The 54322-nt window shown below is 68.1% G+C and carries 58 protein-coding genes and 3 pseudogenes (1 of these 61 cut by a window edge); 32 read left to right on the forward strand and 29 right to left on the reverse strand.

The features are described 5' to 3' along the window. Both AB7P10_RS14835 and AB7P10_RS14840 read right to left on the reverse strand, forming a co-directional pair. Positions 1-228 (reverse strand): ABC transporter substrate-binding protein (locus tag AB7P10_RS14835; protein WP_428294621.1); only part of this gene is annotated, 228 nt, incomplete at its 3' end. A 256-nt stretch (positions 229-484) separates the two neighbouring features. Continuing rightward, positions 485-1363 carry a helix-turn-helix domain-containing protein gene (locus AB7P10_RS14840; protein ID WP_428294622.1) on the reverse strand — a complete coding sequence of 293 codons (879 nt, stop codon included), beginning with the start codon at positions 1361-1363 and terminating at the stop codon, positions 485-487. A 161-nt stretch (positions 1364-1524) separates the two neighbouring features. Here AB7P10_RS14840 and AB7P10_RS14845 point away from each other — a divergent pair. Continuing rightward, positions 1525-1834 (forward strand): annotated as a pseudogene (locus AB7P10_RS14845) (integrase); the annotation flags it as partial. A 269-nt stretch (positions 1835-2103) separates the two neighbouring features. Here the strand turns inward: AB7P10_RS14845 and AB7P10_RS14850 are convergent. The 3 genes from AB7P10_RS14850 to AB7P10_RS14860 form a co-directional block, all read right to left on the reverse strand. Then, positions 2104-2346: a hypothetical protein gene (locus AB7P10_RS14850; protein ID WP_428294623.1), complete on the reverse strand. Its 243-nt coding sequence runs from the start codon at positions 2344-2346 to the stop codon at positions 2104-2106. 79 nt (positions 2347-2425) lie between these two features. Then, complete coding sequence (locus AB7P10_RS14855; RefSeq protein ID WP_428294624.1) at positions 2426-2857, reverse strand: hypothetical protein; 432 nt, start codon at positions 2855-2857, stop codon at positions 2426-2428. Between the two features lie 135 nt (positions 2858-2992). Beyond that, a complete protein-coding gene (locus AB7P10_RS14860) occupies positions 2993-3499 on the reverse strand; it encodes a MarR family winged helix-turn-helix transcriptional regulator (protein ID WP_428294625.1) in 507 nt (168 codons plus the stop codon). Positions 3500-3604: 105 nt separating this feature from the next. On the opposite strand from AB7P10_RS14860, the gene AB7P10_RS14865 reads away from it, so the two are divergent. The 9 genes from AB7P10_RS14865 (at position 3605) to AB7P10_RS14905 (ending at position 10981) form a co-directional block, all read left to right on the forward strand. Beyond that, a complete protein-coding gene (locus AB7P10_RS14865; protein WP_428294626.1) occupies positions 3605-4609 on the forward strand; it encodes a Bug family tripartite tricarboxylate transporter substrate binding protein in 1005 nt (334 codons plus the stop codon). After that, positions 4602-5099 carry a DUF3237 domain-containing protein gene (locus AB7P10_RS14870; RefSeq protein WP_428294627.1) on the forward strand — a complete coding sequence of 166 codons (498 nt, stop codon included), beginning with the start codon at positions 4602-4604 and terminating at the stop codon, positions 5097-5099. The genes AB7P10_RS14865 and AB7P10_RS14870 overlap by 8 nt, the downstream gene beginning before the upstream one ends. A gap of 111 nt (positions 5100-5210) precedes the next feature. After that, the gene (locus AB7P10_RS14875) at positions 5211-6077 is read left to right on the forward strand and encodes a fumarate hydratase (RefSeq protein ID WP_428294628.1); all 867 of its coding nucleotides are present in this window, start codon (positions 5211-5213) and stop codon (positions 6075-6077) included. Beyond that, positions 6074-6715, forward strand: a complete 642-nt coding sequence (locus AB7P10_RS14880; RefSeq protein ID WP_428294629.1) for a fumarate hydratase C-terminal domain-containing protein — start codon at positions 6074-6076, stop codon at positions 6713-6715. The genes AB7P10_RS14875 and AB7P10_RS14880 overlap by 4 nt, the downstream gene beginning before the upstream one ends. 32 nt (positions 6716-6747) lie before the next feature. Continuing rightward, the gene (locus tag AB7P10_RS14885) at positions 6748-7740 is read left to right on the forward strand and encodes a Bug family tripartite tricarboxylate transporter substrate binding protein (protein ID WP_428294630.1); all 993 of its coding nucleotides are present in this window, start codon (positions 6748-6750) and stop codon (positions 7738-7740) included. A 38-nt stretch (positions 7741-7778) separates the two neighbouring features. Next, positions 7779-8723, forward strand: coding sequence for an amidohydrolase family protein (locus tag AB7P10_RS14890; RefSeq protein ID WP_428294631.1), 945 nt, complete (start codon positions 7779-7781; stop codon positions 8721-8723). After that, complete coding sequence (locus AB7P10_RS14895) at positions 8720-9355, forward strand: flavin reductase family protein (protein ID WP_428294632.1); 636 nt, start codon at positions 8720-8722, stop codon at positions 9353-9355. The genes AB7P10_RS14890 and AB7P10_RS14895 overlap by 4 nt, the downstream gene beginning before the upstream one ends. Further along, entirely contained in the window at positions 9352-10101 is a 750-nt protein-coding gene (locus AB7P10_RS14900; RefSeq protein ID WP_428294633.1) for an HpcH/HpaI aldolase family protein, read from the forward strand. Before AB7P10_RS14895 ends, AB7P10_RS14900 begins: the two co-directional genes overlap by 4 nt. A 31-nt stretch (positions 10102-10132) precedes the next feature. Further along, complete coding sequence (locus tag AB7P10_RS14905; protein ID WP_428294634.1) at positions 10133-10981, forward strand: hypothetical protein; 849 nt, start codon at positions 10133-10135, stop codon at positions 10979-10981. Between the two features lie 3 nt (positions 10982-10984). On the opposite strand, the gene AB7P10_RS14910 is transcribed toward AB7P10_RS14905, so the two are convergent. From AB7P10_RS14910 to AB7P10_RS14945, 8 genes are all read right to left on the reverse strand, one after another. After that, positions 10985-11812, reverse strand: a complete 828-nt coding sequence (locus tag AB7P10_RS14910; protein WP_428294635.1) for a DNA-binding transcriptional regulator — start codon at positions 11810-11812, stop codon at positions 10985-10987. Between the two features lie 84 nt (positions 11813-11896). Beyond that, positions 11897-12286, reverse strand: a complete 390-nt coding sequence (locus AB7P10_RS14915) for a nuclear transport factor 2 family protein (protein ID WP_428294636.1) — start codon at positions 12284-12286, stop codon at positions 11897-11899. After that, positions 12264-13562 carry a flavin-containing monooxygenase gene (locus tag AB7P10_RS14920; protein ID WP_428294637.1) on the reverse strand — a complete coding sequence of 433 codons (1299 nt, stop codon included), beginning with the start codon at positions 13560-13562 and terminating at the stop codon, positions 12264-12266. Before AB7P10_RS14920 ends, AB7P10_RS14915 begins: the two co-directional genes overlap by 23 nt. A gap of 32 nt (positions 13563-13594) precedes the next feature. After that, the gene (locus AB7P10_RS14925) at positions 13595-14863 is read right to left on the reverse strand and encodes an RNA polymerase sigma factor (protein WP_428294638.1); all 1269 of its coding nucleotides are present in this window, start codon (positions 14861-14863) and stop codon (positions 13595-13597) included. Positions 14864-14873: 10 nt separating this feature from the next. Further along, a complete protein-coding gene (locus tag AB7P10_RS14930; RefSeq protein WP_428294639.1) occupies positions 14874-15284 on the reverse strand; it encodes a VOC family protein in 411 nt (136 codons plus the stop codon). Between the two features lie 22 nt (positions 15285-15306). Then, entirely contained in the window at positions 15307-15750 is a 444-nt protein-coding gene (locus AB7P10_RS14935) for an SRPBCC family protein (RefSeq protein WP_428294640.1), read from the reverse strand. A gap of 11 nt (positions 15751-15761) precedes the next feature. After that, complete coding sequence (locus AB7P10_RS14940) at positions 15762-16193, reverse strand: YciI family protein (RefSeq protein ID WP_428294641.1); 432 nt, start codon at positions 16191-16193, stop codon at positions 15762-15764. 137 nt (positions 16194-16330) lie between these two features. Beyond that, positions 16331-16699 (reverse strand): YciI family protein, encoded by a 369-nt coding sequence (locus AB7P10_RS14945; protein WP_428294642.1) that lies wholly within the window; start codon positions 16697-16699, stop codon positions 16331-16333. Between the two features lie 91 nt (positions 16700-16790). Between AB7P10_RS14945 and AB7P10_RS14950 the strand changes: the two genes are divergently transcribed. Together AB7P10_RS14950 and AB7P10_RS14955 are read left to right on the forward strand one after the other, a co-directional pair. Beyond that, positions 16791-17072, forward strand: coding sequence for a cupin domain-containing protein (locus AB7P10_RS14950; protein WP_428294643.1), 282 nt, complete (start codon positions 16791-16793; stop codon positions 17070-17072). Between the two features lie 80 nt (positions 17073-17152). Further along, on the forward strand, positions 17153-18193 hold the full coding sequence (locus AB7P10_RS14955; RefSeq protein WP_428294644.1) for an endonuclease/exonuclease/phosphatase family protein: 1041 nt from the start codon (positions 17153-17155) through the stop codon (positions 18191-18193). On the opposite strand, the gene AB7P10_RS14960 is transcribed toward AB7P10_RS14955, so the two are convergent. From AB7P10_RS14960 to AB7P10_RS14985, 6 genes are read right to left on the reverse strand one after another with little or no spacing between them, the layout of a single operon-like run. After that, complete coding sequence (locus AB7P10_RS14960; RefSeq protein ID WP_428294645.1) at positions 18190-19410, reverse strand: tetratricopeptide repeat protein; 1221 nt, start codon at positions 19408-19410, stop codon at positions 18190-18192. The genes AB7P10_RS14955 and AB7P10_RS14960 overlap by 4 nt on opposite strands. 11 nt (positions 19411-19421) lie before the next feature. Continuing rightward, positions 19422-20645: a Tm-1-like ATP-binding domain-containing protein gene (locus tag AB7P10_RS14965; RefSeq protein WP_428294646.1), complete on the reverse strand. Its 1224-nt coding sequence runs from the start codon at positions 20643-20645 to the stop codon at positions 19422-19424. Then, positions 20642-21085, reverse strand: coding sequence for an SRPBCC family protein (locus tag AB7P10_RS14970; RefSeq protein WP_428294647.1), 444 nt, complete (start codon positions 21083-21085; stop codon positions 20642-20644). Before AB7P10_RS14970 ends, AB7P10_RS14965 begins: the two co-directional genes overlap by 4 nt. 22 nt (positions 21086-21107) lie before the next feature. Beyond that, complete coding sequence (locus tag AB7P10_RS14975; RefSeq protein ID WP_428294648.1) at positions 21108-21938, reverse strand: phosphoenolpyruvate hydrolase family protein; 831 nt, start codon at positions 21936-21938, stop codon at positions 21108-21110. Positions 21939-21983: 45 nt separating this feature from the next. After that, a complete protein-coding gene (locus tag AB7P10_RS14980; RefSeq protein WP_428294714.1) occupies positions 21984-22931 on the reverse strand; it encodes a branched-chain amino acid ABC transporter permease in 948 nt (315 codons plus the stop codon). A gap of 2 nt (positions 22932-22933) precedes the next feature. After that, positions 22934-23827 carry a branched-chain amino acid ABC transporter permease gene (locus tag AB7P10_RS14985; protein ID WP_428294649.1) on the reverse strand — a complete coding sequence of 298 codons (894 nt, stop codon included), beginning with the start codon at positions 23825-23827 and terminating at the stop codon, positions 22934-22936. A 25-nt stretch (positions 23828-23852) separates the two neighbouring features. Between AB7P10_RS14985 and AB7P10_RS14990 the strand changes: the two genes are divergently transcribed. Beyond that, positions 23853-24695, forward strand: a complete 843-nt coding sequence (locus tag AB7P10_RS14990) for an AraC family transcriptional regulator (RefSeq protein ID WP_428294650.1) — start codon at positions 23853-23855, stop codon at positions 24693-24695. On the opposite strand, the gene AB7P10_RS14995 is transcribed toward AB7P10_RS14990, so the two are convergent. From AB7P10_RS14995 to AB7P10_RS15005, 3 genes are all read right to left on the reverse strand, one after another. After that, complete coding sequence (locus tag AB7P10_RS14995) at positions 24692-25396, reverse strand: ABC transporter ATP-binding protein (protein WP_428294651.1); 705 nt, start codon at positions 25394-25396, stop codon at positions 24692-24694. The genes AB7P10_RS14990 and AB7P10_RS14995 overlap by 4 nt on opposite strands. Further along, the gene (locus AB7P10_RS15000; RefSeq protein WP_428294652.1) at positions 25389-26183 is read right to left on the reverse strand and encodes an ABC transporter ATP-binding protein; all 795 of its coding nucleotides are present in this window, start codon (positions 26181-26183) and stop codon (positions 25389-25391) included. The genes AB7P10_RS14995 and AB7P10_RS15000 overlap by 8 nt, the downstream gene beginning before the upstream one ends. Before the next feature lie 126 nt (positions 26184-26309). Then, on the reverse strand, positions 26310-27533 hold the full coding sequence (locus AB7P10_RS15005; protein WP_428294653.1) for an ABC transporter substrate-binding protein: 1224 nt from the start codon (positions 27531-27533) through the stop codon (positions 26310-26312). Positions 27534-27770: 237 nt separating this feature from the next. Here AB7P10_RS15005 and AB7P10_RS15010 point away from each other — a divergent pair, with 237 nt between their 5' ends. Next, positions 27771-28280: a DUF1993 domain-containing protein gene (locus AB7P10_RS15010; protein ID WP_428294654.1), complete on the forward strand. Its 510-nt coding sequence runs from the start codon at positions 27771-27773 to the stop codon at positions 28278-28280. A gap of 226 nt (positions 28281-28506) precedes the next feature. Here AB7P10_RS15010 and AB7P10_RS15015 read toward each other — a convergent pair whose 3' ends face one another. Further along, positions 28507-30045, reverse strand: coding sequence for an acetolactate synthase large subunit (locus AB7P10_RS15015; protein ID WP_428294655.1), 1539 nt, complete (start codon positions 30043-30045; stop codon positions 28507-28509). Beyond that, positions 30042-31031 (reverse strand): Bug family tripartite tricarboxylate transporter substrate binding protein, encoded by a 990-nt coding sequence (locus AB7P10_RS15020; RefSeq protein ID WP_428294656.1) that lies wholly within the window; start codon positions 31029-31031, stop codon positions 30042-30044. Before AB7P10_RS15020 ends, AB7P10_RS15015 begins: the two co-directional genes overlap by 4 nt. A gap of 129 nt (positions 31032-31160) precedes the next feature. On the opposite strand from AB7P10_RS15020, the gene AB7P10_RS15025 reads away from it, so the two are divergent. The 4 genes from AB7P10_RS15025 (at position 31161) to AB7P10_RS15040 (ending at position 36187) form a co-directional block, all read left to right on the forward strand. Then, entirely contained in the window at positions 31161-32099 is a 939-nt protein-coding gene (locus AB7P10_RS15025) for a LysR family transcriptional regulator (RefSeq protein WP_428294657.1), read from the forward strand. A 131-nt stretch (positions 32100-32230) separates the two neighbouring features. Next, positions 32231-33214 (forward strand): MDR family oxidoreductase, encoded by a 984-nt coding sequence (locus AB7P10_RS15030; protein ID WP_428294658.1) that lies wholly within the window; start codon positions 32231-32233, stop codon positions 33212-33214. Between the two features lie 9 nt (positions 33215-33223). After that, positions 33224-35344: an acetate--CoA ligase family protein gene (locus AB7P10_RS15035; protein WP_428294659.1), complete on the forward strand. Its 2121-nt coding sequence runs from the start codon at positions 33224-33226 to the stop codon at positions 35342-35344. Between the two features lie 15 nt (positions 35345-35359). Continuing rightward, entirely contained in the window at positions 35360-36187 is an 828-nt protein-coding gene (locus tag AB7P10_RS15040; protein WP_428294660.1) for an enoyl-CoA hydratase/isomerase family protein, read from the forward strand. Between the two features lie 459 nt (positions 36188-36646). Here AB7P10_RS15040 and AB7P10_RS15045 read toward each other — a convergent pair. Both AB7P10_RS15045 and AB7P10_RS15050 read right to left on the reverse strand, forming a co-directional pair. Further along, positions 36647-36847, reverse strand: a pseudogene (locus AB7P10_RS15045) (IS3 family transposase); the annotation flags it as partial. 24 nt (positions 36848-36871) lie between these two features. Then, positions 36872-37102 (reverse strand): annotated as a pseudogene (locus AB7P10_RS15050) (2Fe-2S iron-sulfur cluster-binding protein); the annotation flags it as partial. A gap of 40 nt (positions 37103-37142) precedes the next feature. Here AB7P10_RS15050 and AB7P10_RS15055 point away from each other — a divergent pair. Then, positions 37143-37490, forward strand: coding sequence for a hypothetical protein (locus tag AB7P10_RS15055; protein WP_428294661.1), 348 nt, complete (start codon positions 37143-37145; stop codon positions 37488-37490). A gap of 373 nt (positions 37491-37863) precedes the next feature. Here AB7P10_RS15055 and AB7P10_RS15060 read toward each other — a convergent pair whose 3' ends face one another. Further along, complete coding sequence (locus AB7P10_RS15060; protein WP_428294662.1) at positions 37864-38763, reverse strand: AraC family transcriptional regulator; 900 nt, start codon at positions 38761-38763, stop codon at positions 37864-37866. A gap of 123 nt (positions 38764-38886) precedes the next feature. Here AB7P10_RS15060 and AB7P10_RS15065 point away from each other — a divergent pair, with 123 nt between their 5' ends. The 3 genes from AB7P10_RS15065 to AB7P10_RS15075 are packed head-to-tail and all read left to right on the forward strand — an operon-like array spanning position 38887 to position 42147. After that, positions 38887-40647, forward strand: a complete 1761-nt coding sequence (locus tag AB7P10_RS15065) for a thiamine pyrophosphate-binding protein (protein WP_428294663.1) — start codon at positions 38887-38889, stop codon at positions 40645-40647. A gap of 40 nt (positions 40648-40687) precedes the next feature. Beyond that, complete coding sequence (locus tag AB7P10_RS15070; protein WP_428294664.1) at positions 40688-41674, forward strand: Bug family tripartite tricarboxylate transporter substrate binding protein; 987 nt, start codon at positions 40688-40690, stop codon at positions 41672-41674. Positions 41675-41724: 50 nt separating this feature from the next. Then, entirely contained in the window at positions 41725-42147 is a 423-nt protein-coding gene (locus AB7P10_RS15075) for a GlcG/HbpS family heme-binding protein (RefSeq protein WP_428294665.1), read from the forward strand. 20 nt (positions 42148-42167) lie between these two features. Here AB7P10_RS15075 and AB7P10_RS15080 read toward each other — a convergent pair whose 3' ends face one another. After that, on the reverse strand, positions 42168-43061 hold the full coding sequence (locus AB7P10_RS15080) for a LysR family transcriptional regulator (protein ID WP_428294666.1): 894 nt from the start codon (positions 43059-43061) through the stop codon (positions 42168-42170). A 147-nt stretch (positions 43062-43208) separates the two neighbouring features. On the opposite strand from AB7P10_RS15080, the gene AB7P10_RS15085 reads away from it, so the two are divergent. The 8 genes from AB7P10_RS15085 (at position 43209) to AB7P10_RS15120 (ending at position 51441) form a co-directional block, all read left to right on the forward strand. Next, entirely contained in the window at positions 43209-44189 is a 981-nt protein-coding gene (locus tag AB7P10_RS15085; RefSeq protein WP_428294667.1) for a Bug family tripartite tricarboxylate transporter substrate binding protein, read from the forward strand. Between the two features lie 105 nt (positions 44190-44294). Beyond that, positions 44295-45068 carry an SDR family NAD(P)-dependent oxidoreductase gene (locus AB7P10_RS15090; protein WP_428294668.1) on the forward strand — a complete coding sequence of 258 codons (774 nt, stop codon included), beginning with the start codon at positions 44295-44297 and terminating at the stop codon, positions 45066-45068. An 18-nt stretch (positions 45069-45086) separates the two neighbouring features. After that, positions 45087-46751 (forward strand): (2,3-dihydroxybenzoyl)adenylate synthase, encoded by a 1665-nt coding sequence (locus AB7P10_RS15095; protein ID WP_428294669.1) that lies wholly within the window; start codon positions 45087-45089, stop codon positions 46749-46751. Positions 46752-46773: 22 nt separating this feature from the next. Then, positions 46774-47616 (forward strand): amidohydrolase family protein, encoded by an 843-nt coding sequence (locus AB7P10_RS15100; protein ID WP_428294670.1) that lies wholly within the window; start codon positions 46774-46776, stop codon positions 47614-47616. Between the two features lie 2 nt (positions 47617-47618). Next, on the forward strand, positions 47619-48833 hold the full coding sequence (gene pcaF / locus AB7P10_RS15105) for a 3-oxoadipyl-CoA thiolase (RefSeq protein ID WP_428294671.1): 1215 nt from the start codon (positions 47619-47621) through the stop codon (positions 48831-48833). Continuing rightward, entirely contained in the window at positions 48830-49636 is an 807-nt protein-coding gene (locus tag AB7P10_RS15110; protein ID WP_428294672.1) for a crotonase/enoyl-CoA hydratase family protein, read from the forward strand. Before pcaF ends, AB7P10_RS15110 begins: the two co-directional genes overlap by 4 nt. Further along, complete coding sequence (locus tag AB7P10_RS15115; RefSeq protein ID WP_428294673.1) at positions 49633-50406, forward strand: enoyl-CoA hydratase-related protein; 774 nt, start codon at positions 49633-49635, stop codon at positions 50404-50406. The genes AB7P10_RS15110 and AB7P10_RS15115 overlap by 4 nt, the downstream gene beginning before the upstream one ends. 54 nt (positions 50407-50460) lie before the next feature. Further along, positions 50461-51441 (forward strand): Bug family tripartite tricarboxylate transporter substrate binding protein, encoded by a 981-nt coding sequence (locus AB7P10_RS15120; protein WP_428294674.1) that lies wholly within the window; start codon positions 50461-50463, stop codon positions 51439-51441. A 16-nt stretch (positions 51442-51457) separates the two neighbouring features. Here AB7P10_RS15120 and AB7P10_RS15125 read toward each other — a convergent pair whose 3' ends face one another. Continuing rightward, positions 51458-52384, reverse strand: coding sequence for a LysR family transcriptional regulator (locus tag AB7P10_RS15125; RefSeq protein ID WP_428294675.1), 927 nt, complete (start codon positions 52382-52384; stop codon positions 51458-51460). A gap of 127 nt (positions 52385-52511) precedes the next feature. Between AB7P10_RS15125 and AB7P10_RS15130 the strand changes: the two genes are divergently transcribed. Continuing rightward, a complete protein-coding gene (locus AB7P10_RS15130; RefSeq protein ID WP_428294676.1) occupies positions 52512-53483 on the forward strand; it encodes a Bug family tripartite tricarboxylate transporter substrate binding protein in 972 nt (323 codons plus the stop codon). Between the two features lie 6 nt (positions 53484-53489). Further along, positions 53490-54322, forward strand: the 5' portion of a protein-coding gene (locus tag AB7P10_RS15135; protein WP_428294677.1) for an amidohydrolase family protein. The gene runs 202 nt beyond the window's last position; the window shows 833 of its 1035 coding nt (coding positions 1-833); the start codon lies at positions 53490-53492; the stop codon falls past the right edge of the window.

Below are 54322 nucleotides of genomic sequence, written 5' to 3' on the forward strand. Positions count from 1 at the left end.
CTCGTCTTCGTAGATCAGCTCGATCTGCCGGCCGGCGATGCCGCCGCCGCCATTGATCTGGCGTGCCGCGAGGTCCAGGCCCCATTTGACCTGCTGGCCGATGCCGGCGTAGGTTCCCGTCAGTGGCGTGACCACGCCGATGCGGATGGGCCCGGTCTGGGCCATGGCGGGGCCGCCCAGCGCGGAAAGCGCAAAGGTGGCCGATGCGAGCGTGATGATGCGTTTCATGACGTGTCTCCTGTGGTTGAGCGGTGAGGATTCAGGTGCCGGCGAAGTTCGGCTTGCGCTTGTCATGGAAGGCTTGCGCGCCTTCCCGAAAACCGTCCGAGCTGCGCAGTCGCGAGCAGCAGTGCGTGCATTGCTGTCTCCTTGAGGGGAGTGTCAGCAGTGGGTGGAGAGGAGCGCTAACGCATGGGTCCGGGCCATGACCGGCGGGTCTGGCGCCTGACCAAAAAGTCCGACGATTTGTGCGCGGGACGCGCCTTCAGATCAGCTCCGGCGCTTCACGCGCGGGAGGCTCGAACAGATTGACCTTGCGACGGTAGTCGCTGGGCGTGATGCCCAGGTGTGCGCGGAAGAAGCGCGAGAGATGGCCCGGGGCGGAAAAGCCCAGGAGCTCCGAGATATCGGCCACCGGCTCCCGGCTGAGCGTGAGCCGCTCCACCGCTGCCTCGAATCGCAGCACGTTGGCGTAGACCAAAGGCGTGACCTGCGTGTCCCGCTGGAACAGATGGAAGAAGTGGGCCCGCGATAGTCCCGTGGCGGCGGCAACACTGTCCACATCGAGCTCGCGGGCCACATCACGCCGCATGAGGGCGATGGCCTTGCGGACTCTCGAATCCATGGCGACGGGCGGCCTGGTCCGCAGCAGCCCGGCCAGGTCGCGCCAGCCCGTGTAGCTCTCGATCACCGCGACGATGAGGTTGAACAACAGGTCTTCCAGCCGTCCGGGGGATACCTCGTCATCCCACCACAGTTCGAGGACGAATTCCTCCGCCAGCTTCCGGGTAGCCGCCGACAGGTGCACGCACTTGTTGGGAAAGAAGCGGGGGTGTGCCGACAGCGCCAGCGAGCGCTGGATCCCGGCCAGCCAGTTGGGCTCGATGTAGAGAGCCAGGATCAGCGTGTGCTGGCCAGGGGGTGCGTCGTGCTCGTAGGCATGATGCTCCCAGGCGTTCACCACCACTGCGGATTCGTCCGTCAGGGGAGCGCGCTCCCCGCGTACGCGAAAGGCGCTGTCCGCCCCTCCCGCCTTGATCAGGATGTGACAGTGGTGATGCGCGTGGCCAACCAAGGGGGCATCCATGTCCAATAGGGCAACGCGGCCGAAGCGCCCCTGAAAAATCTTGACGGCTGATGACATGATTGTCTCCTGCCGACACCATAGCGTTTCTCGGATGACCTGAACAGTTGGGGCGTTCACTCTCGACTTGGTTCAGGCCGACCCGATCCGTGGGGTGACGGCTGGTTGATCTGCATCGCCTTCATGGGGCCGAACTGACGATCGTGGCCGGGGCAATCAGGCTGAGCATTGATAGCAAATTGCATGGTTGCGACCTTGTGAACCTCATGATGCGATACGTTTGCCATGGCGACCAAGTGGCGACCCGAGCCACCGTTGTGCAGATCAAGAACCAGCGCCCGGTTCAGTTTGAAATCACACCCGCAACCAGAGAGACCGCGCAGGCAGGGATCAAGCCAGCTGGGCCAAGGCATGACGGTTTCCTGTTCCCCAGCCAGACTTCTGGGGCACTCCAAGCTGGCATCAACAGTGAGACACCTCGGCATTGAGGTCGACGACGCACCTGAGATCTCTGGACATGCGGAGATCTGATCAGGTAAGGCGCAAGCCTCAGTGGTCCGTCGTTGCAATTGGTGCGCAAACACCTGTCCGCCGAACGCGGGTGAACGACCGGTTCGGAAATGCCTGCCGTCGGTCAAGCGTTGCTTGCCGCAATGACCGGAAGGCAACCTCGCGACGAGTCGGTACCTCTACGACGCATGTCCGAAACCAGTCTTCAGCAGCCCCCGACCATCCTCGCCACCCGCCAACGCTACTGACGCCTGGCAAGGCGGCCCTGCCGATGGCAAGGGTGCGACACCTCAGGGTTCCTCAAGCCGACTCAAGCAGGAAAGGATGTCCGCCGACAGCGCCAACAATGGCTTGGAAAGGCTGCGCACCACCTTCGAGGGCGCTTCTTCCGTCGACACGCTGGCGTTCAGCACGAAGACACCCTCGGGGGTGATCAGGGGCGTGGACACCGCCACCACCTCCGGTTGCCAGGACGCCGCACAGTAGCCCAGCGCGTGCACCTGGCCGATGGCCGAATTGATCTCCGCCTCCACGCCGGGCCACTGCTCGCTTCGTTGGATGAGACACGGGCCCGGCGGTCGCCCGCCGGGGATCACCCCGGGTGCGATGCAACTACTTGACGTAGGGAAACGCGATCGCCTGTGGGTTGTCCTGTTGCCTGAGCAAAAGCGCCTTCTTGTCCGGCGACAAATACAACCGGTACAAGGTCGTTGGCGTCGTACCGGAGAGAAGGACCGCCAGCACGAACTCGGCGCCATCCCATTGACCAGACCAGCTTCGTCGCTGGTCATTGCCGGCGGTGCAACTACCGCCAATCGCGCAGGCATACAGCACCGCGTTGCCACCGCCATCGACAGCTCTGATCTCCATCCGGCCATTGCCCTGCTGGATGACCATTGTTTGCGGAAGGGTCCGCGCTCCCCGCGGCGGGTGACCATTCTCCGCGCGCTGGATGTTCCATGTGCCTGACAGGTCAGGTTGCGCACTCGCGATGGCACAGAAGGCCAGCAGGGCGGTCGACATCAAACAGCGCTTGAGCAACATGGTGGGCTCCCGGGAATGGCCTGTTGAACTGAGGGCACGCCGCGAACGCGAGAGGCCGGGCGTGGCGTCGCAGTATCGCCGACCGCGTGCAATCCGCAACAAGGGATTTGAACGGCGCGGCGACAGACGGCTGCCCTAGCGGCGACCCGGGCGGGAACGCCCCATCTTCGGCAAGTCCAGCGCCGCGAGCTTGGCTTTGGCCCGTTCGGCCAGGCGCACCATCAGGCCATCCAGCAGCGCGATTTCCTCGGGGCTGAGGATGGCCAGCAGATCGCGGTTGAGTTCGATCACCACCGGCAGGTATTCGGTGTACAGCGCGTGGCCTGCTTCGGTGAGCGACACGCGGGCCTGGCGGCGGTCGCTGGGGATCACGTCGCGCGCGATCAGCTTCTTGTCGACGAGCGCCGTGACGATGCGCGAGGTGCGCGCCCGGTCGAGCTGGGCCAGGTCGGCCAGTTCGGAGGACAGCACCGGGCCGTTGCGCGCGAGCACGACGATGATCCGCCATTCGCGGCGCGAGACGCCGTAGCGCGCCTGGCACAGCCGCCCCACGGGCGCCACGGCCACGGCCTGCAGGCGCGTGAGGCGGTAGAGGAAGAGTTCGCTCGCCGCGTCGGGTGGCGCGGGCCGGGGTTCGGACACGTCGGTGGCTCCACTGGGTGAATACCCTGAGGATAGTTGGTTTGGTCAATCAAGCGCCCCGGGCATAGATTCGATGTTCTCGACCGCAAAGCCCAGGAGACATCCATGACCCACACCCCGACCCTTTCCTTGCCCTCGATCCGCCTCGCCGGCACGGCCGCGCTGGCCCTGGCGGCTGCCTTCGCCGCACCGGGCGCATTCGCCCAGGCCTGGCCTGCGGGCAAACCGGTCACGCTGGTGGTGGGCACGCCGCCAGGCGGTTCGGTCGACGTCTACGGCCGCACCCTGGCCGAGCAGCTCGCCAAGCAGACCGGCGGCACCTTCATCGTGGAGAACAAGGCCGGTGCCAACGGCAACCTCAGCGCCGAATATGTGAACGGTGCGGCGGCCGATGGCCACACGCTGTGGATCAGCACGCAGGCCATGTTCACCATCAACCCTTCCGTCTATACCAAGCTGCGCTGGAAGCAGTCGGACTTCAAACCCATCGCCAAGGGCATCGAGAGCCCGCTGGTGCTGGTGACGCACCCCTCGGTGCCGGCGAAGACGCTGCCCGAGCTGGCGAAGTGGGCCGCGGCCAACCCGGACAAGGCGGCCTACGCCTCGTTCAGCCCGGGCACGCCGTCGCATTTTCTGGGTTTCCAGTTCAACGAACGCATGAAGCTGAACATGGTGCACGTGCCGTACAAGGGCAGCGCGCCGCAGATCGCGGACCTGCTGGGTGGCCAGGTGCTGCTGGGCTTCACGCAGCTGCAGGCGGCGCTGCCGCAGGTGAAGGCCGGCAAGCTCAACGCGATCGCCGTCACCTCGAAGGAGCGCACGAAGTTCCTGCCCGATGTGCCGACCCTGGCCGAGCTGGGCCATCCGGACCTGAGCTCCACCATCTGGTTCGGCCTGGTGGCCCCCTCGGCCACGCCCAAGGCGGTGCTGGACCAGATTCAGGCCGCTGTTGTGAGGGCCCAGGCCAGCGCCGAACTCAAGGCGAAGCTGGAGCCGCAGGGCTTCGACGTACCGCAGGAAAACGGCGACGCGTTCGCCGCTACCATCGCCGCGGAGACCGCGCGCTGGGCGCAGGTCGTCAAGGCCACAGGATTCCGCGCCAATGAGTGACACCGAAGACAAGCTCCACAACACGCACCGTCCCGCGCCGCCGTCGCTGGCGTTTTTTGCGACGCTGAACGTCCAGGTCGCGCCGGCCCACGAGGTCGGGCAGACGCCGGCGGGCAACCGCCGCGTCATCGCCATCCTGGGCGGCGACGCGCGCGGCGACGGCTGGCGCGCGCGCGTGCTGGCCGGCGGCGCGGACTTCCAGGCCATCGTCACGCCCACCCTGGCCCAGCTGGACGCGCGCTACGTACTCGAGACCGACGCCGGCGAGCTGATCTACGTGCACAACCGCGCCATCCGCTCGGCCTCGGCCGAGACCACGGCCCGCCTGGTCCGGGGCGAGCCGGTGGATCCTGCCGAGGTCTACTTCCGCTGCGCGCCCACCTTCGAGACGGCCGCGCCGTCGCTGGCCTGGATCAACGAGCGCCTGTTCGTGGGCGTGGGCGTGCGCCGCCCGGACCGGGTCGAGATCGACTGCTTCACGGTGCTCTGAACCACGCGGCGCGGCCGCCCAAGCCGGGCGGGTCCGGCCACTTTTCGCTGCACGAAAAGTCGGGAAATGTCGCTTGTGTGGCGCGGGGCCACGATGCATCCTTCGGGCCCGATGATCACCTCCGCACTGATCCAGTCCGTCACGGCGAGCCTGTACGAGCGCTCACTCAAGAAGATCCCTGAAGACACCAAGGCCGTGCTGCGCCGCGCGCAGGGCGGCGAGCGCTCGGACACCGCGCGCCAGACGCTGACCATCATGCTCAAGAGCGCCGATGCGTCGGAGGAGAAGGACCACCTGATCTGCTCGGACGTGGGCATCCCGGTGTACGCCATCAAGGTCGGCACCGGCGTGCGCTTCGAGGGCGCGGTGCGCCAGGCCATCGTGGATGGCTTCGCGCAACTGGCGGCGCAGATCCAGCCCCCCATCCTGCGCATGGTGACCAACCCGCTCACCCACGAGCGCAGCCACGCCGGCAAGGACATGCCCATCGTCAGCTTCGACCTGGTCGACGGCAGCGACGTGCTGGAAATCGTCTGCGCGCCCAAGGCCATGGGCAGCGGGCGCTGGGAAGCGCTGGAGACCTTCGTCTACCCCTCGCTGGAAACCATCGAGGCCTACGTGCTCGACGTGGTGATGAAGGCGGGCTCGCAGCCCTGCCCGCCCATCGTGGTGGGCGTGGGCATTGGCGGCACCTTCGACCACGCCGCGCGCATGGCCAAGCAGCAGGTGCTGCGTCCCTTCGGCCAGACCAACCCCGAGCCCATCCTCGCGGCCATGGAGTCGCGCCTGCTCGATGCCATCAACGCCATGGGCTTCGGCCCCATGGGCACCGGCGGCGACACCACGGCGATGGCGGTGCACATCGATTACGCCGCCAGCCACGGTTTCATGCCGGTGGCGGTGGCGCTGAACTGCTGGATCAACCGGCGCACCGGCGCGCGCATCCGCAACGATGGCTCGGTGGAGTGGTTCGAATGAGCAGCGGCGCGCGCACCCACCACCTGCAACTGCCGCTGGACGCGCAGGCCGTGAGCGAACTCGCCGTGGGCGACATGGTCATGCTCAGCGGCGACGTCACGATCAGCATCGGCCTGCCCACGCACCAGCGCATGGTGCGCGACATCGAAGCCGGCACCCCGCTGCCGCTGGACCTCACGGGTGGCGCCTTCTTCCACCTGAGCACCTACGTGCGCGACGCGCAAGGCGACATCCCCGCGCGGGCGCTTTACATGAACCCGAGCACCAGCACGCGCTACAACGCATACATGCCGGCGCTGATCCGCGGCCTGGGCCTGCGCCTGGTGGGTGGCAAAGGCGGGCTGGACGTGGCCAGCGTGGCCGCACTGCGCGACACCGGCTGCGCCTACCTGTCCTTCCTCGGTGGCGGCTGCACGCTGCTGTCGCAGTCGATCGAGCGCGTGGTCTCGACGCACTGGAACGAATACATCTCGCAGTTCCGCCTGACCACGCTGCGCGTGCGCGACCTCGGCCCGGCCACGGTCGCGATCGACGCGCACGGCCGCAGCATCTACGACGAACTGCGCACCCAGGCCAGCGATCGCCTGCCCGCGATCATGGAACAGCTCAAGCGCCGGCGCGAGGCTGCGCAAGGCTGACCCCTCACACACCCCAGACCCAGGAGACATCCGTGAACCGTTCCCCCCTGACCCGCCGCGCCCTGCATGCCGCCCTCGCGGCGAGCGCCCTGCTGGTCCTCGCGCCCGCCAGCGTCCTGGCGCAGTCGGACTGGCCCACCAAGCCCGTGAAGATCTTCGTGCCCTTCCCGCCCGGCGGCAGCACCGACGTGGTGGCGCGCCAGCTCGCCCTGCACCTGGGCAGCGCCTTCGGCCAGCCCTTCGTGGTGGAAAACCGCACCGGCGCGGGCGGCAACATCGGCACCGACGCCGTGGCCAAGGCCGCGCCCGACGGCTACACCATCGGCCTGTCCACCTCGGGCCCGCTGGCCAACAACAAGTCGCTCTACAAGAGCATGCCCTTCGACTCGCAGAAGGACCTCACCCCCATCGCGCTCGTGGGCGAGATCCCGCTGGTGATCGTTGCCCACCCGGCGGTCAAGGCGGCCAACCTCAAGGACTTCATTGCCGCGTCCAGGGGCGCCACGCCGCCGTACAGCGTGGGCCACCCGGGCAACGGCACCATCGGCCACCTGGCGCTGGAGTCGCTCAAGAGCAGCTCGGGCGCGCCCCTGCAGTCCATCGCGTACCGCGGCGACACACCGGCCATGAGCGACCTGCTCGGTGGCCAGATCCAGGCCATCTCGGCGCCCGTCACCGCCTTCATTCCCAACATCCAGGCCGGCAAGCTCAATGGCCTGGCCGTCACGTCGAAGAAGCGCTTTCCCGGCCTGCCCAACGTGCCCACCGCGCAGGAACAGGGCCTGGACGTCGAGGCCACGGTGTGGTTCGCCATCGTCGGCCCCGCGGGCCTGCCCCAGCCGGTGGCGCTCAAGCTCAACCGGGAGATCAACAAGTACACCAACTCGGCCGAGGGCCGCGCCAAGCTGGCGCAGTTCGGCATGGTGGAAGCCAATGGCGGGCCCGAACTGCTGGGCACACTGATGAACGCCGAGGCCGCGAAATGGAAGAAGGTGGTGGAAGCCGCCCGCATTTCGCTCGACTGAATACAACCCCGCTCCCCGCCCGACCCCGAGACTGTTCCATGACGACCTCCCGCCCCCTGCTGTTCGACTCGCACGCCCACCTGGTGGCCGACGACCAGACCCGCTACCCGCGCAACCCCATGCAGCGCGCCGCCGACGCGCCCTACCGCCCACCGGGCGTGATCGGCAAGCCCGGCGGCCACCACGGCCCGAACCCGATCAACGAGGTGCCGGACGCGCTGCGCATGCTGCAGTGGATGCAGGAAGAGAACGTGGACGGCATCGTGGCGGTGCAGAAACGCATGATCTACCGCTACGACAACAGCTACATCCTCGACTCGTCCGACCGGTACCCGGACCTGTTCAGCGCGGTGGTGATCCTGGACGCGGAAGACGCGGGCACGCCCGACCTGGTGCGCCAGTACATCCGCGCGCACGGCCTGGCCGGGGTGCGCCTGTTCGGCGGGCGCAAGCCCGACGGCAGCATGCCCTGGCTGAATTCGCCGCAGGCGCTCAAGACCTGGGACGTGGCGCAGGAAGCCGGCCTGGTGATGGACCTGGAAGTGCTCTCGCAAGGCGGGGGCGGCCCTTCCATTCCGACCATCATCGAACTCGCTCGCCGCTACCCGGACATCCGCATCGTGCTCGACCACCTGCTCGAACCCGAGATGGAAGAAGGCGAGCACTTCGGGCTGGACGAGCGCTACCAGACGCTGGCCGGCATTCCGAACATCTTCTTCAAGTTCACCTCGATCAACCTGGACATCTGCCGCGAGGCCGGCATCCCGGCCGACCGCGTGCTGCGCCGCGCGGTGGACATGTTCGGCGCCGACCACATCATGTGGGGCTCGGACATCGGCACCTCCTCGGGGACCTACAAGGACATGGTGCAGCGCTTCCTCGATTCGGCCGTGCTGCTCAACGCCGACGAGCAGCGCGCGGTGTTCCACGACACCGGCAAGCGCGTCTTCCTCAAGGGCGGCAGCAAGTCCCGCACGGCATGAGCGAGGCCTACACCACCCTGGCCGCCTCGGCCCTGGACACGCAGACCGCCTACCGGCTGCTCTGCGGCATCGTGGCACCGCGCCCGATTGCCTGGATCACCAGCGTGGACGAAAACGGCCTGGTGAACGCCGCGCCGTTCAGCTCCTACAACTACGTCGCGCACAGCCCGCCGATGCTGGCCGTCAACATCGGCTCGCGCGCCGGCGTGCTCAAGGACACGGCGCGCAACATCGAGCGCGGGCGCGAGTTCGTGGTCAACGTGGCCACGGTGCACAACATGGAGCTGATGCACCAGAGCTCGGCCGAGTTCGCGCCCGACGAAAGCGAGGCCCAGGCGCTGGGCCTCGAACTGCTGCCCAGCACGCAGGTCAAGCCGCCGCGCATCGCGATCGCGCCGGTGCAGATGGAATGCCGGCTCGAACACGTGCTGAAGCTGGGTCGCCTGAACACGCTCTACATCGGCGAGGTGCTGGCCTTCCACCTCTCCAGCGAGGTCTATGACGGCCGCCATGTGGACAGCGTGAAGATGCAGCCCGTCGCGCGCCTGGGTGGCCCCTTCTACGCGGCGTTGGGCAAGGTGTTCGAGCGCCCCATCCTGCAAACACCGCCCCGCGGGAAGGCCCCGACATGAACAGCACCCGGACCCTGCAGAAGCAACCCACCCGCTACCAGGTGGGCACCTTCGTCAAGACCGCCTCGCCCCACGTGGTGGAGGTGCTGGGCACGACCGGGCTGGACTTCGCCGTGCTCGACGCCGAGCACGCGCCGCTGGACCGCGCCGCGCTCGACCTGATGATGCTCGCCGGCCGCGCCGCCGGCCTGCCGCTGCTGGTGCGCATCCCCGACCGCGAGGCCGCCACCGTGCTGTCGGTGCTCGACATGGGCGCGGCCGGCCTGCTGGTGCCGCACGTGGACACGGCGGAACAGGCGCGCGCGGTCGTGGCCCATGCCCGATACCGGGGCGGTGACCGGGGGTACTCCGGTTCACCGCGCGCAGCCGGCTACGGCACGCTGGGCATGAAGCAGGCGCTGGCGCAAGGCAACCAGACCCTGGTGATGTGCCAGATCGAAAGCCCCGAGGCGGTGCGCAACGCCGCCGCCATCGCCGCCGTCGACGGCGTGGACGGTCTCTTCATCGGCCGCGCCGACCTCGCCCTCGCCATGGGCCTGGACGACTCGAAGCACGCCGATGTCTCGGCCGCCACGGACCAGAGCATCGCCGCGGCGCTGGCCGCCGACAAGCTCGCCGGCGTGTTCACCGCCAGCGTGGACGAGCGCGACCGCTACGCCGCCGCCGGCGTGCGCTGGTTCGTGTTCGGCTCCGACCAGTCCTTCATGCGCCAGGGCGCGCAGGCCGTGGCCCACCCGGGCGCATGACATCCCTCCAGCCGTTTCAAGGAACCTGCCCATGAGCACCCAGGCCACCGCCCCCACCGCCGCGCGCCACCACGCCACGCCCCCGCAGATCGAGACCGGTGGCGAGCGCACCTGGATCACGCGCGGTGCCAATTTCGTGGTCGCCGTCTCCGACGTGCGCGCCGGCACGCGCCTGGCCCGTGCCGAGCAGGCCGACGAGTACATGGTTTTTCTGGTGGACGTGGGCGCGCGCTTCGAGGCCGGCGCCGAGCGGCTGGACGCGCGCGCAGAGACCCTGACCATCGTGCCGCCCGGCGCCAGCGCCATCACCGCGCTGGGCGACGGGCGCATCGTGCGCGTGTTCTCCGGCCAGGCCACCGACCTGCTCGAACGGGCGGGCAATGCCAGCGTGTACGCCAACGGCGCGCCCGAGGTGGCGCCGCTGGTGCCCTGGCCCGCGCCACCCGAGGGTTTCAGGCTGCGCCACTACGTGCTGAGCGAGCACACGCGGCCCGACACCAACATGCGCATCTTCCGCTGCACCAACCTCATGCTCAACGTGATGACGCCGCGCATGGTGGCGCGCGACGTGCACAAGCTCAGCCCGCACTCGCACGCCGACTTCGAGCAGGGCTCGCTGGCCGTGCGCGGCGATTGGGTGCACCACCTGCGCCACCCGTGGACGGCCGACCTGGACGACTGGAAGGCGGATGAACACCTCGAGATGGGCAGCCCCTCGCTGCTGGTGGTGCCACCCAAGGTGATCCACACCAGCCGCAACACCAACGACGGCGGCGCCTGGCTGGTGGACATCTTCGCGCCCCCGCGCTTGGACTTCGCCAGCAAGCCGGGCAAGGTGGCCAACGAGGCCGAGTACCCGCTGCCCGGCGCGGCCACCTGAACGTCAGGCGCGCTGGCGCACCGGCCGCCGCGCCGCCTTGGGCGAAGGGGGTTTGCTCTCGCTGTCGAGCTGCACCAGGCGCTCGCCGATGCGCCCGGCAGCCTCCTGCATCGGCGGCAGGAAGCTGGCCACCGCGTCCTGCAGTGGCAGCGCCGACGAGAACCAGGTGAGCCCGAACGAGGCCACCACGTGGCCGTTCTCGTACACCGGCACCGCCAGTGTGTTGGACACCGGCCGCACCGCCGGGTTGCGCAGCGCATAGCCGCGCGCGCGCGTCTCGGCCAGCGTGGCCTGGATGGCGTCCAGGTTGCCCGCCGCGCGGTCCTCGTCGTTGTCCGACTGCGCCACCAGCGCGAGCAGCGCCTGCTGCTCGTCCGGCGGGCAGAAGGCGAGGTAGGCGCGGCCCAGCGAACGGCTCACCAGCGACAGGCGCATGCCGATGCTGGAATGCAGCAGCGACAGCGGCGACTGCGCAATGGTGCTGTAGCGCACGACCACCGCGTCCGCATCGAACACCGCCACCGACACGGGCCACTTGTGCTTCGCGGTCATCGCATCGGCCACGGGCGCGGCGGCCTCGATGATGCGCGGCTCACTGTGGTAGCCGCAGGACAGGGTGTGCACCTGCGAGGTGAGGTAGTAGGCGCCGCTTTGTGGCGCATGGTTCACCAACCCCTTGGACACCAGGGTCTGCAGCAGGCGCACCAGAGAGGGTTTGGGCAGGCCGGTCTGGCGGTGCAGCTGGTCCAGCGTGGAGATCGGTTGCCGGTTGAGGCACTGCAGCAGTTCGATGGCGCGCTCGACGGCGCGCACGGGAGGAAACGAGGCCATGGTCGGGAGAGAGGCAGAAGGTGTGGGGCGGGCGAGCCATTGTGCATGGCGGCACGTGCACGTTGCCGGCAGGCCGGCACGCGCTCACACCGCCGCGCCAGGCGGTGGCTGGGGTGTGAGCTGCGCGGGGTCGTAGAAGAACTGCTCGGCCGCGATGTGCTCGCCCTCCCAGCGCTGCCACGCGAGTTCCTCCATCTCGGTGACCGAATCGTCCCGCCAGACGAAGCGGAACACCCAGCGGATGACCACGTGGTCGCCGTTGACGAGCACCGGGCGCACGCAGCGCGAGTGGATGGACGCGGCACGCGCCATCACCTTGCGTTCGTTCGCCAGCAGCTGGTCTCGGCCGACGCGGGGCGCGGCCTGGTTCTCCTGCATGCTGGCCTGTGGCGCGTAGAAGGTTTCGATGGCTTCGTCGTGCGCGTTGCGCTCCACCATGGCGATGAAACGTTCAAGGGTGTGGGTGCTGGGCATGGCGGCCTCCTTGTGCGGTGGACTGTGAAATGCGTTCGGCCACGTCCTGCGCCTCGGCGGCGATGGAGCGCAGCAGGCCGCCGGGCTGTCGCACGTCGAAGCCGACAAAGTGCAGGCCTTCCAGCGCGCCCTGCCCGCTCACCTCGCGGGGCATGCCGCGCTCGTCCTGCGCCAGCCGCGTGTACGGAAACAGCTCGTCGAGCGCGGCTTCGTAACCGGTGGCCAGCAGCACGGCGTCGAACGGGTGCTCGCTGCCGTCGGTGAAGCGCACGCCGCCGGCGTTGAGGGTCTGGATGCCAGGGTAGACCTGGATCTCGCCGGCCTTGATGCGCGCCACCGTGCCAACGTCGATCATCGGCGTGCGCCCCTCCTCGCGCAGTTGGCGCAGCGGCGACACCGCCGCGGTGTGCAGGCCGAACCGGCTGAGGTCGCCCACGGTGAGGTCGCGAAACAGCGCGGCCAGCGCATCCCCGATGGCGGTGGGCAGCCGGGCCAGCATGAGGCTGGAGAGCTGCGTCGGCCGGCCCAGCACGTCGCGGCGCACGATGTTGACCGGCGAGCGCACCGACAGCGCGGTGCGCACGCCGTGCTCGGTCAGGTCCAGCGCGATCTCCGCGCCGGTGTTGCCGAAGCCGACCACCAGCACGCGCTGGCCTGCGAAAGGCTGCGCGTTGCGGTAGCTGCGGCTGTGCAGGATGCGCCCCTCGAAAGCTTCCTGCCCCGGCAACTGCGGTGCGCGGGGGCGGCGGTTGGCACCCGTGGCCACCACCACGTGGTTGGCCGCGATCTGCCGACCACTGGCGAGCACCACCTGCCAGGGCGCACCGTGCTCGTGCTCACGGGGTTCGATGGACTGCACCTGCACGCCCAGCTCGGGCTCGATGCCGTACCGGCGCGCGTAGGCGTCGAGATAGTCCACCACGCCCTGGCGCGGCACATAGCGCGGCGCACTGTCCGGAAAGGGCATGCCGGGCAGCGCCGAGTGCGTCTTGACGGTGTGCAGGTGCAGGCGCTCGTAGTGGTGGCGCCAGGACGGCGCAAGCTCACGCGCGCGCTCCAGCACCCGCGGGCTGTGCCCTCGCTGCACCAGGCAGGCCGCCGCCGCGAGCCCCGCCGGCCCGGCGCCAACGACGACGATGTCGGCTTCGGTCTCGGGGTCGAGCGGTGCGTGACTGGAGCCGCGAAACGCTTCGGGTGGCTGGAAAGGGCTGTCGGGGTCCATGGCGGCGCGCGGGTGGTGCAGGCCAGTGTCGCGCCCACCCACGGGGCGCGCCATGAGGGCTTGTACCCGGAGACGCCAGGGCCGTTTCAGGTCAGACTGCTGGCTCTTTGCAGCAGGAACGCCTTTTCCCGCTCGTTGCCCGCCAGTTCGGCCGCGCGCTGGAATTCGGCGCGCGCCTCGTCCCGGCGCTCCAGCTTTTCCAGCAGGTCGCCGCGCACGCTGGGCAGCCAGTGGTACTGCTGCAAGGCCTTGTTCTTCAGCAGCGCGTCCACCAGCACCAAGCCAGCGGCAGGGCCCGCGTGCATGGACACGGCCACCGCGCGGTTGAGCTCCACCACCGGCGAGGGCGCGATGCGCGCCAGCTCGCCATACAGCGCGGCGATGCGCGCCCAGTCGGTCGCATCGGCGTGGGTGGCGCGCGCGTGGCAGGCGGCGATGGCGGCCTGCAGGTGGTAGGGGCCGGGCTCGGTGGTGAGCAGGTCGGCGCGGTCCAGCGCGGCCAGGCCGCGGCGGATCAGCAGGTGGTCCCAGCGGGCGCGGTCCTGCGCGGCCAGCAGCACCGGGCGGCCTTGCGCATCGGTGCGGGCCGCGGTGCGCGAGGCCTGGATCTCCATCAGCGCCAGCAGGCCCTGCACCTCGGGCTGCTGCGGCGCGATGCCGGCGAGCATGCGGCCCAGGCGCAGGGCTTCGTTGCACAGGTCCGGGCGCATCCAGTCACCGCCGCTGGTGGCGGTGTAACCCTCGTTGAACACGAGGTACACCACCTCCAGCACCGAGGCCAGGCGTTCGCCCAGCGCCTCGCCGCGCGGCACCTCGAAGGGCACGCCGGCGTCGCTGAGCGTGCGCTTGGCGCGCACGATGCGCTGCGCGATGGTGGCCTCGGGCACGAGAAAGGCGCGCGCGATCTCGTGCGTGGTCAGACCACCCAGCAGCTTGAGGGTGAGCGCCACGCGCGCCTCGGTGCCGAGCACCGGGTGGCAGGCCGTGAAGACCAGGCGCAGCAGGTCGTCGCCGATGTCGTCCTGCCGCGCTTCGTCGAGCGCGTCGACGAAGTCGGGCACGTGCGTGGCGCCCAGCGCCTCCATGTCGGCGGCGATGCCGTCGTGCTTCTCCTCGGCCATCTGGCGGTGGCGCAGGTGGTCGAGCGCGCGGCGCTTGGCGGTGGTCATGAGCCAGGCGGCGGGGTTGTCGGGCACGCCGTCCTTCGGCCAGTGTTCCAGTGCGGCCACCAGCGCGTCCTGCGCCAGTTCCTCGGCCACGCCGATGTCGCGCACCACGCGCGCCACGGACGCCGTGATGCGCGCCGACTCAAGGCGCCAGACGGTGGCAATGGCCTGGTGGACACCGGAATGCATGGGCCGGTGCTTACATCTGCGCCGGCGCGGCGGCCATGTCCATCCAGAACACCTCCCACTGGTGGCCGTCCAGGTCAGCGAAACCGTGCTGGTACATGAAGCCGTGGTCCTGCGGCGCGTTGGGCGTGGTGCCACCGGCGGCCACGGCCTTGGCCACCAGCTCGTCCACCTCGGCGCGGCTGTCGCACGAGAGCGCGATCAGCACCTCGGTCGCCTTCCTCGCGTCGGAAATCGGCAGCTTGGTGAAGCCCTGGAAGAAGGGCTCGACCAGCAGCATGGCGTAGATGTTCTCCGCAATCTCCAGGCAGGCGCCCTGCTCGTTGGTGAACTGCTGGTTGAACGTGAGGCCCAGGGCCTTGAAGAAGGCCTGCGAGCGGGCCATGTCCTTGATGGGCAGGTTGACGAAGATCTGGCGCAGCATGACGGGTTCTCCGGTGGGTGTATCAGCTCGTGCGTTCGCACAGGGCCTTGAGTCGTTCCAGGGCAAGGGGCCAGGTCCGGGCCATCATGTCCTCGTAGTCGCCGAACACGTCGCTGTCCACGCTCAGGCGGGTGCCGCCGCCCTCGTCGCTGAAGCGGTAGTTCTCGTAGCAGGGTGCCCAGGCGCGCACCGCTTCGCTGGTGGTGTCTTCCCGGCCGTTCTCGATGAAGCCCAGGTGGCGGATGGACACGAATTCGGCCGGGCGGTGCTCGGCGATCTCGGACACCATGCCGTTGCCCGCCGGGTCCAGGAAGCGGATCGCCTGGCCCGCATTCCATGAGCCCTCGAAGCGCGAGCCCTCGCAGAAAGCGGCCGTCCACTGCTCGTAGGTGGGCGACTGCAGCATGGTGGTCCACACGCGTTCGCGGGGGGCCTGGATCAGGATTTCAAAGTGCTGGGTTTTCATGATGACCCCTCTCAGCGCTTCTGCGCCTGCATGGCGTCGAGCTTCTTGAAGTCCTCCAGCGGCTGGCTGGGCGGGAAGTCGTCCATCTCGTAGAGCTGGCGCAGCTCGATCACGGCGTCCTTGCCCTTGCCCGCCGGGTTGGGGAAGCGCCGGCTCCATTCCAGCGCCTCCTCGCGCGAACGCACCTGGATCAGCGTGTACCCGGCGATGAGCTCCTTGGCTTCGGCGAACGGGCCGTCGACGACGCGGCGGCTGCCGTCGGCGCTGTAGTGCACGCGCCAGCCCTTGCGGCTCGGGTGCAGGCCCGAGCCGTCGAGCAGCACGCCGGCCTGGGCCAGTTCCTCGTGGTAGCGGACCATCTCCGCCATCAGTTCCTCGTCCGGCGCGGGATTGGTTTCGGCCTCGAATTCGTCGCAGGACTTGACGATGATCATGAATCGCATGGGGTACTCCTTCGTGGGCGTTCGGATGGATCACAAAGCGCCTGGCGACACGGGCAAGCCGCGTGCCGGTGCTGGCTTCAACCGGTACGACGAAGCAGGCGCGGGATTTTCGACAGCCTCCCCGCGCTTGTTACAAATCAGCCGCGGCTCTCGTCGTAACAGGGCGCGATCGCGCGCACCTCCACCGTGGCCCATTCGGCGGCCGGGCACTCGTGCGCGATCGCCACGGCCTCGTCCATGCTGGCGCAGTTCAGCAGGTAGAAACCGCCGATCATTTCCTTCGCCTCGGCGAACGGGCCGTCCAGCACCAGGGACTTGCCGCCGCCGGCCTTGCTCACGCGCACCGCGCCCGTCTGGGACGCCAGCGACTCCACCGCCAGCAGCTTGCCGCGCGCCTTGAGGGACTCGCCAAACTGCTGCATGCGGGCGTAGACCTCTCGGCCCTGGGCCTCGGTGCGGGTGGCGCGCTGCCCGACGGGTTCGACGATCAGGAGCATGTGGGACATGGGGAGCAACCTTTCGCTATACCAATAGAACCAGAGAAGGCCACCATGCTAACGCTTGACCCCTGAGCCCGTTGCACCACAATTCAGGCGTATGAACACCTCCTCATTCGAAGCGTTCCGTCTGCAGGCCCTGATCGAGGGCTACGACGAAGCACTGGAGCGCGAATGGGCGCCACTGACGCTGCTGGACATGCATACCCATCCCTTCGCGGCCAAGGCCATCGTCGTGCGCGGCGAGATGTGGCTCACCGTGGGCGACCTCACCCGCCAGCTGCGCCCGGGCGACACCTTCGAGCTCGAAGCCGATGTGCCGCACGCCGAGCGCTACGGCACCGAGGGCGCCACCTACTGGGTGGCGCGGCGCACGGGCTGAGCGGGCATCCCCAGCCTGGGGGATGCGGTATCGCCGTGCACGGCGCACAGTGACCCCAGCCCTTGACGAGGAGGCCCGCCATGAACCTGCGCCAGCTCAGCATCGGCTCGTTCAACCTGTACAACCTGAACGAACCGGGCCTGCCGATCTACACCGACCGCGACGGATGGACCCAGGCCGAATACGACCTGAAGATCGACTGGGCCGCCCGGCAACTGCGCATGCTCAAGGCCGACGTGTTCGGCTTCCAGGAGCTCTGGCATGCGGCCTCGCTCGCCCGCGTGCTGGAGGCTGCGGGGCTGGCCGCCGAGTACGACCTGCTGGCGCCCCCCGAAGCCAACGGCAGCCGCATCACCTGCAGTGCCATCGTGCGCAAGGGCCTGCTGCAGGGTGCACCGGAATGGATTGCGGACTTCCCGCCGGGCTTCGTGCTGCAGTCCCGGGGTGACGACCCGCAGACGCCACGCATTGCGGTCAACATCGAGGGCTTCTCGCGGCCGGTGCTGCACTTCACGATCCGCCCGCGCGAGGCCGGGCCCGATGTGCATGTCTACGTATGCCACTTCAAGTCCAAGGGGCCGACCAAGGTGTTCAACGAAACCTGGTACAAGGCCAACCGGCCGCTCTACACCAAGCACGCCACTGGCCTGGGCGCGGCACTCTCCACCATCCGCCGCACCGCCGAGGCCGCGGCGGTGCGCTTCCTGCTCTCGGAGCAGATGAAGGACAACGACACGCCGGTGATCGTGCTGGGCGACATCAACGACGGCCAGCACAGCAACACCGCCAACATCCTGACCGAGCAGCCCCGCTACCTGGTGGGCGAGAGCAAGGGCGGCGGCGACACCGCGCTGTACACCGCGCAGACATTGCAGGAGTACCGCGACACGCGCGACGTGTACTACACGCACGTGTACCAGGACATCCGCGAGTCGCTGGACCACATCCTGGTCAGCCAGGAGTTCTACGACAACAGCAAGAAGCGCATCTGGATCTTCGACGGCCTGTCGATCAACAACGACCACCTGAACTTCGACGACCACAAGGCCGACGGCACGACCGACCACGGTGTGATCCGCGCGACATTCAAGTACAAGCCCGCCAGGGACACGGCAGCCTAGCGACTGGCCGCCGCCTCCAGCCACACATACAACCCCGCAACCGGCCTGCGCTGGTCCTCGCGCAGTGGCGCCTGCCGGGTGTCCTGCACGCGAAAGCCGTGGGCCTTCGCCAGGCGCTCCACATAGGCCGGCGAATGCGCGTAGCGCAGGCTGGACAGCAGCTGCAGATCCTGCCCCTGGCCCGCCAGCTCGACCGAGAAAGCGAAACAGCCACCGGACCTGAGGCGCTGGCGCACGGCGGCGAAGACCTCTTCCAGCGCGCCCACGTAGATGAACACGTCGGCCGCGATCACGAGGTCCGCAGGTTCGCTCTGCGATCGCAGGAAGCCGAGCAGGTCGCCCTGCTCCACGCGGCGGTAGGCCCCGCTGGCGCGCGCCTGCTCCACCATGGCGGGCGCCAGGTCCACGCCGTCCACCGCATCGGCCTGCGCACGGATGAGCTGGCCGCACAGGCCGGTGCCACAGCCCAGATCGAGCACCAGCGGGAAACGCTGGCCGCCCGCTCGCAGGGGCGCGAGCAGCGTTTCGTGCGCCTGGTACTTCAGGTTTTCGACGAGATGGGTCTGGAAGTCGCCAGCGTAGTCGTCGAACAGCGCTTCCACGTAGGCGCGGGGCGGCTGCGCGGGCGTGGCCTCGCCCGCCTTCACGGAGGCGAGGTAGAAGCGGTGCAGCGTCTCGTCGCCGCCGTGCGCCAGGGCCTGCTCGAAACAGCGCGCGGCCTCGGCGTGGCGTCCCATCTCGCGCAGCAGGCTGCCGCGCTGGCTCCAGGCCTCGGCCAGTGTGGGGTCCAGCGCCAGGGCCTGGTCCAGGGCCTGCAGCGCCTCGTCGGCGCGGTCCAGCCGCAGCAGGCACATCGCCAGCGACAGGCTGATCTGCGGCGTCGCCGCGCCGAGTTGCTGGCCCCGCTGCAATGCCGGCACCGCATCGCCCCAGCGCGACAGCGCCTCGTGCGAAAGCCCGAGCGCGATCCACGCGTCGCGGTTCGCGGGATCGGCCTGCGTGGCCTGCGTGAGGGTCTGCACGGCCTCGGCCCAGTGGCCCAGGCGGCACTGGGTGACGCCCAGGTTGGCGAGCACGGAGGGGCGCCCCGGCACCAGCGCGAGCGCGGCCTGGTAGCGCGCCAGGGCCTCGTCGAGCCGGCCGGCCTCGAACAGGGCATTGCCTTCGAAGAACGCGGCCTTGGCCTGTTCGATGGGATCGTGGAGGTGCTCGCTCATGGAGCGGCACCTTACACCAGCACCGCCCTCACCTGTTCGGCCACGGCCGCGGCGAACGCCGGGTCGTTGATGTGGTGCGGCAACTTGATCAACCGGTGCGTGTCGCTCGCCACGAACAGGCGCTCCAGCGTTTGAAACAGCACCGCGTCGGCGGCCGGGTCGTGAAACGGCTGGCCGGGTGCGTCGATCATCGACAGTCCGCCCAGCGGCAGCAGCAGGCGCACCGGGCCGGGCGACCGGTTGAGCTGTTCGGCGATGCGCCGCGCTGCCGCTTCCAGTTCCTGCGCGTTGCTGCGCATGAGCGTCACGTCGGCGTTGTGCACGTGGAAGCGGCGGCCCTTGTGCCGTTCGGGAATGGTGGACGGGGCGCCCCAGTTGATCATGTCCAGCGCGCCGACCGAGCCCACCCAGGGCAGGCCATGGCGCGCGGCGGCGTCGAGCCGGTCGGGGCCGGCGTCGCACACGCCGCCGGCCAGGTGCTGGCCCACCTCGGTGGTGGTGACGTCCACGACCGCGCGCAACAGGCCGGCCGCGGCCAGTGCTTCGAGCGTGCGACCGCCCGCGCCGTTGGCGTGGAACACCTGGGCGTCGAAGTCGTCCTGCAGCAGCCCGCGCACGGCCTGCACACAGGGGGTGGTGACACCGAACATCGTCAGGCCGATGGCGGGCTTGTCCTGCCCGCCGTCCGCGGGTGTATCGTGCTGCAGCATGCCCACCAGCGCGTGGGCCGCATTGGCCAGGATGGTGCGCGAGAGCCGGTTGAGGCCGGCAATGTCGGTCACCGGGTACATCAGCGTCATGTCCACCACGCCCACGTAGGCCGCGACGTTGCCCGCCGCCATGGTGGAGACCAGCAGCTTCGGCACGCCAATGGGCAGCAGGCGCATGGCCGGCGCGATCATGGAACTGCCCCCCGATCCGCCCACGCCCAGCATGGCCTGGATCTCGCCGGCGGCCAGGCGCTCGCGCACCAGGGTGGCCAGCGCGTCGCCCATGGCGATCACCGCCTCGCCCCGGTCTTGCGTGTCGAACACGGCGGCCGCGCCACGCGGGTGGTGGCTGGCCACGGTGGCGGCGTCGATATCGGCCGCGCCCGGTGCGCTGCGCGTGCCCACGTCCACCGTGACCACGCGCACGCCGGCCGCGCGCACCAGGCCCGCGAGGTAGTCCAGTTCCGCGGCCTTGGTGTCGAAGGTGCCGACCACCCAGGCCGTGGGTGGCAAGACGTTGTTCATTTGCGTTTCTCGTAGTGCGCGTTCACGCACTCGAAGAAGGTGCGGAAGGTGCCGGCCACACGCTCCAGCGCCTCGGCCTCCTGGTCGGCGGGCACGTCCCACTCGGCCCACCATTCGCCGAAACAGCGGTTGCCCTCGGTCACGGGCAGCAGGTGCATCTCGGCCACGTAGTTGGTCCAGGGTGCGTCGATGTGCAGGATCTTGTAGCGGCAGCGGTGCTCGTCGTCGGACAACGCCAGCAACTGCTCGCGCAGGTAGCCGCCGTCCTCGCGCACGGTGAAGTGGCGCACGCAGCCGATCTGGTCGGAAGGCTTGCCGTCCTCGATGTAGGACTTCTCGAAATAGGGGTGGTAGTTGCCGAGCGCGCCGAAGTCGCGCAGGTAGGACCATGCCTGATCGATGGTGGCGTTCATCACCGCGCTCACGTAGACCCGTGCCATGTGTGTCTCCTCTCGTAGGGTTTCAGAAACTCAGGTTCTTGTAGCGTTCCACATGCGACTTGATAGCGATTTCGGTTGGCAACCGTTCCATGCTGCTCGCGCCGTAGAAGCCGTTGCAGTGCGTGCTGTGCTTGAACACGTAGGCCACGTCCTCGGGTGAGGAGATCGGCCCGCCGTGCGCGATCACGATCACGTCCTTGCGCACGCGGCGCGCGGCCTCGCCCCATTCGTCGATGAGTTTCACCGACTCGGCCAGCGACTTCGCGGACGTGGCGCCAATGGTGCCGCCGGTGGTCACGCCCAGGTGCGGCACCACGAAGTCGGCACCGGCCTCGGTCATGGCCACCGCCTCCTCGGCGGAGAACACATAGGGCGTGGTCAGCAGGTCGATCGCGTGGGCCTCGCCGATCATCTCGACCTCGGTCGCGTAGTTGATGCCGGTCTCCTCGAGGCTCTGGCGGAAGGTGCCGTCGATGATGCCCACGGTGGGAAAGTTCTGCACGCCGGAAAACCCGAGTTCCTTGAGCTTCTTCAGGAACACCGGCATGACGATGAAGGGGTCCGTGCCGTTCACGCCCGCAATCACCGGCGTCTTCTTCGCCACCGGCAGCACCTCGCCGGCCATCTCCAGCACGATGTCGTTGGCGTTGCCGTAGGCCAGCAGGCCGGCGGACGAGGCGCGCCCGGCCATGCGGTAGCGGCCGGAGTTGTAGATCACGATCAGGTCGATGCCGGCGGCCTCCTCGCACTTGGCGGAGATGCCGGTGCCGGCACCGCCGCCAATGATGGGCACGCGGCGGCGGACCATGTCCTGGAATTTCGCCATCAGGGCTTGGCGTTCGAAACGCGGCATGAAAGGTCTCCTTGAAGTGGAATCGGGTCGGTCTGGTGAAACGGTTCAGGGGTCGCTGCGCGGACGCGTGCGCAGCGCGGCCACCGCACCGGCAATGCCGCTGCGAAAGGCCAGCACACACACCATGAAGATCAGGCCGGTGACCAGCGTCACCCAGCCGCCAAAGGCATCGAGGTAGTACTGCAGGCCCACCACCAGCGCCGCGCCGATGGCGGGACCGAAAACGGTGTGCATGCCGCCCAGCAGCGCCATGAGCACCACGTCGCCCGAAAGGTGCCAGTGCACGTCGGACAGCGCGGCGAGCTGGAACACCAGCGCCTTCAGGGAACCGGCCAGGCCCGAGAGCGCGGCCGAGAGCACGAACAGCATGAGCTTGTAGCGCTCCACCGGGTAGCCCAGCGAACGCGCGCGCGGCTCGTGTTCCCGGATGGCCACCACCACGTGGCCGAAGGGCGAGCGCACCACGCGGTGGATGAGCCACAGCCCGGCCAGCGTGAGCAGCAGCACCAGGTGGTAGAGGGCGAAGTCGCTGCGCAGGTCGATGAACCCGAACAGGCTGCCGCGCGGGATCTGCTGCAGGCCGTCCTCCGCGCCGGTGAAGGGCAGTTGCAGGAAGATGAAATACACCATCTGCGCCAGCGCCAGCGTGATCATGGCCAGGTAGATGCCCTGGCGGTGGATGGCCAGCGCGCCGAACACGGCGCCCAGCAGCGCCGCCGACGCGGTGCCGAACAGCAGGGCCAGTTCGGGCGGCAGGCCCCAGTGCTTGGCGGCCAGGCCGGTCATGTAGGCCGCGCCACCGAAGAAGGCCGCGTGGCCGAAGGACATCATGCCGCCGAAACCCAGCAGCAGGCTGTAGGCGCAGGCGAACAGGGCCATGCACATCAGCTTCATCACGAACACCGGGTACACCACCTGCGGCACCCAGGGCACCACCAGCAGGGCCAGCACCACCACGGCCATGAAGGCCTTCTGCCAGGTCGGCATGGTCATGTTCATGCGGCCCCCTCCTTGCCGAACAGGCCGCGTGGGCGGAAGAGAAGGACCAGCGCCATCACCACGAAGATCACCGTGGTGGAGGCCTCGGAATAGAACACCTTGGCCAGCCCTTCGATCACGCCGATGCCCAGCGCCGTGACGATGGAGCCCAGCACCGAGCCCATGCCGCCGATGACGACGATGGCGAAGACGATGATCACCAGGTTGGAGCCCATGCCCGAGTTCACATGCAGGATGGGCGCGGCCAGCACGCCGGTGAAGGCCGCCAGCGCAATGCCGCCCGCGTAGGTGAAGGTGAGCAGACGCGGCACGTTCACCCCGAACGACTGTGTGAGCTGCGGCTTCTCGGTGGCGGCACGCAGGCGCGCCCCCAGCGGGGTGCGCTCGATCAGCCACCAGGTGAGGCCGCAGGCGGCAAGCGCCGCCACGATGACCCAGGCGCGGTAGATCGGCAGGATCATGAAGCCGAGGTTGAACACGCCCTGCAGGTTGTCGGGCACCGGGTAGGGCTGGCCCGAGGTGCCGAACGCCACGCGAAAGCCCCCTTCGAGCACCAGCACCAGGCCGAAGGTGAGCAGAAGGCCGTAGATCGGGTCCAGACCGTAGAGGCGGCGCAGCAGACCACGCTCGAACACACCGCCGAGTGCACCCACGATCAGCGGCACCAGCACGATAGCGGCCCAGTAGCCCCAGCCCAGGTAGCGCTGCAGCATCCAGGCGCCGAACGCGCCGACCATGAAGAACGCGCCGTGCGCGAAGTTGACGATGCGCAGCAGGCCGAAGATGACCGCCAGCCCGAGGCTGAGCACGGCATAGAAGCAGCCGTTGACCAGCCCGAGCATGACCTGGCCGGCGAGCACCGGCAGGGGAAGACCGAATACCTCAACCATGTGCGGTCCCTATGATGCGCAGGCCATGCCGCAGAAACATCCCGATCTCTCCCGTGAAACCCTGGTGATGGGTGATGACACCGCGCAGACGGTGGTGCGCGCCGAGCAGTGCGACGCGCTGGCCGCGCGCCACATTGCCCATGTGTCGGTGGTGGACGCCGCCGCGCCCTACACGGTGGTGCGCACGAACCTGAGCGGCGCCTTCATGCAGGTGTGTCTGGGCGGCGAGGGTCAAACCTTGCTGGACGGGCGCTGGTACACCCACAAGCCCGGCAGCGTGACCTTTGCGCCCGCGCACGTGCTGCACGCCTTCCACTGCGTGCCGGGCAAGCGCTGGCAGCTCGCCTGGGTGCGCTTCAAGCCCGAGTCCGTGCGTTCCGTGGACGGCGCCATGGCCCCCGCCATGAGCCCGTTCGACGGCCGCGTGCTGCAGAACGCCATACAGGGTCTGGCCGCCGAGATGGAAGGTGCGGCCGACCCCGGCACCTGCGTGGTGTGGGTGGACGTGATCGAACGCTATGTGGCGCGCATCCTGGAGCCGCTGCAGCGCGAGCCGCGCCTGGTGCCGGTGTGGAACGCGGTGAAGAACGACCTGGCGCGCGACTGGACGCTGGCCGACCTCGCGGCCCTGGCCAGCACCAGCGAGGAACACCTGCGCCGCCTGTGCCAGAAGAGCCTGGGCCGCAGCCCCGGCAAGCAGCTGGCCAACCTGCGCATCGCGCACGCCGCGCACCTGCTGGCCACGACCAGCGAGAAGATCGAGGCCATTGCGCACAGCGTGGGGTACGTGAACCCGTTCGCGTTCTCGAACACCTTCAAACGCCTGACCGGGTTTCGTCCGTCGGACTACAGGATGCGGCATCTCTAGACCCCGATCCTTGAAGTGATGGCGTCGAAATCGCGCAGCAGCGTCGCCGCATCGAAGGTGTCGGTGATGCGGCCCGACTCCATCAGGCAGTGCCGGTCCGCGAGTTCCGCCGCGAAGTGCACGTTCTGCTCCACCAGCACGATGGTGTAGCCGCGCTTCTTGAGCTGGCGGATGAGGTCGCCGATGCGGTCCACGATGACAGGGGCCAGGCCTTCGGTGGGTTCGTCCAGCAGCAGCACGCGCGCACCGGTGCGCAGGATGCGCGCGATCGCCAGCATCTGCTGCTCGCCGCCCGAGAGGTGCGTGCCCGCCGAGCCGGCGCGCTGAGCGAGGTTGGGAAACAGCTCGAAGAGTTCGTCCTCGCTCATGCCGCCGTCGGCCACCACCGGTGGCAGGCGCAGGTTCTCGCGCACGGTGAGCGAGGCGTAGATGCCCCGGTCGTCCGGGCAGAAGGCAATGCCCCGCCGGCCGATGTGGTGCGGCGCCAGGCCGATGAGTTCCTGGCCCTTGAAGCGGATCGAGCCCTGGCGTTTGTCCATCATGCCCATGATGGATTTCAGCAGCGTGGACTTGCCCGCGCCATTGCGGCCCAGCAGCGTGACGAGTTCGCCTTCGCGCACGTCCAGGCTGGCGCCGTGCAAGGCCTGGCTGGGGCCGTACCAGGCCTTGAGGTCGCGCAGCGCCAGCAGCGGCTCAGCCATGCGACGCCTCCGCGCGGGTGTTGTGGTGCTTGCGCTGCCCGGCGTGGCCGTGGCCCAGGTAGGCCTCCACCACGAGCGGGTCTTTCGACACGGTGGCGTAGTCGCCTTCGGCCAGCACCTCGCCGCGCGCGAGCACGGTGATGCGGTCGCACAGGTCGGCCACCACCGAGAGGTTGTGTTCCACCATGAGCACCGTGCGACCGCGCGCGGCCTGGCGGATGAGCGCGGCGGCCTGGGCGATGTCTTCGGCGCCCATGCCGGCCATGGGCTCGTCCAGCAGCAGCACGCGCGGCTCCAGCGCCAGCGTGGTGGCCAGTTCCAGGGCACGCTTGCGGCCGTAGGGCAGCTCGCCGGCCAGGTGCCCGGCCCAGTCGGACAGGCCGGCCTCGGCCAGCAGTTCATGGGTGCGCGCGTCGTACACCGCCAGCGCCTTGTCGCTGCGCCACCAGTCCATGGAATGCCCGCGGCGGCGCTGCACCGCCAGGCGCACGTTCTCGAACACGCTCAGCTGCCCGAACACCGCCGAGATCTGGAACGAACGCACCAGCCCCAGGCGCGCCACCGCATCGGCCGGCGTGCGCGTGATGTCCTGGCCCTGGAACTGGATGCGCCCGGCCGTCGCGTCGATGAAGCGCGTGAGCAGGTTGAAGCAGGTCGTCTTGCCGGCGCCGTTGGGGCCGATGAGGGCGTGGATGCTGCCCTCCTGCACCGACAGGTTCACGCTGGAGACCGCGTGAAACCCGTGGAAGCTGCGGGAAAGGCCCTGCGTTTCGAGGATAGGAGACATGGTGGAGAGAGGCAGTCAAGGGGCCGCTGCGCACGGCCGCTCCGAAGCGGCCGGCCCGCCCCCCAGTGGGGGGTATGCGGCTACACGCAGTGAGCAAGCAACGGGGGGCGTCCAGTAACGGGACGTCTACTTCTTGACGAGGTAGCAGGTGCTTTGCGCCAGCGGCATGAAGGCCTGGTCGGCGGGGATGGTCTTCACGGCCTTGAGGTAGTCCCACGCGCCCTTGGACTCGGCGGGCGTCTTCACCTGCCACAGGTACATGTCGTGCACCATGCGGCCGTCTTCGCGGATCTTGCCGGCCTTGGTGAACATGTCGCTGATGGGCATCTCGCGCATCTTGGCCGACACCGCATCCGGGTCGTCCGTGCCCGCCGCCTGCACCGCCTTGAGGTAGTGCATGGTGGACGAGTAGTCACCCGCGTGCGCCATGTTCGGCATCTGGCCGCCCACGCGCTGCTGGTAGCGCTTCGCGAACGCGCGCGATTCGTCGTTCATGTCCCAGTACCAGGCGTTGGTGAGCTGCAGGCCCTGTGCGGTGGGCAGGCCCAGCGCGTGCACGTCCTGGATCCACAGCAGCAGCGCGGCCAGCTTCTGGTTCCTGGTCAGGCCGAACTCGTTGGCCGCCTTGATGGCGTTGATGGTGTCGTTGCCGGTGGAAGCCAGGCCGACGATCTTGGCCTTGGAGGCCTGGGCCTGCAGCACGTAGGACGAAAAGTCCGTCGTGCCCAGCGGGTGGCGCGCGGCGCCCACCACACGGCCCTTGCTGGCGCGCACCACGTCGCTCACCTGCTGCTCCAGGCCGATGCCGAAGGCGAAGTCCACCGTGAGGAAGAACCAGGTATCGCCACCACCTTCGGCAATCGCCTTGCCGGTGCCGTGCGCCAGCGAATAGGCGTCATACGTGTAGTGCACCGTGTAGGGCGAACACTGCGCATTCGTCACGCCCACGTTGGACGCGTTGTTCACGATGGCGTGGCGCTTCTTCTCCTTCGCCACCCCGGCCACGGCCAGGGCCACGCCCGAGTTGGCCAGGTCGTTGATCATGTCCACGCCGCCGTCGTACCACTCGCGCGCCTTGGCCGCGCTCACGTCCGCCTTGTTCTGGTGGTCCGCGGAAACCACCTCGATCGGCTTGCCGAACATGGTGCCGCCGAAGTCCTCCACGGCCATCTTCACGGCCTCCACCGCGCCCTTGCCGGAGATGTCGGCGTACACGCCGGAAATGTCCGTCAGCACACCGATGCGCAACGCGTCGTTGGAAAGCTTGCCTTGCTGGTTGCCCTGCGCCTGGGCCACGCCCACACTGGCCGCGGCGACAACGGATGCGGCTGCCCACAGTTTCAGTTCCATGCTCTTTGTCTCCTGATTTGGTTGTAGCCCCGAACCCGGTGTTCGAGTCGGGTCAATGCTAGGAGAGGGGGTGAGCCGCGCCCATGGGTGGGAGGCACAGGGGAATACTCAAAATGCACATGCTCTGGCGTGGACCACCACCCGATGGTGGGCCCGATGCTGTTAGCCTCGCAGGCTCGGCAGGGCCCCTGCCATGCCAGCCCCGGCGATCGTGCCCCATTTAAAAGTGAATTCATCATGACCAGCCCGCTGTACACCGCCTCCGTTCCCGTCATGCAGCAGATGCTGCAAGCCTTGTCCGATGTGCTCAAGAAGGCCGAAGACCACGCGACGCAAAAGAAGATCGACCCCAATGCGCTGCTGCAGGCGCGGCTGTTTCCCGACATGTTTCCGCTGGTACGTCAGGTACAGATCGCCGCAGACTTCTCCAAGGGCATTGCATCCCGCCTGGCGGGTGCCGAGGTGCCGTCCTGGCCCGACACCGAGGTCAGCTTCGTGGACCTGCAAGCATTGATCACCAAGGCTCTGACCCATATCGGCTCCTTCAAGCCTGATCAGTTTGATTCAAGTGAGAGCCGCGAGATCGTGTTGCGCCCCGGCACCCCCAAGGAAAAGAAGCTGATGGCCAGCGCATACCTGCTGCACTACGGCCTGCCGCAGTTTTTCTTCCACGTGACCACCGCCTATGCCATCCTGCGCCACAACGGCGTTGAGATCGGTAAACGCGATTACATGGGTGCTTATTGACGCTTGGTACACGACCCGCTGCGGGTGTTGAACGTTGGTTTGCAGAGGTCGGTTCTGCAGCGATTGCTGTCTGTCGCGCGGACGGGGCGGAGGACTGCTTTATGGCTAGAAGTTGTCGCTCGCGTTCACCCGCACCAGCCTCCAGGTGCGTAAATGCCGCGTACGGCCGTTGAGCAGCGCGCGGGACCCGCGCAACATCCAGCGCAACACTCGCGCTGCGGGTTACTCAGATGACCAGCTCGATAAGTCGCGGCCCCTGCGCTTCGATGGACCGCTGGAAAGCGGCGTTGAAGGCCTCCATCGTCGTTGCCCGCTCAGCCTCGACGCCGAATCCTGAGGCGATCCTGACCCAGTCCATGTCGGGCCTGTCCAGCGTCAGGAGGTCCTCCGATACGGTCGATGTCTTTGCACCAACGCGCTTCATCTCGTCGAACAGAATGGCATAGCGACGGTTGGACAGGATGATGGTTGTCACGTTCAACCGCTCCCGTGCCTGCGTCCAGAGCGCCTGCAATGTGTAGAGTGCCGAGCCGTCGGCCTCGACATTGACCACACGCCTTCCAGGGCAGGCCACGGCGACACCCGTGGCAAGGGGCATCCCCATGCCGATGGCGCCCCCCGTGAGCTGCAGCCAGTCGTGTGCGGCCGCGCGCTGGGTCATCTGGAACATGCTTCTTCCGAAACTCACGCTTTCGTCGACGACGATGCAGTCCCTCGGCATCAACACCGCCAACGACTGCGCAAACGCGTCGTGATGGATCGTGCCGGACGCGGGCTGTACCTCGTCGGCGCTTTCCTCTTCTGCGACCCACGGGGCGCAATCGAGCGCGCTCGCGAGCCGCTCGAGCGCATCGGCCACATCCTCTTCGGCGTGGACCAGCGTCGACACGTCGATGCCCTCGGCTCCGGGATGCGACCGCCCGTCGGGTCCGGCGAACGAGAATACCGGACGCTTCGCGCCCGCGAGCACCAGCCTCTGGATGCCCGCCATGAACGACACGGCCGCCGATGGGGCATAGGGAATCCGCATGACCACCGGCCTCCCTCGCCCGCGTTCGATTCGAGCGATCGCGCTTTCCGTCAACAGCAGTGCGCCCGTGCGTTTGGCGATGGCGCCGGCCAGAAACAGCGCGTCTCCCGTCAGGGCGTCGCCGCCGAGAAGCAGCGCGGAGGCAGGGCCGTTCAACGCGCGCCGCGCCTTGTCGATGGTGACCGCATCGACCAACGTCCTGGCCGCCACTGTTGCAGGCGTGGCGAACTGCGCACCGTCGGACCAGCACACATCGGAAGGCAGCACGAGGCTCGCAACCCCCCTGCCCGCCGTCAGCGACGCGGCCACTGCGGCAACACCGTCCCGGGCGACAGCGTGCACGTCGAGCACGGTTCTCGTCCAGTGGGACACCGTGCGCGCCAGTGCCTCGATGTCCATGGCGAGGGGCGGATCTGCGGGCCGATGGCCATGGGAGAGATCGCCAATCAGATTGACGATCGGCGAGCGCGCCCTGCGCGCGTTGTGCAAGTTGGCAAGTCCGTTGGCCAGCCCCGGACCGCAATGCAGCAAGGTTGCGGCCGGACGGCGGGTCATGCGGCCGTAGCCATCCGCGGCGCCCGTTGCGACACCCTCCGCCAGCGTGGGGATGGCTCGCATACCGGCCACCCGATCCAGCGCCGACACGAAATGCATCTCGCTGGTTCCCGGATTGGAGAAGCAGGTGTCTATCCCCGTGCCAACGAGACTTCGCAGCAGCGCTTCGGCACCGTTCATTCCAGCTTCAGCCCCAGCTTGCGGACCAGCGTCTTGAGCTCAGCCGCCTCGTTGCGAAGCACGTTACCAAACTCTATCGGTGTCGTAGGCCAGGGAGGCGTGCCGCGTTCTTCAAGTTGCCGGGCAAACGCCGGGTTGGACAGCGTGGCGGCCACCTCGTCATGCAGTGTGCTCACAATAGATGCGGGTGTCCGAGCGGGGGCGAAGAGCCCCAGCCAGGACTTGAACCCGATGTTGGGATAGCCAGACTCCGCCATCGTCGGCGTGTCAGGGGCCAGCGCGATGCGCTCGGGGCTCAGCACGGCCAACGCCTTGAACTTTCCGGCTCGAACGTGCGGCATGACCACGGCCGCGTTGTCGAACATGAACTGCACCTGACCGGCCATCATGTCGTTCCAGGCCGGCGCGCCGCCCTTGTACGGCACGTGCGTGGCCTCGATGTTGGCGGCCGAGCAGAACTGCGCACCGTAGATGTGATTGGTCGTGTTGTTGCCGTACGAGGCGTAGTTCAGCTTGCCCGGATTCGCCTTCGCATAGCTCTCCAGCTCGCGCACGTTGTTCGGTGCGAAGCGCGCATCGGCGATCATCATCATGGCGCCGGAAACCACCGTGGTGATGGGCTGCAGGTCACGGGTGAAGTCGTAGGGCAAGACCTGGACAGTGGCAGCAGCAATCGTGATTTCGGAAGGCGCCGCGAACAGGAAGGTATAGCCGTCGGGCTCCGAATTGATGACCTGCTGAACGCCCAGTCGCCCGCTCGCGCCGGGTCGGTTTTCAACGACGATCGGCTGCCCGATGCGGCGGGCGAGTTGTTCCGCGAGGAGCCGCGCGGTGGTGTCGGCGCTTCCGCCGGGAGGCCACCCGACGACGAAGCGCACGGGCCGATCAGGCCAGCCACTCTTCTGTTGCGCCCAACCCGTCAAGGGCGAGAGGGCGAAGGCGGCAAGCAATTGCCTGCGGCGGGGGACGGCGATCTGTGATTTCATACTGCTCTCCATGCGACTGTGGTGAGGACGGAATCTAGACTTCTCGCCGCACATCGACAATCATTGAATACATCCATTTGCGTGCTCGAATCGAGAACGCAAACAGGACACCAACGGAAGTCTCAGCCCATGTCGCGCGATTCGTTTTTTCCTCTGAAGCATCCACTCTCACTGAGGTATTTCTTCGAGGTGGCGAAGGCCGGCTCGTTTCGCAAGGCGTCAGACCAGATCCACATTGCCGCCTCAGCCATCAACCGCCACGTCAAATACCTGGAAGACGAAATGGGGTCGCAGCTCTTCGAGCGCGGGCGCGGACGCGAGGGCTTGAAGCTGACGGCCGCCGGGGAAATTTTGCTCTACCGGCTCAAGCGGGCCATGTCAGAGCTGGGGGCGGCGGGAACCGAGATCGACTCGCTGCTCGGTCTGCACCGTGGCACCGTGAACTTTGGCGTCAATGAGGGGTTGTGGCGCGAGGTTCTCCCTGGCTTGTTGACGCACTTCCGCAGCAGCCACCCCAACATCCAGTACCACGTGGTCGCGGCGAATTCCCCCCGCCTTGTGGAGATGGTTCTTGCCGACGAGATCGACTTTGCATTGGCCTTCAATCCCTCTCCCCACAGCGGGGTGACGATCGCGGTCAAGCTGGCGATTGGCGCCTGCGTCATGATGCGCCGCACACACCCGCTGGCATCTCGCCGCACCTTGCGGTTGCGGGACTGCGCGCTTCACCCGCTTGTGATGCCCGACGAATCGCTTGCTCTGCGCGCGACGCTCGACCGCATGTTCCTGCAGGCCGGCGTGACGCCGGAAGTCGCGATGACGACCAACTCGTACGAAGTGATGCGCTCGGCGACCGAGGCGGGCATCGGCATTTCCATCCTGACGCAGCAGGTGATTGCGCCGGTCTCGAAATCTTCTCCCGTTGTCTATGTGCCCTTGCGCGACACCGGCATTTCCGCGCAACAGCTGGCCTGTTGCACGCGCCGCGGACGATCGCTTTCGGCGGCCAGTGCCGCGATGATCGGACGCATTGCCGAAGTCGTCGAGTCGCGCACCACCGCGCGATAACTCAGCGCACCAAGCCCTTGCGTTCTCGCCATCAGAACGCATCGGCGACAAATCGATGCTTGCGAGCACGCCAGGCCGAAATTAGATTCCTTTCTGTCGCGGACAGTCCGCACAGAACGAGGAGATCTATCGTGGTCAAGGCCATTTTTCTGAGCAAGCACGAGGACGCGCTGCGCGCCGAGGTGCGCGAATTGTCCGCACAGGAGTTCCCACCCGCCGAAGTCCGGCTGCGAGTTGAGTATTCGTCGCTGAATTACAAGGACGCACTGGCGATCGTCAAGGGCGAGCCCGTGGTCCGCCAGTGGCCGATGGTGCCGGGTATCGATGGCGTCGGTGTGGTCGAGGAAAGCAGCAACCCCGACTTGAAGGCCGGCCAACGCGTCGTGCTGAACGGCTGGGGGGTGGGCGAACGCCATTGGGGATGTCTCGCCCAGTACGCCGGCGCCAAGGCCGACTGGCTGGTCTCGCTGCCGGCAAGTCTCGACGCCCGTGATGCGATGGCGCTGGGCACGGCGGGCTATACGGCGATGCTGTGTGTTCTCAAGCTAGAGAAGCACGGGGTCAAGCCATCGGACGGCGAAGTTCTCGTCACAGGCGCGGCCGGCGGCGTGGGCAGTGTCGCGATCGCCCTGCTGGCGCGGCGCGGCTTCAACGTGGTGGCTAGCACGGGGCGCTCCGAAGAGACGCCCTATCTCGAAAAGCTGGGCGCTTTGCGAGTGATCGACAGGAAGGCGTTGTCCGAGCGCGGCAAGCCTCTGGAGAAGGAGACGTGGGCCGCTGTCGTGGACTCCGTCGGAAGCCACACGCTGGCCAATGCCTGCGCTTCGACGCGCTATGGTGGCATCGTGGCCGCATGTGGGCTGGCCCAGGGCATGGACCTGGCGATGACCGTGGCACCGTTCATCCTGCGCGGCGTCACGCTGGCAGGCGTGGATTCCGTCATGGCTCCGTTGGCCGTGCGCCGCACCGCATGGCAGTGCCTGGCCGACGAGATCGATCGAGAGCTGCTTCGCGTGATCTCGCGCGAGGTCGGGTTGCAGGAGGCCATTGCGGTTGCACCCAGACTGCTGGCCGGCCAGGTGCGCGGCCGGATCATCGTCGACGTCAACGCCTAGGGGATTGCGATGAGCCTGAATGCACTTCTCAATCCCTCTTCTGTTGCGGTCGTCGGTGCGTCCTCGCGCGTCGGGGCCTTGGGCCAACGTGTGCTGGACAACCTGCAGAGGTCCGGCTTCATGGGGGCCGTCTACCCGATCCACCCGAGCGAAACGCGTCTGGCTCACTGGGATTGCTTTCCCACGCTGGACGCGTTGCCTGAAGCGCCCGAATGCGTCGCGATCGGCCTTGCGGCCGAACGCGTGCTCCCCATCCTGGAGCAAGCGGCGAACCGGGGCGCCAAGGCGGCCGTCGTGTTCGCGAGCGGGTTCTCCGAAGTCGGTCAACACGGGCAGCGCATGCAGAAGTCACTGGCCGATTTCTGCCGCAGCAGCGGTATGAAGGTCTGCGGACCGAACGTGCTGGGCGTGCGCAACCTGCATCGGCAATTCGCGCTCTACAGCGCGCCGCTCGCCAACGATGCACCGCGCGGCGGCGTGGCGATCGCGGCCCACTCGGGCTCGGCATGCGTCGCATTGAGCGGGACGGGCCGTTTCGGCATGAGCCATGTGGTCTCCATGGGCAACAGCGCGGCGCTGGATGTCGAGGATTACCTCGAACATTTCGCGGAGGACCCGGACACCCGCGTGGCGTGCCTGTTCCTCGAAGCGGTGAGACATCCCGACCGGCTCGCGGCCGCCGCGATCCGCATGCGTGCCGCCGGCAAGCCGGTACTGGCACTCAAGGTCGGCCGCACCGCGAAAGGCGCAGCGGCGTCTGCGGCGCATACCGGTTCGCTCGCCACCTCGCATGCCGCCGCGAGTGACTTTTTCCGCCGGGCAGGCATCGAAGTGTTTGACGACCTGGACGAGTTGATCGAGACCTGCGCGCTGTTCGATGCGGTGCGCAAGGCATCCTCGGGGAACGGCCTGGCCGTCATCAACATCAGCGGCGGAGAAGTGGCGCTGACGTGCGACCTGGGTCATGAGCTGGGCCTCAGTCTGCCGTCGCTGTCCGACGACACATCGCGTGCGCTCTCAACCATCCTGCCGAGTTTTGGCACGGCGGCCAATCCGCTCGATGCGACCAGTGCCGCGCTGTCCGATCCGTCGATGTATGCGAAGGCCATGAACGCCCTTCTCGACGATCCTGGTGTGAGCCTGCTCGCGGTTTCCCAGGATTGCCCCGCGGGATTGAGTGACGCTGCGGCGATCGGCTATGGGCGATTGGCGCAGACAGCGGTCGAGACCGAGAAGACGTCGCGCAAGCCGGTTGTCTTCTACAGCAACGTCGCGGGTCCGCTGCATGCGGCCACAGTCGCGCCCCTGCGCGGCACGCCAGTCCCGTGCTTGCAGGGCGCCCGCCCTGCCCTGGTGGCCGTTCGCGCGTTCCTGCGGTGGCACAGCTGGACGGCGGTCGCCACACTGCCGCCAGTGGATGTGCAGTCCATCCCGGCCTGGCAAGCGCGCCTGGCCACGGGAGACGCACTGTCTGAAGCCGAGGCCAAGCGATTCCTGCAAGACCATGGCGTGCGCATCGCTCGCGAGGCCACGGCGGGGTCTGTGCAAGCGGCCGTTCGAGCTGCGGATGACATCGGTTATCCCGTCGTGCTCAAGGTCGACTCCCCCGACATCCCGCACAAAAGCGACGCGGGCGGAGTCGCTCTTTCCATCCGGAACGCCCAGGAGGTGGCCACCGCGTTCCATCGCATCCACGAGAGCGTAAAGCGCCACCACCCCAGCGCGCGAATCCACGGCGTGGTGGTCCAGGAGATGGTCCAGGGTGGCGTCGAGATGATCATCGGGACGGCCCAGCATCCGCCCTTCGGAAGAGGCGTCGTCGTCGGTGCTGGCGGCGTGTTGGTCGAACTGATGAACGACAGCGCCTTTGCACTCGCCCCCATTGGCCGTGCCCGGGCGTCCGATCTGGTCGGACAGACCCGAGCGGCACGGCTGCTCGCGGGCTACCGAGGAGAACCGGCGGCGGATCGGCCCGCGCTCGAGGAACTGCTGGTGAGGATCGCCGCGATCGCCGATGCCTATGCCGACAGCATCGAGACGATCGAACTCAATCCCGTGGCGGTCCTTCCTGCCGGTCAGGGTGCCTGCCCATTGGATGCACTGATCATTCCACGAAAAATCAACCACTGAAAGAGGACTTACGACATGACTTCCAAAAACGAAACGAACTACCGCTGCATCCGCCTGGACATCGACCGCTGGGTGGCCACCCTTACGCTCGCGCTGCCGGAAAAGATGAACGCGCTGGGCGACGACATTCTGCTGGAGATGCAGCACGCGCTGGACGCCCTCGAGGCCGACCCGGACATCCGCGCGCTGGTGATCGCGGGATCGGGTCGCGCTTTCAGCTCCGGCTTCGACCTGAGCCCGCGCGAGAAACCCTTCACCACCGTTCAGGATTGGCGCGAGCACGCGCGCATGGGCAACGACACCTTCCTGAAGATATGGCGATCGCGCCTGCCGGTGATCGCGGCCGTCAACGGCTTCTGCCTGGGGGGTGGCTGCGAGCTGTCGATGGCGTGCGACTTCACACTGGCGGCGGATGACGCGCAGTTCGGCGAACCCGAGATTCAGTTCCAGTCGGCGCCACCGATGATGATCATGCCCTGGGTTCTGGGCATGAAGAAGACCAAGGCCATGATGCTCACCGGCGATCGAATCGGCGCGCGCGAAGCGTGCGACGCGGGTTTGGTCACCAAGGTCGTTCCCGCCGCGGATCTGCTTCAAGAGGCGAAGGCGCTGGCATTGAAGCTCTCCATGATTGCCCCCGATGCGATGCACATGAACAAACAAGCCCTGAACCGTGGGTACGACATGCGCGGCTTCCAGGCGACCATCGATTACGGCGCCGAAATGTTCGCGCTCATTCATCTGCTGGATTCGCCCGAGAAGCAGGCGTTTTTTGGCATCGCTCAAGAACATGGTCTCAAGGCAGCGTTCAAATGGCGGGATGAAAAGTTCTCGGTGCGATAGGGAAGGTCTGCACAATACTCGCCGCAACGAGGACTGATGGGCGAGAGTTTAGATGTCGGCAGTCGCAGCGCAATCTGAAGCATACGAGGGCCGATTCGTGGCCCTTTGGGCCCCTGCGCACGCCGGGTCGAACCTGCCTCAAGTGACAGCTCAGGTGGATCGGGATCGCACTTGAAGATTCTAGGAATACCGCATACTGCGCCTGAGCCCGACGTCAAACCGGGTTAGGGAATCTTGTCGACGAGTCCCCCGCTGCCTCAGTTTCCGTGCGCGAGGCAGAACTTGCGACATGAGTGCGCACCCAAACTGCACCCCATTGTGCAGTGAAAAATCTTTCAAAAGAGGCGTGCCTTCACTCGCTTACGCGCCCACCGGCCAGTGTTCCCATGGCTTCTATGCGTTGAGATTGTCGTAAAGCCGGTTCCGAACGCTTGATCTGCCCTGCAGTCCGGACACGACCTATACGCAATGTAGCGCCGGTTGTTCGTGTTGAGCGCGGCGTAACTGCTCAACTCGTTGACGCCTGAACTCGCGCGGCAATTTCATCCTCAAGCTCGAGTGTGGGTGGACCTTATTGAAGTGCTCGAACGCCGCAGGCAACTGCGCCACGACGGTCTGTGCATCGCTGAGGTCCATGCGGCTGACATAGTCGCGCTTGACAACCTCCGCCATTGGCCGGGCAACACAGGGAAGGCAATAGCCCTCTATCTTTTCTTCGGCGCTCAGGCCAGGCCAGGGAATTTCGTAGCGTGCTTGCCCCTGTAGCAAGCGAGCAATGCACATGCGACACGTACCGTTGCGAAAGGACACCGGGCATGCAATCCCCGCGCGCGCCATTGCAGCGAACAAGCTGGTCTCGCTGTCGGCCTCGACGTCAGCCGCCTGGCCCTCAATCCGGATACGGAACTTTTTCATGCGCGCTGGAAGTGGGATGGAGTGGGCTTAGACTTTTCGCATGAATCTGGAATATTGGAAGTATGACGCGGGCACCGAATACGTCGCCTCCCTGGTGATTCCCGCGGCACTGGGCCGAGAGCGCACCTTCGACCTCGATGCCACACTTCTGGTGCATGTGCCGGCGGAAGCATCTGAGAGCTTGCTTGAACTGACAGTGGAAGTGGACGGCAAGCGTTTATGGGCTCGCCGCATACCGAGCCATGACTTTGGCGAGACCGACAGCTTGGAATACCACTGCCGTCTGGCTGTCAAGGCCGACGCCGATTGCCGCGTGCGCGCCAAGGCGAACTGCAAGGGCTCCCGGGCTCTGTCGCTGATTCTGGAAGCCCACGAGACGGCTTACTGAGCTCGGCAACAGCCCTCGGTGGTGCGTCAAAATCTTCGGCTTCCAGCAATACAGCACCAAGACCTCATCGCATCGTGTCGAATGCCTGGTGTCGATGACGCAGCGGTCACACTGGCCGCGCACTATTCAATGTCCGATGATGATCGCAGCAGTCGCTCACGCCGCCGACCTCGAACGACTGAGGCCAGTCTTGACCCGCCTCCCTCCCGAGAGGCAACGTCAACAGCCTGGGTGTCCTCTGAACCCGCGCCCTGGCCTCTTTCACCATGGCCGCCTGGCAATCAGACGTTGAACTCAGCAGTTCGACAACCAGGCGGGCATGCCGCTGGTAGCGGTCAACCTCCACCTGGCTCAGGGCGGCTCGCGGCCGCCCTCAGGGCGACACACCCTCGCCCCGCACCCCACTCGCCACCAGTGCCCGGTACTCCGACGGCGTGTTGCCCACGCTGCGGCTGAAGAACTTGCTGAAGTAGGCCGCGTCGTCGTAGCCGAGTTGCTGCGCCACCTCGGTCACCGGCATCGGTGAATACGCGAGCAGGCGGCGCGCTTCGAGCAACAGGCGTTCGTGCACGATCTGCAGCGCCGACTGCTTCGTGGCCTGGCGGCAGGTGCGGCTGAGGTGGTCGGGCGTGACGCCCAGCGCCTCGGCGTAGAAGGACAGCGGCCGGTGCTCGCGGTAGTGCTGCTCCACCAGCGCGAGGTAGCGCCGCAGCAGGGTGTCGCGCGCGCCCTGGGCGCGCTCGCGCGTGAAGTGCTCGCCCCGGCGGCGCAGGAACTGCACCGCCAGCAGCGTGGCGCAGGCCAGCAACGCGTGCACGCGGCCCGGGCTCTGCGTGCGGAACTCGCGCGCGACCTGCGCGAACAGGTTTCTGCATTCGGCCTCGCCCTCGCCTTCGATGTCGGGCAGCACGCAGGACGCGCCCAGCTCCGCGTCGGCCAGGGTCGAGCCGCCCAGCAACTGCCGCAGCGTGGTGGTGGGCACGGTGACCTGGTGGCCGATGGTGTCGGGCGTGTAGGTGAAGCCGTGCACCGAGCCGGGCGCGAGCATCAGCAGCACCGGCGCCTGCGCTTCGAACTCGCGCCCGTCGATGCTGCCGCGCACATGGCCCTGCTCCAGCCACTGGAACTGGTGCAGGCCCTCGTGGCGGTGCGCCGGAATCGTCCAGTCCATCTCGGTACCGCGCACCGCCACGGACTCGTAGTGCAGGCAGTCGTCGGGCTGGTCGTGGCGAACCTCCCGGAAAGGAACCAGCAACAGGGGTGATGTGTTCATGGGGCGGCGATTGTCACCCGATGCCGGAAAAGTGCAAGGATCGGGCCGAATCGTCCATCGCGCCGATCGGGCGGGTCGCGCATCATCCATCCGCCACCCCCTTGATTGAGACACCTGCCCTTCATGACACACAACCCGCCCGCCAATGCACCCGCCACATCGGCACCGCCGCTGCACCTGAGCGGCGCGCAGGCGCTGGTGCGGGTGCTGCTGGCCGAGGGCGTGGACACGGTGTTCGGCATCGTCGGCGGCAAGCTTTCGCCGCTGTTCCATGCGCTGAGCCAGGAGCCGCGCATCCGCTTCATCGGTGTGCGCCACGAAGCGGCCGGGCCGATGATGGCCGCCGCCGTGCACGCGGGCACGGGCCGGATCGCGGTGGCCGTGGCCGAACTCGGGCCGGGTGGCCTCAACATGGCCTCGGGCCTGGGCGTGGCCTTCAACAACCACCTGCCGCTGCTGGCCATCACCACCAACCAGCACCGCGCCGCGTCGTACCCACATGTGGGCGTGTTCATGGACCTGGACACGCGCGCGGTGACGGCGCCGCTGACCAAATGGAACGCGGTGGTGCACGACGGCCGCCGCATGCCCGAACTGGCGCGCCGCGCTTTTCGCGAAGCGTTGAGCGGGCGGCCCGGCCCGGTGCACCTGGACATTCCGCAAGACGTGCTGGGCGAGGTGCACGCCTTCGCGGCCGACGCATTCGACATCGCCCCCTCGCGCTACCGCGCCACGCTGGGCCCGCGCCCGGCGGCCGCGCTGGTGGACGCGGCGGTGGCCTTGCTGCGCGACGCGAAGCGCCCGCTGATCGTGGCCGGTGGTGGCGTGGTGGCGGCCAGCGCCGCGCCCGCGCTGCGCCGGCTCGCGCAACGCCTGAACGCGCCGGTGGTGCCCACGCAGATGGCGCTGGGCGTGGTGCCTTCGGACAGCCCGCACTTCATCGGCCATGGCGGCATCATCGCGGGCGAATCGGTCAAGCACGCCTTCGCGCGCGCCGACGTGATCGTGAGCGTGGGCTGCCGCTGGTCGTCGTGGATGTGGGACGAGCACGGCGCGCTGGCGCGGCGCCACCACTACCTCATCAACATCAACATCGACCCCTCGGCGCTGGGCCAGCCCGCGCTGCACGCCGTGGCGATGCAGGCGGACGCGGGCGAGGCGCTGCGCGACCTGCTCGCTGCGCTGGGTGACGAGGCACCGCCACCCGCCGCCTGGCTGGCCGAGGTGCGCGCCGTGCGCGCGGCGCATGAGGACAAGCTCGCGCTGATGATCGCGGACACCGACGAGACCATGCACCCGGCCGCGCTGGCCAAGGCGGTGGCCGATGCCATGCCCGCCGATGCGCTGGCGGTCTACGACGGCGGCCACACCACCTTCTGGAGCAACGACCTCACGCCGGCGCACGAGGTGCGCACGCGCTTTCACGAGCCCGGCATGGCGCACCTGGGCTACGGCCTGCCGGCGGCGATCGCGCTGCAGTCGCAGTTCCCCGGCAAGGCCGTGTTCAACCTCACCGGCGACGGCGCCTTCGGCTTCACACTCAATGAACTCGACACCGCGCGCCGCTACCGGCTGCCGGTGATCACCGTGATCCACAACAACGCCGCCTGGGGCGTGATCCGCATGGGGCAGCGGGCCGGGCTGGATTTCGAGATGGGCACCGCGCTGGAAGACACCGACTACGCGGCCATCGCGCGCGGCTTCGGCTGCCACGGCGAGGTGGTCACGCGCCCGGGCGAGGTGGCCGCCGCCATCCAGCGCGCCCTGGATTCCGGCCTGCCCGCCGTGCTCGACTGCCGCACGCGGTTCGTGCCGCACCCGGCGGTGGGCCAGTTCGTGAGCATGAACAAGTACGGCTTCGCTTCGCTCACGCGCGGGGCCTGAGTTTCGCTTCCCATTTTTTCAACGAGACAGGAGACAGAACATGATGCAACGCAGAACCCTGCTGCGCGCCGGCGCGGCCTTCGGCGGCCTGGCCACCACCGGCCTGCCGGCCTTTGCCCAGGCCACCGGCAACGTGACGTTGTGGTCGGGCTTTCCCGTGGGCGGCGGCCTGGGCGACCAGGTGGCGCGCCCGCTGATCGAGCAGATGCGGGGCAAGTACCCGCAGCCCTTCATCTACGACGCCAAGCCCGGTGCCAGCGGGCGCATCGCGGCCGAATTCGTCAAGCGCGCCGCACCCGATGGCAACACCCTGTATGGCTGCCCCAGCACCGTCATGACGCTGCACCCGCACGTGTTCAAAAAGCTGCCCTACGACACGCTGGCGGACTTCGTACCCATCGCGGGCCTGTGCTCGTACACGGCGGTGTTCACCGCAGGCCCGGGCCTGCCGGCCGAGATCCGCACCGTGGCCGACTACCTGAAATGGGCCAGGGCCAACCCGGCGCAGGCCAACTACGGCGTGCCGGCCACGGGCTCGTCGCTGCACCTGGCGGGCGCCATGCTGGGAAAGCAGTCGGGTGTGGACATGCAGGCGGTGCCGTACAAGGGCGGCGCGCCGCTGCTCACCGACCTGCGCGGCGGCCAGATCCCGGTGAGCTTCAACGTGGTGAGCGAGGTGCTGCCGCACATCCGCGCGGGCACGCTGCGCGCGCTGGCCGTGTGCGCGCCCACGCGCTGGAAGGCCCTGCCCGAGACGCCCACGCTGACCGAGCTCGGCTACAAGGACGTGGCCTTCGTCGACTGGCTGGCGTGGTACGGCCCGGCGGGCATTCCCGCGGCCAGGGTGAACGCGATCAACGCGGCGGTGAACGAGGCGCTGGACTCGAATGCCATGCAGGAGGTGTTCGCCAAGATCGGGCTGGAGTCGCTTCGCGTCACGCCCGAAGGCCTGGGCACCATGGTGCGCGAGAACCACGCCTTCTGGGGCCGCGTGGTCAAGACCACCGGCTTCAAGCCCGAGGACTGAGCACGGACCGCGGTACCCTTGGCGCCCTCTTCAACCCTTCGACCCCGACCATGAGCCTCACTCTCGCCCAAGCCCAGACCATCATCACCGCCGCCCTCGCGAAATCGAAAGACATGGGCTACCAGCCCATGGGCATCGCCGTGCTCGACGCGGCGGGCCACCTCAAGGCCTACGCCAGCGAGGACGGTGCGAGCATGTTCCGCTTCGACATCGCGCGCGCCAAGGCCTGGGGTGCCGTCGGCATGGGCGTGTCCAGCCGCACGCTGGGTGAACGCGCCAAGGGCAACCCCAACTTCTTCGTCTCGCTGTCGGCCACCTCCGACGGCAAGTTCCTGCCGCAGACCGGCGCGGTGGTGATCAAGGACGCGCAGGGCACGGTCATCGGCGCCGTCGGTGCCAGCGGCGGCACCGGCGACGAGGACGAGCTGATCTGCATCGCGGGTGTGACCGCCGTCGGTCTGGCCCACGGCTGAGTTTGCGGCACCCAGGGGGCTCACGCCCTGGGCAGGCCCCGCATCAACACATCGCAGAAAAATTCGGCAGGCGGCGACAGCGGCAGGTCGGGCCGGCGCACCAGCACGATGGCGGGCGCGGGCAATCGTTCGCGCACGGGGATCACGTCCAGCAGGTCGCGCGTCATCGTGAAGTCCAGCCACTGGCGGGGCAGCATGGCCAGCAGGTCGGTCTGCACCAGCGCCACCTGCACCGAGAGCGCCGAATGCGCGCTCAGCATCACGCGCGGCGCGGTCTGGCCATGGGTGGCGAACAGGCGCGCGAGGTCCTGCTCGGCGTTGTGGTCGATGGTGGTGCTGGCCCATTCGGCACCGGCCAGCGCCTTCAGGCTGCGCACACGCGCCAGCGGGTGGCCCTTGCGGCAGACCACCACGCGCGTGTTGTCGCACAGGTGTTGCATGGCCAGGCCGGGCGCGGTCTTCTGTGACGGCGCCGCGCCGAGGTAGAAGTCCAGGCTGCCGTCGCGCAGCGCGCCCTCCACGGCAGGCATCAGGCTTTCGGTGACGTTGAGCTTCACCTTCGGGTAAGCGTGGCGGAACACCGGCAGGGCATCGGGCAGCATGCCCAGGTGCGGCATGATGGACAACGCCACCGACACCGTGCCTTCGTAGCCAGGCCCGGGGTGCTGCACCTCCTCGCGCGCGCGCCGCGCCTCGCTGGAGATCACGCAGGCCCTGCGGTGAAAGCGCACGCCTTCGGCCGTCAGCACCATGCCCGTGGTCTGCCGCGCAAAGAGGCTCACACCCAATTCCCTCTCCAGCGCCCGCACGCTGCGCGTCAGCGCGGGCTGCGGCATGTCCAGCCGCTTCGCGGCCGAGCGCAAGCTGCCGTGCTCGACGATGGCCATGAGGTGTTGCAGCTGGTCGAGCTTCATGCGCAGGCCTTGTTTCCGTGCGGTCAGGGGGATGGCAATTTCGTATCACTTTTTGAATCACGCCATCTTATTGGAATCCTCACGTTTCCCTAGAGTCCGCTTCACCCCGTCAACGGGGACCACAGACCAACGACACGGAGACACGACATGACCCCCCATTCCAGACGCCACATCCTGCACGCGGCCTTGCTGCTGCTCGCGCTGGGCGGCACCGCGACCCACGCCCTCGCCCAGGCCTGGCCGAACAAACCCGTGCGCATGATCGTGCCCGTGGGCCCCGGCTCAGCGCCCGACGTGATCGCACGCATCGTCGGCGAGAAGCTCGCCGCGGCCTGGGGCCAGGGCGTGGTGGTGGACAACCGCCCCGGCGCGGGCGGCATTCCCGGCATGTCGGCACTGGCGCGCTCCGCGCCGGATGGCTACACCATCGGCTTTGTGCCAGCGGCCATGGGCACCATCACGCCGCTGGTGTTCAAGAACCCGCAGTTCAACCCCGACACCGACCTCGCCCCGGTCGCCACGGTGGGCATCAGCCCGCTGATGCTGGTGGTGCCCACCGCCAGCGGCATCCAGTCCATGGCCGATCTCGCCAGGCACGCCAAGGCCCACCCGGGCAAGGTCAATTTCGCCGCGCCGCAGCTCAATTCGCTGCCGCACATGGCCGGGGAGATGGCAAGCAAGGCCGGTGGCATGGGCCTGTTCACGGTGCCCTACCGCACCCCGCCGGAGGCCGTGGCCGCCGTGCTCGCGGGCGACGCCCTGTTGACCGTGGACGGCGTGCCCAGCCTGCTGGAGCACGTGAAGTCAGGCCGGCTGCGCGCCATCGGCGTGACCTCGGCCCATCGCCTGCCCGGCATCGATGTGCCTCCGGTGGCGGACACCTACCCCGGCTACGAAGCCATCGGCTGGTTCCAGATCATCGCGCCGGCCGGCACGCCGGCGGCCATCGTCGAACGCATCAACGCCGACGTGAACCGCATCACCGCCTCGCCCGAGGTCACCACCCGCATGAGCGACATGGGCGTGTACCCCCGCCAGGACAGCGTGGCCAGCGCACGCACCTTCTTCGTGCAGCAGCAGGGCGCGATGAAGCGCCTGGTGAACGAGCTCGGCGTGCAGCCGCAATAGCTCGCCGCCCTTCGCCTTCTTTTTTTTCCACGGCCCGAAGGCACCGGGGCAGCCGGTGCCCAGGGTGAACGCACCTCTTCACACCCCAGACAGGAACTCACCACCATGACCCCACGCAAGAAAGCCCTCGTCACCGGCGGCGGCACCGGCATCGGCCGCAGCGCCGTGCTGGCCCTCGCGAAAGCCGGCTACGACGTGGCCATCAACTACGCGTCCAGCGCCCAGGCCGCGCAGGCGGTGGCCACAGAAGCCGAGGCCCTGGGCGCGCAGACCCTGCTGCTGCAGTGCGACGTGAGCGACGATGCCGCGGTGCGCCAGATGCTGGCGAAAGTGGGCGAAGCGTTCGGCCACCTCGATGCCCTGGTCAACAACGCCGGCACCACCGCGACCTGGAAGGTGAAGGACCTGGAGAGCCTGGACATGGCCGCGTGGGACCGCACCTTCGCGGTCAACGTGCGCGGCAACTTCCAGGTGAGCCGTGCGTCCGTGCCGCTGCTCAAGAAGAGCAAGCAACAGGGTGGAGAACCCTGCATCGTCAACACCGCCAGCATCGTCGGCCTGCGCCCCGGACCGCAGCCGCCACCGTACGCCGCGAGCAAGGCCGCCGTGGTGAGCCTGACCAAGATGCTGGCCTGGAACCTGGGACCGGACATCCGCGTGAACGCGGTGGCACCGGGCTGGATGGAGGGCGACTGGATGGAACGCATGCTGGGCGACAAGTACGACGCCCTCATGGGCGCGCGCGCCAAGGCCACGCCGCTCAAGCGCTGCGTCACCGCCGACGACGTGGCCGAGGTGATGCTCAACCTGATCCAGGGCATGCGCTTTGTGACAGGCGAAGTGGTCGTCATCGACGGCGGCTTCACGAGTTCCACATGACACCCCAAGGAGACTTCCATGCTTGAAGGATTCGTTCCCTTTCCCCCCGAGTACGCCGCGCGCTACCGCGCCAAGGGCTACTGGCAGGACCGCTCGCTGGCGCAGGAGTTCGATGCCGTGTTCAAGCGCTACGCCGACCGGGTGGCGCTGATCGACGGCGACTTGAGCTACACCTATGCCGAACTCGACCGCGTCACCACCAACCTGGCGCTGAACCTGCTCGAACTCGGCCTGCGGCCGCTGGACCGCGTCGTGCCCACCCTGCCCAATGTGCACGAGTTCGTGCTGCTGTACTTCGCGCTGCAGAAGATCGGCTGCATCCCGATCGCCGCGCTGGTCACGCACCGTTACGCCGAGATCAGCCAGTTCGTGAACCTCTCGGGCGCGACCACCTGCGTCTACCCAGACACCGCGGGCGACTTCGCCTTTGCACCGGTGATCACCCGCGTGCAGGCCGAGAACCCGTCGCTGAAGTTCCGCATCGTGCTGGGTGAGGCCGGCGCGGGCGAGGTCTCGCTGCGCGAGCTGATCCACAGGCCGGCCACCCTGCCGGCGTCGCGCCTGTCCGAGATCGCCATCGACCCGACCGACCCGTGCATCTTCCAGCTCTCGGGCGGCACCACCGGCATCCCCAAGCTGATTCCGCGCACCAACAACGACTATGCCTACAACTCCAAGGTGGCCGCCGACGTGTGCGAGATCGACGCCGAATCGGTGCTGCTGCTGGTGCTGCCGATCGCGCACAACCTGCCGCTGGCCTGCCCGGGCATCCAGGGTTTCCTGTTCAAGGGAGCGAAGGTGGTGCTGCACGCGAACACGCGCCCGGCCGACATGTTCGCGCTGATCCAGAAGCACAGGGTCACGCACCTGAAGGTGGTGCCGGCGCTGCTGATCCGCCTGATCAACGACGAGGCGGCCGAACAGTTCGACCTCTCCACCCTCAGGCTGATCCAGAGCGGCGGGCAGCGCATGCAGCCCGAGGTGCGCGCGAAAACGCGCGCGCTGATCCCCGGCGTGTTCGTGCAGGAGAACTTCGGCATGTCCGAAGGCACGCTGATGTTCGTGCGCGCCGATGACCCCGAAGAGGTGAAGCTGGAAACCTGCGGCCGCCCGGTGTGCGACGACGACGAAGTGCTGCTGCTCGACGACGACGGCCGCGTGGTGCCCGACGGCGAGGTGGGCGAATTCACCGTGCGCGGGCCCTACACGCTGCGCGGCTACTTCGGTGTGCCCGAGTACAACGCGCGCCAGTTCACGCCCGATGGCTTTTACCGATCCGGCGACCTGATGCGCAAGCACCCCAGCGGCAACTACATCGTCGAGGGCCGCAAGAAGGACCTGATCAATCGCGGTGGCGAAAAGATCAGCGCCGAGGAGGTGGAGAACCTGATCCTGATGCACCCCGCCGTGCAGAACGTGGCCTGCGTGCCCATGCCCGACGCCAACCTGGGCGAGCGCATGTGCGCCTTCGTGATCCTCAAGCCCGGCCATGCGCTGCATCTGAAGGAGCTCGTCGGCTTCCTGCTCACCAAGGAAATCGCCAAGTTCAAGCTGCCCGAGCGGCTGGAGGTGCTGCCCGACTTTCCGGTCTCCACCTTCGGCAAGGTCTCCAAGAAGGCCCTCGGCGAGCTGATCGCCCGCAAACACGCGGAGGAAGAGGAAGCCCGCCGCATTCCCCACTGAACACGACAACCCGAGAAACGCCATGCGCATCATCGACCTGCACTGCTACCCCGGCACGCCGACCTGGATCGAGTCCCAGGGCCCCTACCCCGCCGAGCTGGCGCGCTACTGGAAGCGCGACTGGGTGGGAAAGAGCGAAGAAGACGTGATCGCCGAGTTCACCGGCGCGGGCGTCGAGGCCTGCCTGGTGGCGCTTGACCTGGAGACCACCGTCGCCGCGCCGCCGTGCACCAACGAATACGTGCACGGCATGTGGAAGCGGCATCCGCAGCGCGTCATCCAGTGCTGGGGAGCGGTGGAACCGGCCAAGGGCGAGATCGCCATGATCCAGGCCCGCAAAGCCATCAAGGAGCTGGGTTTCATCGGCTTTCACTTCCATCCCATCATGCAGCACTTCGGCGTGAGCGACCGGCGCTACTACCCGCTGTTCGAGGAGATCAACGCCATGGGCGCGGCGGTGATGATCGACGTGGGCACCACCGGCATGGGCGCCGGCATGCCCGGTGGCAACGGCGCGCTGGTGCGCCACGCGCACCCGAAACACATCGACCAGCTCGCGGCCGACTTCCCGAACCTGAAAATCATCATGGCCCATCCCGGCTGGCCCTGGGTGGACGAGACCACCGCCGTGGCGCTGCACAAGGGCAATGTGTACTGGGAGATGTCGGGCTGGGCGCCCAAGCACTTCCCGGGCAACCTGAAGGTGGACATCCGCGGCCGCCTGCAGGACAAGATCATGTTCGGCAGCGACTACCCCAGCCTGCCCTACGAACGCATCCTGCGCGAGTGGGACGAGCTCGGCTACAAGCCGGAAGTCATGGAGAAGATCATGCACGGGAACGCCGAAAGGGTGCTGGGCCTGTGACCATGAACGCCTTCATCTGTGACGGCGTGCGCACGCCGATCGGCCGCTACGGCGGCGCGCTGTCTTCCGTGCGCACCGACGACCTGGGCGCGATCCCGATCCGCGCGCTGATGGCGCGACACCCTTCGCTCGACCCGGCCCTGATCGACGAGCTGGTCTATGGCTGCGTGAACCAGGCCGGCGAGGACAACCGCAATGTCGCGCGCATGAGCGCGCTGCTCGCCGGCCTGCCGGCGGAGGTGCCGGCGGTCACGGTCAACCGGCTGTGCGGCTCGGGCCTCGAAGCCGTGGCTCAAGCAGCGCGCGCGCTGCACGCCGGCCAGGCGCAGGTCGCCATCGCCGGTGGCGTGGAGAGCATGAGCCGCGCGCCGCTGGTGATGCCCAAACCCACGACGGCGTTCTCGCGCCACGCGGAGGTGCACGACTCCACCATCGGCTGGCGCTTCGTGAACCCGCGCATGGAAACGCTGTACGGCGTGGACGCGATGGGCGAGACCGCCGAGAACGTGGCCGAGGAACACGGCGTCTCGCGCGCCGACCAGGACGCGTTCGCGCTGCGCAGCCAGCAGCGCGCGGTGGCCGCGATGCGCTCCGGTGTGCTCGCTGCAGAAATCGCTGCCGTCGACGTACCCGGTCGCAAGGGCGCCGTCACACAGGTCACACTGGACGAGCACCCACGCGCCGACACCACGGCCGAGACCCTGGCCGCGCTCAAGCCCGCCTTCCGCAAGGACGGGAGCGTGACCGCCGGCAACTCGTCCGGCGTCAACGACGGTGCGGCGGCGCTGCTGCTGGCCAGCGAGGCCGCGGTGTCGCGCCACGGCCTGCGCCCGCTGGCCCGGATCGTCGGCTATGCCAGCGCCGGCATCGCGCCGCGCGTCATGGGCTTCGGCCCGGTGCCCGCGGTGCACAAGCTGCTGGCGCAGACCTGCCTGCGCATGGGCGACTTCGACGTGATCGAACTCAACGAGGCCTTCGCGGCCCAGGGCCTGGCGGTGACGCGCGCGCTCGGCCTGCCCGACGACGCAGCGCACGTGAACCCGAACGGCGGCGCCATTGCCTTCGGCCACCCGCTGGGCATGAGCGGCGCGCGCCTGGTGCTCACCGCCGCGCGGCAGCTGCAGCGCAGTGGCGGGCGCCATGGCCTGGTGACGATGTGCGTGGGCGTGGGCCAGGGCGTGGCCATGGCCATCGAACGCGTGGGAGGCACCGAATGACCGATCCCATCCTCGTCGAGCGGCGCGGTCACGTCGCGCTGCTCACCCTCAACCGGCCGGACACCCGCAACGCGCTCAGTGGCGAAGCCATGTTCACCGCGTTCGAGCAGACCTTCGCCGACCTGAATGCCGACCTGAACGTGCGCGTGGCCATCCTCACCGGCGCGGGCAGCGCCTTCTGCTCGGGGGGCAACGTGGCCGAGATGCGTGATCGCACCGGCATGTTCGCCGGTCCCCCCGAAGAGATCGCCCAGCGCTACCGCGACGGCATCCAGCGCATTCCGCGCGCCTTCGAGGCGCTGCAGGTGCCCATCATCGCGGCGGTCAACGGCCCGGCCATCGGCGCCGGCAACGACCTGGCCTGCATGTGCGACCTGCGCATCGCCTCCAGCGCCGCGCGCTTTGCCGAGAGCTTTGTGAAGGTCGGCATCGTGCCCGGCGACGGTGGCTGCTGGCTGCTGCCGCGTGTGATCGGCCATGCGCGCGCGGCCGAGATGGCGTTCACCGGCGACGCCATCGACGCCGAAGAAGCGCTGCGCATCGGCCTGGTCTCGCGCGTGGTCGCGCCCGAGGCGCTGCTCGACGAGGCGCTGCGCCTCGCCGGGCGCATCGCGGCCAACCCGCCACAGGTGCTGCGCTGGACGCGACAGTTGCTGCAGCAGGCCCGCACCAGCACGCTGGACGAGGCGCTCAACAGCGCGGGCCGGCTGCAAGGGCTGGCCCACCACACCGCCGACCATGCCGAGGCCGTGGCCGCCTTTTTCGAGAAGCGCGCGCCCCGGTTCACGGGAGACGCGGCGTGAGCGGTGTGTTGCTGGAAGAGCGGCCATCCGACGGCGTGGCCCTGCTGCGCCTGAACCGACCCGCCGTGCTCAACGCGCTCAACCTCGAACTTCGGCACGCGCTCGCCGACGCCTTCCACCGGCTCGATGCCGACGCGCAGGTGCGCGCCATCGTGCTGGCCGGCGGCGAGCGCGCGTTCTGCGCCGGCGCCGACCTGAACGAGTACGTGGACGCCACCCCGGCGGAGATCATGGCGCGCCAGATGGACAAGCTCTGGGGTGCCCTCGCCGCTTACCGCAAGCCCGTGATCGCCGCCGTGCGAGGCCATGCGCTCGGTGGCGGCTGCGAACTGGCGATGCACGCCGACATCCTCATCGCCGGCCGGGGCGCGCGATTCGGCCAGCCCGAGGTGAAGCTGGGCATCATGCCCGGCGGCGGCGCCACGCAGCGCCTGACGCAGGCGGTGGGCAAGTTCGCGGCCATGCACATCCTGCTGCGCGGCGAGCCCTTCAACGCCGAAGCAGCACTGGCCCTCGGCCTGGCGAGCGAGGTGGTGGACGACGCCGCCGTCGAAGCCCGCGCGCTGCAGATCGCCCGCGAGCTCGCCGCCCTGCCCGTGCTGGCCCTGCGCCTGATCAAGGAAGCGGTGCTGGAGGGCATGAGCAGCGGGCTGGACAGCGGGCTGCGGTTCGAGCGCCGCTCGTTCCAGACCCTGTTCGCCACGAAGGACAAACACGAAGGTATGCGCGCCCGGCTTGAAAAGCGCGCACCCACGTTCACCGGGAGCTGAACGCCCGCGGCGCACGGGCGTGGACGACATCAACCACCACAACAGGAGACGACCATGTACCGACAACCCCTTCGTGCCCTTGCGACCGGCCTGGCGCTGGCGGTGCTGAGCACTGGCGGCGCGCAGGCACAGGCCCCCGCGTACCCCACCAAGCCCATCCGCCTGCTGGTGGGTTCGCCGCCGGGCGCGCCCTCCGACATCACGGCCCGCCTTTTCGCGGACCGGCTGTCTCAGCGCCTGGGCCAGAGCGTCGTGGTGGAGAACCGCCCGGGCGCCGGCACCAGCCTGGCCGCCGGCGTGGTGGCGGCGGCAGAGCCGGACGGGCACACGCTGGGTGTCAGCCCGGACACCGTCGTCACGGTGAACCCGCTGGTGTACCCCAAGCTCAGCTTCGACGCGCGCAAGGACCTGATGAACCTCTCGGTGCTCGCCAGCTTCACGCAGATGCTGGTGTGCCACCCGAAGACCGGCGTGAAGACCGCCGCCGAGCTGGTGGCCCGCGCGAAGGCCAGCCGCATGATCTACGCGTCGGGCGGCGCCGGTGTGCCGGGCCACCTGGCCGCGGAGATGTTCCTGCAGAACACCGGCGCCCGGATGGAACACATCGCCTACCGCGGCCCCGCACCGGCCACCACCGCCGTGCTCGCGGGCGAGGTGGACTGCGGTTTCCTGGCCACGCCCACCGTGCTGCCGCATGTGACGGCCGGCAAGCTGGTGGCGCTGGCCGTCTCGTCCGCCGAGCCCTCCGCGCTCGCGCCGGACGTACCCACGCTGGCCAAGGCACTCAACGACCCGAAGCTGGACATCAGTTTCAGGCTCCTGCTGCAGGCGCCCGCAAACCTGCCACCGCCGATTGCCGCCGCACTCGAGCAGGCGGCGGGCGCCATCATGACGGCCCCCGACGTGCGGACCCGCCTGCAGGCCCTGGACCTGCGCGGCGTGGGCAGCAACCGGCAGGCGGCCGAGGCACAGGTGAAGGCCGACACGGCCCGGTGGGAGCCGGTGGTGAAGCAGCTGAACCTGAGCCTGGACTGAGCGGGGCGCGCGCGGCCTACAAGGGCATGCGCGCGTTCGCCTCGCGCCGATTGACCTCGTGGAACAGGCCGCGCAGCCAGCGGTGGCCGGGGTCGTTCTGCATGCGGCGGTGCCAGAACTGCTGCACCTCGATCACCGGTGGCTTGAACGGCAGCGCAATGCGCTGGATCGGGATGTGGCGCTCCATCACGGTGGCGATGTCCTCGGGCACGGTGGCCACGAGGTCGGTGCCCGGCAGCAAGGCCAGCAGGCTCATGAAGTGCGACAGCTCCAGCGTGACGTGGCGCCGCCAGCCTTTGCTGTCGAGGTAGCGGTCCAGCAGGTGCTCGCGCCCGTCGGGCAGCACCACCACGTGGCGCGCCGCCAGGTACTGCTTCTGCGTCATGCGCGACGCGCCAGGCCCCACGCGCGCGCAGGCGATGCAGGCATAGGAAGTCTTGAACAGGCCTTGCTGGAAGAACCCGGCCTTCTTCAGGTCCGGGAAAAAACCCACGGCCAGGTCGGCGTCGCCCGAGGCCAGTGCCTCGGCGGCGGCCTCGCGCGGCTTGGCGATGGCCTGCAACCGCACCGAAGGGGCCTCGTGCCGCAGCCGCCGCAACACACCGGGCAGGAACGCCACCTCGCCAATGTCGGGCGTGAGGATGGTGAAGCTGCGCTCGGCGCGCGCCGGATCGAACCGGGCCTGCTGCAGGATCTCGTGGTTGATCGTCTCCACCACCCGGTGCACCACGGGCCCGAGCTCGAGCGCGCGTGGCGTCGGTTTCATCTGCGTGCCCGCGCGCACGAACAGCGCGTCCTCGAAGATCAGGCGCAGGCGCGCCAGCGCCGCGCTGGTGGCGGGCTGGCTCAGGCCCAGCGTTTCGCCGGCGCGGCCCACGCTGCGGTGGCGGGCCATCGCATCGAACACCACCAGCAGGTTCAGATCGACATTTCGGATATCCATGGCATGGATTCTATGAATCCACGTCATCGTCTGTACAGATGTTCCCGCGCTTCCTAGCATGCCGGTCTGATTCGCCCAACCGACGGCGCCGCACGCACGGTGCCGCCACCCAACAGGAGACATATCCATGCAACGCAGAGACTTCGCCCGCGCCGCCGTGCTGCTCCCCTTTGCCAGCAGCTTGCGGGCGCAAACGCCCGCCTGGCCGCAGCGCCCGGTGCGCTTCATCCTCTCGCAACCGGCGGGCGCCGGCCCCGACATCCTGGCGCGCTATGTGGGCGACCAGCTCGGCCGCCTGTGGAACCAGGGCGTGGTGGTGGAAAACAAGCCCGGTGGTCAGAACGTGATCGGTGCGCAGGCGGCGGCGCGCGCGCCGGCCGACGGCTACACCTTCTACTACGCGACCACCGCCGCGATGGTCACCAACGCCTACACCTTCAAGTCCCTGCCCTACGACCCGGCCAAGGACTTCGTGCCGGTGCGCCTGGTGGGCCGCAGCCCGTTCGTGATCGCCGCGGCGAGCAACTTCCCGGCCAAGGACCTGGCCGAGGCCATCGCCATGGCGAAGGCCAAGCCGGGCACTGTGTCGATGGGCACCGAAGGTCCCAAGACCTTCTCCGGCATGCTCGCTGGCAGCGTCGCCGGCATGGCCGGCGTGCAGTTCAACCTGGTGCCCTACACCAAGGCACCCGAGGCGATCCAGGACGTGATCGGCGGCCGCGTGCAGCTGGTCTGCCTGCCCGACGCGGCGTTGAGCGCTTTCCTCAAGAGCGGGCAACTGAAGGCGCTCGCGGTGAGCACCGCGCAGCGCCAGCCCGACATGCCCAATGTGCCCGCACTGGCCGAGACCTTCCCGGGCTTCGAGTACACCGGCTGGAACGGCGTGTTCGCGCCCGCCGGCACGCCGGCCGACGTGGTGGCGCGCGTCAACCGCGACCTGGAGACCGTGCTGCGGCAGCCGGAAGTGGCCCAGCGCCTGTCGCAACTGGGTTCGCTGGCGGAGCAGAAGATGTCGGTGGCCGAGTTCGACGCCTTCATGCGCAGCGAGCGCGAGCGCTGGCGCGAGGTCATCAAGACCCTGGGCATCACGGCGGAGTAAGCCGGCGTGCCGTCCACCCTGCGTTGCGCCTGCGGCGGCGTCGACGTGCATTCGCACGTCGTGCCCGAGAACTTCCCCGCCTACATCGGCCGCACGGTGCAGGGCGACTGGCCGTCCATGGCGCCGGCCCAGCCCTGCCACCGCAGCGTGATGATCGCGGGCAAGAACTACCGCACCGTGGTTGACAAGTGCTGGGACGTGGCCAAGCGCCTGCAAGACCTGCCCGCGATGGGGCTGGAGCTGCAGGTGATGTCGCCCATGCCCGAGTTGCTCTCGTACTGGATGAACGCGGCCGACGCGCAGCAGCTGCTGCGCTTCCTCAACGACCAGATCGCCGCCATGGTCGACGCCAGCGCGGGCCGGCTCGCCGGCCTGGGCGCGGTGCCGCTGCAGGACATGGACCTGGCCCTGCGCGAACTGGAGTACGTGGTGAAGGTGCTCGGCTTTCCCGGTGTGGAGGTGGGCAGCAACATCAATGGCGTGCCCATCGGTGCGCCGCAGTTCGACCCCTTTTTCGAGGCCTGCGAGGCACTGGACGCCGCCGTGTTCGTGCACGCCATCCGGCCCGCCGGCATGGAACGCCTGGTCGGCCCGCCGCCGCTGCAGCAGGTGCTGGGCTACCCCGGCGACGTGGGCCTGGCCGCCGCGTCCGTCATCACGAGCAACCTGCTGGTGCGCCGACCGAAGCTGCGCATCGCCTTCAGTCACGGTGGCGGCACGCTGGCCTCGCTGCTGCCGCGCCTTCAGCAGGGCTGGGGCGTGTTCCCGGCGCTGCGCGAAGCCGTGCATCAGGCCCCCACCGAGCAGGCGCGCAAACTCTTCTATGACACCCTGGTGTT

Source organism: Hydrogenophaga sp., from assembly GCF_050182545.1.
Lineage (GTDB): Bacteria > Pseudomonadota > Gammaproteobacteria > Burkholderiales > Burkholderiaceae_C > Hydrogenophaga.

Bases quoted from the DNA above. Each gene is read 5' to 3' on its own strand.
- AB7P10_RS14890 (WP_428294631.1), top strand. From the start codon at position 7,779: ATGACGACCTCCCGCCCCCTGCTGTTCGACTCGCACGCCCACCTGGTG.
- AB7P10_RS15025 (WP_428294657.1), top strand. From the start codon at position 31,161: ATGTCGCGCGATTCGTTTTTTCCTCTGAAGCATCCACTCTCACTGAGG.
- AB7P10_RS15040 (WP_428294660.1), top strand. From the start codon at position 35,360: ATGACTTCCAAAAACGAAACGAACTACCGCTGCATCCGCCTGGACATC.
- AB7P10_RS14880 (WP_428294629.1), top strand. From the start codon at position 6,074: ATGAGCAGCGGCGCGCGCACCCACCACCTGCAACTGCCGCTGGACGCG.
- AB7P10_RS14865 (WP_428294626.1), top strand. From the start codon at position 3,605: ATGACCCACACCCCGACCCTTTCCTTGCCCTCGATCCGCCTCGCCGGC.
- AB7P10_RS14855 (WP_428294624.1), bottom strand. From the start codon at position 2,857: ATGTTGCTCAAGCGCTGTTTGATGTCGACCGCCCTGCTGGCCTTCTGT.
- AB7P10_RS15070 (WP_428294664.1), top strand. From the start codon at position 40,688: ATGATGCAACGCAGAACCCTGCTGCGCGCCGGCGCGGCCTTCGGCGGC.
- AB7P10_RS14900 (WP_428294633.1), top strand. From the start codon at position 9,352: ATGAACAGCACCCGGACCCTGCAGAAGCAACCCACCCGCTACCAGGTG.
- AB7P10_RS14840 (WP_428294622.1), bottom strand. From the start codon at position 1,363: ATGTCATCAGCCGTCAAGATTTTTCAGGGGCGCTTCGGCCGCGTTGCC.
- AB7P10_RS14945 (WP_428294642.1), bottom strand. From the start codon at position 16,699: ATGTCCCACATGCTCCTGATCGTCGAACCCGTCGGGCAGCGCGCCACC.
- AB7P10_RS14980 (WP_428294714.1), bottom strand. From the start codon at position 22,931: ATGACCATGCCGACCTGGCAGAAGGCCTTCATGGCCGTGGTGGTGCTG.
- AB7P10_RS15095 (WP_428294669.1), top strand. From the start codon at position 45,087: ATGCTTGAAGGATTCGTTCCCTTTCCCCCCGAGTACGCCGCGCGCTAC.
- AB7P10_RS14875 (WP_428294628.1), top strand. From the start codon at position 5,211: ATGATCACCTCCGCACTGATCCAGTCCGTCACGGCGAGCCTGTACGAG.
- AB7P10_RS15065 (WP_428294663.1), top strand. From the start codon at position 38,887: ATGACACACAACCCGCCCGCCAATGCACCCGCCACATCGGCACCGCCG.
- AB7P10_RS14985 (WP_428294649.1), bottom strand. From the start codon at position 23,827: ATGGTTGAGGTATTCGGTCTTCCCCTGCCGGTGCTCGCCGGCCAGGTC.
- AB7P10_RS14975 (WP_428294648.1), bottom strand. From the start codon at position 21,938: ATGCCGCGTTTCGAACGCCAAGCCCTGATGGCGAAATTCCAGGACATG.
- AB7P10_RS15130 (WP_428294676.1), top strand. From the start codon at position 52,512: ATGCAACGCAGAGACTTCGCCCGCGCCGCCGTGCTGCTCCCCTTTGCC.
- pcaF (WP_428294671.1), top strand. From the start codon at position 47,619: ATGAACGCCTTCATCTGTGACGGCGTGCGCACGCCGATCGGCCGCTAC.
- AB7P10_RS15125 (WP_428294675.1), bottom strand. From the start codon at position 52,384: ATGGATATCCGAAATGTCGATCTGAACCTGCTGGTGGTGTTCGATGCG.
- AB7P10_RS14970 (WP_428294647.1), bottom strand. From the start codon at position 21,085: ATGGCACGGGTCTACGTGAGCGCGGTGATGAACGCCACCATCGATCAG.
- AB7P10_RS14965 (WP_428294646.1), bottom strand. From the start codon at position 20,645: ATGAACAACGTCTTGCCACCCACGGCCTGGGTGGTCGGCACCTTCGAC.
- AB7P10_RS14920 (WP_428294637.1), bottom strand. From the start codon at position 13,562: ATGGCGCGCCCCGTGGGTGGGCGCGACACTGGCCTGCACCACCCGCGC.
- AB7P10_RS15110 (WP_428294672.1), top strand. From the start codon at position 48,830: ATGACCGATCCCATCCTCGTCGAGCGGCGCGGTCACGTCGCGCTGCTC.
- AB7P10_RS14870 (WP_428294627.1), top strand. From the start codon at position 4,602: ATGAGTGACACCGAAGACAAGCTCCACAACACGCACCGTCCCGCGCCG.
- AB7P10_RS14925 (WP_428294638.1), bottom strand. From the start codon at position 14,863: ATGCATTCCGGTGTCCACCAGGCCATTGCCACCGTCTGGCGCCTTGAG.
- AB7P10_RS15000 (WP_428294652.1), bottom strand. From the start codon at position 26,183: ATGTCTCCTATCCTCGAAACGCAGGGCCTTTCCCGCAGCTTCCACGGG.
- AB7P10_RS15035 (WP_428294659.1), top strand. From the start codon at position 33,224: ATGAGCCTGAATGCACTTCTCAATCCCTCTTCTGTTGCGGTCGTCGGT.
- AB7P10_RS15080 (WP_428294666.1), bottom strand. From the start codon at position 43,061: ATGAAGCTCGACCAGCTGCAACACCTCATGGCCATCGTCGAGCACGGC.
- AB7P10_RS14905 (WP_428294634.1), top strand. From the start codon at position 10,133: ATGAGCACCCAGGCCACCGCCCCCACCGCCGCGCGCCACCACGCCACG.
- AB7P10_RS15075 (WP_428294665.1), top strand. From the start codon at position 41,725: ATGAGCCTCACTCTCGCCCAAGCCCAGACCATCATCACCGCCGCCCTC.
- AB7P10_RS14935 (WP_428294640.1), bottom strand. From the start codon at position 15,750: ATGAAAACCCAGCACTTTGAAATCCTGATCCAGGCCCCCCGCGAACGC.
- AB7P10_RS15055 (WP_428294661.1), top strand. From the start codon at position 37,143: ATGAATCTGGAATATTGGAAGTATGACGCGGGCACCGAATACGTCGCC.
- AB7P10_RS15060 (WP_428294662.1), bottom strand. From the start codon at position 38,763: ATGAACACATCACCCCTGTTGCTGGTTCCTTTCCGGGAGGTTCGCCAC.
- AB7P10_RS15015 (WP_428294655.1), bottom strand. From the start codon at position 30,045: ATGAACGGTGCCGAAGCGCTGCTGCGAAGTCTCGTTGGCACGGGGATA.
- AB7P10_RS14950 (WP_428294643.1), top strand. From the start codon at position 16,791: ATGAACACCTCCTCATTCGAAGCGTTCCGTCTGCAGGCCCTGATCGAG.
- AB7P10_RS15085 (WP_428294667.1), top strand. From the start codon at position 43,209: ATGACCCCCCATTCCAGACGCCACATCCTGCACGCGGCCTTGCTGCTG.
- AB7P10_RS14955 (WP_428294644.1), top strand. From the start codon at position 17,153: ATGAACCTGCGCCAGCTCAGCATCGGCTCGTTCAACCTGTACAACCTG.
- AB7P10_RS15010 (WP_428294654.1), top strand. From the start codon at position 27,771: ATGACCAGCCCGCTGTACACCGCCTCCGTTCCCGTCATGCAGCAGATG.
- AB7P10_RS15090 (WP_428294668.1), top strand. From the start codon at position 44,295: ATGACCCCACGCAAGAAAGCCCTCGTCACCGGCGGCGGCACCGGCATC.
- AB7P10_RS14910 (WP_428294635.1), bottom strand. From the start codon at position 11,812: ATGGCCTCGTTTCCTCCCGTGCGCGCCGTCGAGCGCGCCATCGAACTG.
- AB7P10_RS15020 (WP_428294656.1), bottom strand. From the start codon at position 31,031: ATGAAATCACAGATCGCCGTCCCCCGCCGCAGGCAATTGCTTGCCGCC.
- AB7P10_RS14990 (WP_428294650.1), top strand. From the start codon at position 23,853: ATGCCGCAGAAACATCCCGATCTCTCCCGTGAAACCCTGGTGATGGGT.
- AB7P10_RS14995 (WP_428294651.1), bottom strand. From the start codon at position 25,396: ATGGCTGAGCCGCTGCTGGCGCTGCGCGACCTCAAGGCCTGGTACGGC.
- AB7P10_RS14895 (WP_428294632.1), top strand. From the start codon at position 8,720: ATGAGCGAGGCCTACACCACCCTGGCCGCCTCGGCCCTGGACACGCAG.
- AB7P10_RS14915 (WP_428294636.1), bottom strand. From the start codon at position 12,286: ATGCCCAGCACCCACACCCTTGAACGTTTCATCGCCATGGTGGAGCGC.
- AB7P10_RS14960 (WP_428294645.1), bottom strand. From the start codon at position 19,410: ATGAGCGAGCACCTCCACGATCCCATCGAACAGGCCAAGGCCGCGTTC.
- AB7P10_RS15100 (WP_428294670.1), top strand. From the start codon at position 46,774: ATGCGCATCATCGACCTGCACTGCTACCCCGGCACGCCGACCTGGATC.
- AB7P10_RS15120 (WP_428294674.1), top strand. From the start codon at position 50,461: ATGTACCGACAACCCCTTCGTGCCCTTGCGACCGGCCTGGCGCTGGCG.
- AB7P10_RS15005 (WP_428294653.1), bottom strand. From the start codon at position 27,533: ATGGAACTGAAACTGTGGGCAGCCGCATCCGTTGTCGCCGCGGCCAGT.
- AB7P10_RS14930 (WP_428294639.1), bottom strand. From the start codon at position 15,284: ATGCTGCGCCAGATCTTCGTCAACCTGCCCATCAAGGACATGGCCCGC.
- AB7P10_RS14940 (WP_428294641.1), bottom strand. From the start codon at position 16,193: ATGCGATTCATGATCATCGTCAAGTCCTGCGACGAATTCGAGGCCGAA.